This is a genomic window from Sphingobacterium sp. N143 (genome assembly GCF_030325625.1).
GTDB lineage: Bacteria > Bacteroidota > Bacteroidia > Sphingobacteriales > Sphingobacteriaceae > Sphingobacterium.
This window is the reverse complement of the sequence record NZ_JACAIS010000001.1, coordinates 807,401-865,071: the sequence shown is the minus strand read 5'-3', so window position 1 is coordinate 865,071 and position 57,671 is coordinate 807,401. Positions and strand designations below refer to the sequence as shown.

At 41.8% G+C, this 57,671-nt stretch carries 60 protein-coding genes (1 of these 60 cut by a window edge); 33 read left to right on the top strand and 27 right to left on the bottom strand.

Translation table 11 applies throughout. The features are described from left to right. Positions 1 to 335: 335 nt before the first annotated feature. Complete coding sequence (locus HX021_RS03810) at positions 336 to 656, top strand: hypothetical protein (protein WP_286588493.1); 321 nt, start codon at positions 336 to 338, stop codon at positions 654 to 656. A 61-nt stretch (positions 657 to 717) separates the two neighbouring features. Here the strand turns inward: HX021_RS03810 and HX021_RS03805 are convergent, their stop codons facing one another. The 3 genes from HX021_RS03805 to HX021_RS03795 form a co-directional block, all read right to left on the bottom strand. Then, positions 718 to 2,871, bottom strand: coding sequence for a mechanosensitive ion channel family protein (locus HX021_RS03805; RefSeq protein WP_286588491.1), 2,154 nt, complete (start codon positions 2,869 to 2,871; stop codon positions 718 to 720). Between the two features lie 18 nt (positions 2,872 to 2,889). Next, complete coding sequence (locus HX021_RS03800; RefSeq protein WP_286588489.1) at positions 2,890 to 3,096, bottom strand: hypothetical protein; 207 nt, start codon at positions 3,094 to 3,096, stop codon at positions 2,890 to 2,892. Positions 3,097 to 3,210: 114 nt separating this feature from the next. After that, positions 3,211 to 3,438, bottom strand: coding sequence for a hypothetical protein (locus HX021_RS03795; RefSeq protein ID WP_286588486.1), 228 nt, complete (start codon positions 3,436 to 3,438; stop codon positions 3,211 to 3,213). A gap of 167 nt (positions 3,439 to 3,605) precedes the next feature. Between HX021_RS03795 and HX021_RS03790 the strand changes: the two genes are divergently transcribed. Together HX021_RS03790 and HX021_RS03785 are read left to right on the top strand one after the other, a co-directional pair. Then, entirely contained in the window at positions 3,606 to 4,424 is an 819-nt protein-coding gene (locus tag HX021_RS03790; RefSeq protein ID WP_286588485.1) for a hypothetical protein, read from the top strand. Positions 4,425 to 4,426: 2 nt separating this feature from the next. After that, positions 4,427 to 5,161, top strand: coding sequence for a metallophosphoesterase family protein (locus tag HX021_RS03785; RefSeq protein ID WP_286588483.1), 735 nt, complete (start codon positions 4,427 to 4,429; stop codon positions 5,159 to 5,161). 144 nt (positions 5,162 to 5,305) lie between these two features. On the opposite strand, the gene HX021_RS03780 is transcribed toward HX021_RS03785, so the two are convergent. Then, a complete protein-coding gene (locus HX021_RS03780) occupies positions 5,306 to 5,470 on the bottom strand; it encodes a hypothetical protein (protein ID WP_286588480.1) in 165 nt (54 codons plus the stop codon). Positions 5,471 to 5,596: 126 nt separating this feature from the next. Between HX021_RS03780 and HX021_RS03775 the strand changes: the two genes are divergently transcribed. Then, positions 5,597 to 6,136, top strand: a complete 540-nt coding sequence (locus HX021_RS03775; protein ID WP_286588478.1) for a type 1 glutamine amidotransferase domain-containing protein — start codon at positions 5,597 to 5,599, stop codon at positions 6,134 to 6,136. A 150-nt stretch (positions 6,137 to 6,286) separates the two neighbouring features. Next, a complete protein-coding gene (locus tag HX021_RS03770; protein ID WP_286588477.1) occupies positions 6,287 to 6,760 on the top strand; it encodes an ankyrin repeat domain-containing protein in 474 nt (157 codons plus the stop codon). A gap of 85 nt (positions 6,761 to 6,845) precedes the next feature. On the opposite strand, the gene HX021_RS03765 is transcribed toward HX021_RS03770, so the two are convergent. Continuing rightward, on the bottom strand, positions 6,846 to 9,035 hold the full coding sequence (locus HX021_RS03765; protein ID WP_286588475.1) for a catalase: 2,190 nt from the start codon (positions 9,033 to 9,035) through the stop codon (positions 6,846 to 6,848). 16 nt (positions 9,036 to 9,051) lie between these two features. Beyond that, entirely contained in the window at positions 9,052 to 9,600 is a 549-nt protein-coding gene (locus HX021_RS03760; RefSeq protein WP_286588473.1) for a YciE/YciF ferroxidase family protein, read from the bottom strand. Positions 9,601 to 10,065: 465 nt separating this feature from the next. Between HX021_RS03760 and HX021_RS03755 the strand changes: the two genes are divergently transcribed. Then, a complete protein-coding gene (locus HX021_RS03755; RefSeq protein ID WP_286588471.1) occupies positions 10,066 to 11,223 on the top strand; it encodes a zinc-dependent alcohol dehydrogenase in 1,158 nt (385 codons plus the stop codon). A gap of 11 nt (positions 11,224 to 11,234) precedes the next feature. Here HX021_RS03755 and HX021_RS03750 read toward each other — a convergent pair whose 3' ends face one another. From HX021_RS03750 to HX021_RS03740, 3 genes are read right to left on the bottom strand one after another with little or no spacing between them, the layout of a single operon-like run. Then, positions 11,235 to 11,795 carry a putative glycolipid-binding domain-containing protein gene (locus HX021_RS03750; RefSeq protein WP_286588470.1) on the bottom strand — a complete coding sequence of 187 codons (561 nt, stop codon included), beginning with the start codon at positions 11,793 to 11,795 and terminating at the stop codon, positions 11,235 to 11,237. 37 nt (positions 11,796 to 11,832) lie between these two features. After that, the gene (ligD, locus tag HX021_RS03745; protein WP_353621014.1) at positions 11,833 to 12,231 is read right to left on the bottom strand and encodes a non-homologous end-joining DNA ligase LigD; all 399 of its coding nucleotides are present in this window, start codon (positions 12,229 to 12,231) and stop codon (positions 11,833 to 11,835) included. A gap of 13 nt (positions 12,232 to 12,244) precedes the next feature. Beyond that, a complete protein-coding gene (locus HX021_RS03740) occupies positions 12,245 to 12,745 on the bottom strand; it encodes an RNA polymerase sigma factor (RefSeq protein ID WP_286588468.1) in 501 nt (166 codons plus the stop codon). Between the two features lie 850 nt (positions 12,746 to 13,595). Here HX021_RS03740 and HX021_RS03735 point away from each other — a divergent pair. Beyond that, entirely contained in the window at positions 13,596 to 14,777 is a 1,182-nt protein-coding gene (locus HX021_RS03735; protein WP_286588466.1) for a glycosyltransferase, read from the top strand. 130 nt (positions 14,778 to 14,907) lie between these two features. On the opposite strand, the gene HX021_RS03730 is transcribed toward HX021_RS03735, so the two are convergent. From HX021_RS03730 to HX021_RS03720, 3 genes are all read right to left on the bottom strand, one after another. Next, entirely contained in the window at positions 14,908 to 15,831 is a 924-nt protein-coding gene (locus tag HX021_RS03730; RefSeq protein ID WP_286588464.1) for an alpha/beta hydrolase, read from the bottom strand. Positions 15,832 to 15,851: 20 nt separating this feature from the next. Further along, entirely contained in the window at positions 15,852 to 16,769 is a 918-nt protein-coding gene (locus HX021_RS03725) for an alpha/beta hydrolase (protein ID WP_286588463.1), read from the bottom strand. Positions 16,770 to 16,942: 173 nt separating this feature from the next. Further along, the gene (locus HX021_RS03720; RefSeq protein WP_286588462.1) at positions 16,943 to 17,806 is read right to left on the bottom strand and encodes a helix-turn-helix domain-containing protein; all 864 of its coding nucleotides are present in this window, start codon (positions 17,804 to 17,806) and stop codon (positions 16,943 to 16,945) included. Between the two features lie 489 nt (positions 17,807 to 18,295). On the opposite strand from HX021_RS03720, the gene HX021_RS03715 reads away from it, so the two are divergent. Continuing rightward, positions 18,296 to 19,021, top strand: coding sequence for a hypothetical protein (locus HX021_RS03715; RefSeq protein ID WP_286588460.1), 726 nt, complete (start codon positions 18,296 to 18,298; stop codon positions 19,019 to 19,021). Positions 19,022 to 19,086: 65 nt separating this feature from the next. On the opposite strand, the gene HX021_RS03710 is transcribed toward HX021_RS03715, so the two are convergent. After that, on the bottom strand, positions 19,087 to 20,073 hold the full coding sequence (locus HX021_RS03710; protein WP_286588457.1) for an Rpn family recombination-promoting nuclease/putative transposase: 987 nt from the start codon (positions 20,071 to 20,073) through the stop codon (positions 19,087 to 19,089). A gap of 103 nt (positions 20,074 to 20,176) precedes the next feature. On the opposite strand from HX021_RS03710, the gene HX021_RS03705 reads away from it, so the two are divergent. Further along, the gene (locus HX021_RS03705) at positions 20,177 to 20,374 is read left to right on the top strand and encodes a hypothetical protein (RefSeq protein WP_286588456.1); all 198 of its coding nucleotides are present in this window, start codon (positions 20,177 to 20,179) and stop codon (positions 20,372 to 20,374) included. Positions 20,375 to 20,419: 45 nt separating this feature from the next. Here HX021_RS03705 and HX021_RS03700 read toward each other — a convergent pair whose 3' ends face one another. From HX021_RS03700 to HX021_RS03665, 8 genes are all read right to left on the bottom strand, one after another. Beyond that, on the bottom strand, positions 20,420 to 21,055 hold the full coding sequence (locus tag HX021_RS03700) for an MgtC/SapB family protein (RefSeq protein ID WP_286588454.1): 636 nt from the start codon (positions 21,053 to 21,055) through the stop codon (positions 20,420 to 20,422). 174 nt (positions 21,056 to 21,229) lie between these two features. Further along, entirely contained in the window at positions 21,230 to 22,147 is a 918-nt protein-coding gene (locus HX021_RS03695) for a helix-turn-helix domain-containing protein (protein WP_286588453.1), read from the bottom strand. Between the two features lie 47 nt (positions 22,148 to 22,194). Next, on the bottom strand, positions 22,195 to 23,097 hold the full coding sequence (locus HX021_RS03690) for an SDR family oxidoreductase (protein WP_286588451.1): 903 nt from the start codon (positions 23,095 to 23,097) through the stop codon (positions 22,195 to 22,197). 109 nt (positions 23,098 to 23,206) lie between these two features. After that, positions 23,207 to 24,163, bottom strand: coding sequence for a helix-turn-helix domain-containing protein (locus HX021_RS03685; RefSeq protein WP_286588449.1), 957 nt, complete (start codon positions 24,161 to 24,163; stop codon positions 23,207 to 23,209). A gap of 91 nt (positions 24,164 to 24,254) precedes the next feature. After that, positions 24,255 to 25,091: an SDR family NAD(P)-dependent oxidoreductase gene (locus HX021_RS03680; RefSeq protein ID WP_286588447.1), complete on the bottom strand. Its 837-nt coding sequence runs from the start codon at positions 25,089 to 25,091 to the stop codon at positions 24,255 to 24,257. Between the two features lie 157 nt (positions 25,092 to 25,248). After that, positions 25,249 to 25,767: a GNAT family N-acetyltransferase gene (locus HX021_RS03675; RefSeq protein ID WP_286588445.1), complete on the bottom strand. Its 519-nt coding sequence runs from the start codon at positions 25,765 to 25,767 to the stop codon at positions 25,249 to 25,251. A 486-nt stretch (positions 25,768 to 26,253) separates the two neighbouring features. Beyond that, the gene (locus HX021_RS03670; RefSeq protein ID WP_286588521.1) at positions 26,254 to 26,697 is read right to left on the bottom strand and encodes a PD-(D/E)XK nuclease family transposase; all 444 of its coding nucleotides are present in this window, start codon (positions 26,695 to 26,697) and stop codon (positions 26,254 to 26,256) included. Between the two features lie 49 nt (positions 26,698 to 26,746). After that, positions 26,747 to 27,289: an Rpn family recombination-promoting nuclease/putative transposase gene (locus HX021_RS03665; RefSeq protein WP_286588443.1), complete on the bottom strand. Its 543-nt coding sequence runs from the start codon at positions 27,287 to 27,289 to the stop codon at positions 26,747 to 26,749. Between the two features lie 216 nt (positions 27,290 to 27,505). Between HX021_RS03665 and HX021_RS03660 the strand changes: the two genes are divergently transcribed. The 6 genes from HX021_RS03660 to HX021_RS03635 all read left to right on the top strand — a co-directional run bounded on the left by HX021_RS03660 (position 27,506) and on the right by HX021_RS03635 (position 30,998). Next, on the top strand, positions 27,506 to 27,694 hold the full coding sequence (locus HX021_RS03660) for a hypothetical protein (RefSeq protein ID WP_286588441.1): 189 nt from the start codon (positions 27,506 to 27,508) through the stop codon (positions 27,692 to 27,694). 228 nt (positions 27,695 to 27,922) lie between these two features. Further along, a complete protein-coding gene (locus tag HX021_RS03655) occupies positions 27,923 to 28,255 on the top strand; it encodes an ArsR/SmtB family transcription factor (RefSeq protein ID WP_286588439.1) in 333 nt (110 codons plus the stop codon). 69 nt (positions 28,256 to 28,324) lie between these two features. After that, positions 28,325 to 28,798: a DUF6428 family protein gene (locus HX021_RS03650; RefSeq protein WP_286588438.1), complete on the top strand. Its 474-nt coding sequence runs from the start codon at positions 28,325 to 28,327 to the stop codon at positions 28,796 to 28,798. Positions 28,799 to 28,815: 17 nt separating this feature from the next. Further along, positions 28,816 to 29,433 carry a low molecular weight phosphatase family protein gene (locus tag HX021_RS03645; protein WP_286588436.1) on the top strand — a complete coding sequence of 206 codons (618 nt, stop codon included), beginning with the start codon at positions 28,816 to 28,818 and terminating at the stop codon, positions 29,431 to 29,433. Between the two features lie 3 nt (positions 29,434 to 29,436). After that, a complete protein-coding gene (gene arsB / locus HX021_RS03640) occupies positions 29,437 to 30,489 on the top strand; it encodes an ACR3 family arsenite efflux transporter (RefSeq protein ID WP_286588434.1) in 1,053 nt (350 codons plus the stop codon). A gap of 104 nt (positions 30,490 to 30,593) precedes the next feature. Further along, a complete protein-coding gene (locus HX021_RS03635) occupies positions 30,594 to 30,998 on the top strand; it encodes an NUDIX hydrolase (RefSeq protein WP_286588432.1) in 405 nt (134 codons plus the stop codon). Between the two features lie 114 nt (positions 30,999 to 31,112). Here the strand turns inward: HX021_RS03635 and HX021_RS03630 are convergent, their stop codons facing one another. Both HX021_RS03630 and HX021_RS03625 read right to left on the bottom strand, forming a co-directional pair. Then, a complete protein-coding gene (locus tag HX021_RS03630) occupies positions 31,113 to 32,060 on the bottom strand; it encodes an alpha/beta fold hydrolase (protein WP_286588430.1) in 948 nt (315 codons plus the stop codon). A 166-nt stretch (positions 32,061 to 32,226) separates the two neighbouring features. Next, positions 32,227 to 32,970 (bottom strand): glucose 1-dehydrogenase, encoded by a 744-nt coding sequence (locus HX021_RS03625; protein ID WP_286588429.1) that lies wholly within the window; start codon positions 32,968 to 32,970, stop codon positions 32,227 to 32,229. Positions 32,971 to 33,048: 78 nt separating this feature from the next. On the opposite strand from HX021_RS03625, the gene HX021_RS03620 reads away from it, so the two are divergent. From HX021_RS03620 to HX021_RS03550, 15 genes are all read left to right on the top strand, one after another. Further along, a complete protein-coding gene (locus HX021_RS03620; protein WP_286588427.1) occupies positions 33,049 to 33,393 on the top strand; it encodes a winged helix-turn-helix transcriptional regulator in 345 nt (114 codons plus the stop codon). A 161-nt stretch (positions 33,394 to 33,554) separates the two neighbouring features. Beyond that, on the top strand, positions 33,555 to 34,847 hold the full coding sequence (locus HX021_RS03615) for an epoxide hydrolase family protein (RefSeq protein ID WP_286588426.1): 1,293 nt from the start codon (positions 33,555 to 33,557) through the stop codon (positions 34,845 to 34,847). Positions 34,848 to 34,924: 77 nt separating this feature from the next. Beyond that, positions 34,925 to 35,383, top strand: coding sequence for a protein-disulfide reductase DsbD N-terminal domain-containing protein (locus HX021_RS03610; RefSeq protein ID WP_286588424.1), 459 nt, complete (start codon positions 34,925 to 34,927; stop codon positions 35,381 to 35,383). A gap of 33 nt (positions 35,384 to 35,416) precedes the next feature. Next, the gene (locus HX021_RS03605) at positions 35,417 to 36,190 is read left to right on the top strand and encodes a DUF1223 domain-containing protein (protein WP_286588423.1); all 774 of its coding nucleotides are present in this window, start codon (positions 35,417 to 35,419) and stop codon (positions 36,188 to 36,190) included. A 127-nt stretch (positions 36,191 to 36,317) separates the two neighbouring features. Next, positions 36,318 to 37,298: a heme-binding domain-containing protein gene (locus tag HX021_RS03600; protein ID WP_286588422.1), complete on the top strand. Its 981-nt coding sequence runs from the start codon at positions 36,318 to 36,320 to the stop codon at positions 37,296 to 37,298. Continuing rightward, complete coding sequence (locus HX021_RS03595) at positions 37,295 to 37,735, top strand: hypothetical protein (RefSeq protein WP_286588420.1); 441 nt, start codon at positions 37,295 to 37,297, stop codon at positions 37,733 to 37,735. The genes HX021_RS03600 and HX021_RS03595 overlap by 4 nt, the downstream gene beginning before the upstream one ends. 44 nt (positions 37,736 to 37,779) lie before the next feature. Then, entirely contained in the window at positions 37,780 to 38,823 is a 1,044-nt protein-coding gene (locus tag HX021_RS03590; protein ID WP_286588419.1) for an alpha/beta fold hydrolase, read from the top strand. A 176-nt stretch (positions 38,824 to 38,999) separates the two neighbouring features. After that, a complete protein-coding gene (locus HX021_RS03585; protein WP_286588418.1) occupies positions 39,000 to 40,016 on the top strand; it encodes a sensor histidine kinase in 1,017 nt (338 codons plus the stop codon). Further along, positions 39,997 to 40,761 carry a LytR/AlgR family response regulator transcription factor gene (locus HX021_RS03580; RefSeq protein ID WP_286588417.1) on the top strand — a complete coding sequence of 255 codons (765 nt, stop codon included), beginning with the start codon at positions 39,997 to 39,999 and terminating at the stop codon, positions 40,759 to 40,761. The genes HX021_RS03585 and HX021_RS03580 overlap by 20 nt, the downstream gene beginning before the upstream one ends. Positions 40,762 to 40,906: 145 nt before the next feature. After that, positions 40,907 to 41,320, top strand: coding sequence for an organic hydroperoxide resistance protein (locus HX021_RS03575; RefSeq protein WP_286588415.1), 414 nt, complete (start codon positions 40,907 to 40,909; stop codon positions 41,318 to 41,320). Between the two features lie 320 nt (positions 41,321 to 41,640). Further along, positions 41,641 to 42,234 carry an RNA polymerase sigma factor gene (locus tag HX021_RS03570; protein ID WP_286588413.1) on the top strand — a complete coding sequence of 198 codons (594 nt, stop codon included), beginning with the start codon at positions 41,641 to 41,643 and terminating at the stop codon, positions 42,232 to 42,234. Positions 42,235 to 42,320: 86 nt separating this feature from the next. Continuing rightward, on the top strand, positions 42,321 to 43,529 hold the full coding sequence (locus HX021_RS03565) for a FecR family protein (RefSeq protein WP_286588411.1): 1,209 nt from the start codon (positions 42,321 to 42,323) through the stop codon (positions 43,527 to 43,529). A gap of 166 nt (positions 43,530 to 43,695) precedes the next feature. Next, positions 43,696 to 47,043 (top strand): SusC/RagA family TonB-linked outer membrane protein, encoded by a 3,348-nt coding sequence (locus tag HX021_RS03560; RefSeq protein ID WP_286588409.1) that lies wholly within the window; start codon positions 43,696 to 43,698, stop codon positions 47,041 to 47,043. Between the two features lie 15 nt (positions 47,044 to 47,058). Beyond that, complete coding sequence (locus tag HX021_RS03555) at positions 47,059 to 48,498, top strand: SusD/RagB family nutrient-binding outer membrane lipoprotein (protein WP_286588407.1); 1,440 nt, start codon at positions 47,059 to 47,061, stop codon at positions 48,496 to 48,498. 6 nt (positions 48,499 to 48,504) lie between these two features. Further along, entirely contained in the window at positions 48,505 to 50,970 is a 2,466-nt protein-coding gene (locus HX021_RS03550; protein WP_286588405.1) for a phosphocholine-specific phospholipase C, read from the top strand. Positions 50,971 to 51,203: 233 nt separating this feature from the next. On the opposite strand, the gene HX021_RS03545 is transcribed toward HX021_RS03550, so the two are convergent. Then, a complete protein-coding gene (locus HX021_RS03545) occupies positions 51,204 to 52,151 on the bottom strand; it encodes an NADP-dependent oxidoreductase (protein ID WP_286588404.1) in 948 nt (315 codons plus the stop codon). Between the two features lie 87 nt (positions 52,152 to 52,238). Between HX021_RS03545 and HX021_RS03540 the strand changes: the two genes are divergently transcribed. Together HX021_RS03540 and HX021_RS03535 are read left to right on the top strand one after the other, a co-directional pair. Continuing rightward, on the top strand, positions 52,239 to 53,111 hold the full coding sequence (locus tag HX021_RS03540; protein WP_286588401.1) for an AraC family transcriptional regulator: 873 nt from the start codon (positions 52,239 to 52,241) through the stop codon (positions 53,109 to 53,111). A gap of 458 nt (positions 53,112 to 53,569) precedes the next feature. After that, a complete protein-coding gene (locus HX021_RS03535; RefSeq protein ID WP_286588399.1) occupies positions 53,570 to 54,130 on the top strand; it encodes a DUF4382 domain-containing protein in 561 nt (186 codons plus the stop codon). Positions 54,131 to 54,145: 15 nt separating this feature from the next. On the opposite strand, the gene HX021_RS03530 is transcribed toward HX021_RS03535, so the two are convergent. The 3 genes from HX021_RS03530 to HX021_RS03520 all read right to left on the bottom strand — a co-directional run bounded on the left by HX021_RS03530 (position 54,146) and on the right by HX021_RS03520 (position 56,163). Beyond that, complete coding sequence (locus tag HX021_RS03530; protein ID WP_286588397.1) at positions 54,146 to 54,991, bottom strand: helix-turn-helix domain-containing protein; 846 nt, start codon at positions 54,989 to 54,991, stop codon at positions 54,146 to 54,148. A 228-nt stretch (positions 54,992 to 55,219) separates the two neighbouring features. Beyond that, the gene (locus HX021_RS03525; RefSeq protein WP_286588396.1) at positions 55,220 to 55,717 is read right to left on the bottom strand and encodes a hypothetical protein; all 498 of its coding nucleotides are present in this window, start codon (positions 55,715 to 55,717) and stop codon (positions 55,220 to 55,222) included. Positions 55,718 to 55,890: 173 nt separating this feature from the next. After that, positions 55,891 to 56,163 carry a hypothetical protein gene (locus tag HX021_RS03520; RefSeq protein WP_286588395.1) on the bottom strand — a complete coding sequence of 91 codons (273 nt, stop codon included), beginning with the start codon at positions 56,161 to 56,163 and terminating at the stop codon, positions 55,891 to 55,893. A 345-nt stretch (positions 56,164 to 56,508) separates the two neighbouring features. Between HX021_RS03520 and HX021_RS03515 the strand changes: the two genes are divergently transcribed. Next, positions 56,509 to 57,671 carry the 5' portion of a TlpA family protein disulfide reductase gene (locus HX021_RS03515; RefSeq protein ID WP_286588394.1) on the top strand. Its footprint extends 358 nt past the window's final position, so 1,163 of the gene's 1,521 nt are visible here — the first part of the coding sequence; it begins with the start codon at positions 56,509 to 56,511; the stop codon falls past the right edge of the window.

The window sequence follows — 57,671 nt, the reverse complement described above, 5'->3', positions numbered from 1 at the left end:
CTGTCTTTAGTGTTTATTTAAAAAATTTCTAACTCTTTTTGTTTTATTCTTATTCCGTCTGTGAATTCAGATCTGTACCGGCAAGTGCTGTCAAATCTTCATCACCTTGTTCGTTAAATAAACAGAGGCAAAAGTTGATTCGTTCATCCGACAGCCTCGAAATCGCCAAAACACGCATATATACATATAAAAAGTAAAAACACGTGCTGGATGCGATGAAAACGCATTGCATAAAGTGCATGATATTTAAGTAAAAACCGGTTCGGAATGGGTACTAATTCTTCTAACTATATCGGGACTGCACATGTTTATTAGATGAACTTAAACAAAAAAGGATGAATAAAAACCAGCCAGCGCATCAGCAGCGTCAAGGTATACTGCTTGTTGCATTCGCATTAATAAGCCAGGTCGGTCCAGAAGACTTTCCGGCCGATATCCCCGAACGGCCGGAAGAGGAATTACCTGAAAATGAGCCTTACGATGACCCTGAAATTGATCAGGATATTTTAGACCAGGAAGAAGAGATCGATCTGGAAGGACAAGAAGAAGTTTCTGAATTAGATGAGCCAGAAATCGACGAAGAAGCAAATGATGCGGAAGGGATTCCAGTTGAACCGCGAAATCCGCCATCGGATTTAAATGAAACGACGATTTAGGAAACGATGCACAAACGGGCCAGTATTATCTAATACTGACCCGTTTAATGCAGACGCATTTTTATGCAGAAGTAACCTTTGTCTCATATTTAGCTGCTTCAATCTTGACTGCCTCTAAAAATTTGCTTCTAAAAATTTCAATTTGCTGTACATTATGAATACCAACCTGAACCGACAGTATATAGGCATCTGCAGTAATATCTTTTGTATATATCTTTCGGGAAATGCTCGGATCAATTTCATCGAAAGCGGGGATCATGTCCAGAAGCCACTGTTTCCATTCACGTATTGCTCTTGTTGTATTAAAGGTTAATTGTAAATTTAGGCGAATATCCGATTCATCAAACGTCCAGTTCACCAGGCGTCCCGACAGTAAATCGCCGTTGGGAATAATAACCTGAGCCCCCTGATCGGTCAGCAGGGTGCTGGAACGAATGCCGATTTGAAGTACCTGACCTTTTTTATCAGCAAGTTCTACATAATCCCCGACCTTAAATGGCCTTTCAAATACCAGAATAACACCTGACACAAAATTGTTAATGATGTTCTGCAGGCCCAGGCCAATCCCCACACTCAAGGCTCCAATGATTACCGTAAGTTTATCCACGCTCAGTCCAAGAATCCGTATACCAATCAGAAAGCCAGCAATAAAGACAAATACGCGAACCAGCGGCAGTAGAGCTGTTCGACGCTGATTTTTCCCAGAGGTGGATTCGCCCAATAAGTCTTTCAGATTCTTTTGTATCCAGTTTGCCAAGGTAATAACGGCAATGGCGAGTAAAACGTCACCATACGTATACGATATACTACCAATATGGTGGCTGTTATGGAGTACACTGTCTAGCAGGCGGCGGACTTCGCTTGTCAGATGTAAGCTATTCGTCCAGACGATAAGGACTAGAACAACAGCAAAAAGCCCAACAATACGGCTTAAGGCCTGGACCATCTTTGCCTTATCGAAGCGTCGTATAAAACGCTCTTCGGAGGCCCGTTCATAATAATTGACCAGATCATGTGCCAGCATATCCCGGAAAGCCCGTAATGACAAAGCCTGTAAAAGCCCAATTCCTGCGGTAATACTGCATATCCTTGTCAGATTTAGAAAACCAGCAAGGTTAAATACGATGGCCAGCGCAACAACGAAAAGCAATATCCAACGTGTAAAATTAGGCAAGTGATCAAAAGGATGGTCTTTGTCTGTACGTTTTCCCAAAGCCCAAAGCAAACGTAAACCTGCTAAGTTGACAAGCACAGCAATACCCCGTGTTAACCAATCGGTATCCAATATCAGATGAGTCACCAATAGGGCTATATAATAAAGGAAGACTAAGCGCATAAGGCGAACTTTGGTGACCGAAAGCTCAACATGAAGCAGGATATATAAAAAGGTAAATAGTAAAAAATAACTTAATTCGAGAACCAGCACCGGGATACGGAACGAGGTCAAGGGTAGCATCAGGAGAAAAAATACCGCAAATTTCAGTAAGGGAATCCACCAGGGCTGATTGCGGTGAAGTGGTAACTCCTCGCCTACCCCCACGGCACGCCGCCGCATCAGGAATAACCAATATAAATAGGCCAGACTCACCAATACCAGTAGCAACCGCCCATCCCAGCCCGTGCCGTAAAAGAGTATGGATAAGCCATCCTGCTCGAGGTTTTTCAGGATGACTTTATGCAAGCGTGACCAAAATAAGCCAGCATTGGATGACTGGACCACTTGCTCCTCCTGTTTAACTTTAGTGCTGATATCTGTCAAGTCAACAAGCAACTGCTCCGCTTCGGTGGCAAGGTCAACCACGCTATCCTGCAAACTTTTCCAGGAAGATGCCGTTGAATCTGGTGGTATCACTTGCTGCTGTGCAACTTTAATTTTATTCCGCAAGCTTTGCACGGACGGGAGGACACTGGTAATATAGGATTGTACCTGACCCGGAATGGATGGACTATGTTCCTGCCGTTGCCAAGCAAGGATACGTTTAACACTATCCAGTTCGGTGTAATATCGATCCAGCTGTGCCCGCCACTGTTGCACAGCATTCCGTACTGCTGCGAGGGGGCTCTCTGGTAAAGAGTCCCTTAGACTTGTTGAGTCTATAACTGTGCTACTCGAATCAGGAGCCTGTCCGTACAGCAATGCACAAAAGAGGCTCAGGTAGACTAAACTAACCAGCCTTTTAATGGTGTAGTTTGATAAAATTATTCCTGCAGCCATAAGTAGTTTAAGGTTTCGCTATTCAGGTTTTGCGGGGGATGGCTGCCGTTGCAAACTGTCCGTACTGTCCGAAGCAAGCGTATCGCTACCTGCTGGAACAGTCTGCCCATCATCAGGTGTCATGGATGAATCGTAAGAACCATTTGCTTCACTTCCTTTGTTGCTACTATTGTCGCATCCCCATAATCCAAGAAGCAATGCGACTAAAAAAATGATCTTTTTCATATGCAATTGTTTAATTGTAAACTATTTGGATGTTGAACGTTATAGAAAAAGGAAAAGTTCTCCGAACTTCTATTTTGAGTACTTCCTAACAATAACAGGTAGAACTACGTTAATTTATTCTGCCCTCTTTTCCCGATCAAGATTATCCAAAGGAACACCCTGATCTTTCATGACAGTACTGTCCTGAAGTGTATCTGCGGGGCGGCTACGGTGAATATTATCCAGCGGAACACCATGACCCTTCGCTGAGGTATCGGTTACGGTTATATTATCTTCAGCGCTTCTATTTGTTCTGTCGTGACATGCACTAAGCATAAAACCAACACTCAGAACGCTTATCATTAATTTTGATTTTTTCATGTTTAGTTTAATTGTTCGATAAACAAGAGTAAAGCCGTTTAGGATTGAATCCTTTGTCATAAACAGCTCCTTTTGCTTTTATGAGAACCTCTGCAAACATCGAAGCGGTTTGCCTGAGAATGGAAATCAAGTACTTATACCCGAGCTAAATGTGGGGAGTACGTTTTCATGAGCTGAATCCAAACTACTCCGATTTTAAGGCTGTTTTAAATAAAAATGATACTATGATCGATCTTGATAATCCCCCTAAAGAATGCATTACATTCTTTAAGGATACACTACAGCTTCTACATAGCAGCGGCAGCTCTTTTATGGTTGGTGGTGCGCTGGCAATGTTTCATTATACGGGGATTATCCGGCCCACTAAAGATCTCGATATTTTTTGCAAAAGCAGTGCTTATCCGGCTATACTGAAACATTTTGCCGCCAATGGTTACCAGACTGAATTGACCGATGTCCGCTGGCTTGCCAAAATCCACAAAGCACCTTATTTTATTGATATTATATTCGATAGTGTCAATCATAATTGCACGATAGAGCAGGATTGGTACGATCGTGCACCTGAGGGCATCTTATTTGACACACCGGTACGCTACCTTCCGGCAGAAGAACTTGTCTGGTGCAAATTATATGTACAGAATAGAGAACGTCATGATAGTGCTGATATTAATCATCTGTGGCTCCGCTATGGAAAACAATTTGACTGGAATCATTTATTGATGCGCATGGATCAACATTGGCATCTTCTCCTGGCGCAGCTGATCATATTCCAGTTTACTTATCCACATGATTATCGCGATATTATTCCACGGGATCTGTTTGACGAACTGATCAAACGTGCGCAGGAACAGTATGACCTTCCTCCCTGCCTCGAAAAAGTGTGCTTGGGTCCGCTGATTGATCAGACGCAATATCAGATTGATATCAAAGAATGGGACTATAAATCATATACCATCAAAACAGTATAACGATGACAAAGAAAACTACAATCGCAGCAGTTGGCGACATTCATATGAATCAGAGCCAGCATGGAAAATGGAAAACGATATTTGAGGAAGTCTCCCCAAAGGCCAAAGTCCTGCTCTTATGTGGCGATCTGACAGATACGGGAGATGAAGAAGAAGCGGAAATGCTGGTTACGGAACTACAGCACTTAAAAGTTCCGGTGATTGCAGTTTTGGGGAATCACGACTATGAAAAAGGTCGTCAAAAGCAGATTCGTCAGATTCTCACAGATAGCAAGGTCACCGTCCTGGATGGAGAAGCCATTGTTGTAGCGGGAATCGGTTTTGCTGGGGTCAAGGGTTTTGGCGGGGGCTTTGATCGCTATATGCTCTCGATGTTTGGCGAAGATGCGATGAAAAGTTTTGTTCAGGAAGCGGTTAATGAATCCCTCCTATTGGATCGAGCGCTAGCGCGGCTAGAGCAGGAATACACAGACATAAAAAAGGTAGCGTTGCTCCATTACGCTCCCATCGCCGAAACTGTAGTGGGCGAACCCAAAGAGATCTATCCTTTTCTGGGCTCTACGCATTTAATGGAACCTCTTCAACGCCGAAATGTCACAGCCGCATTCCACGGACATGCCCATGCGGGCAAATTTAAAGCACAATCGCCGGCAGGTATTCCTATTTACAATGTGGCCGTTCCTGTTTTGAAGGCGCATCATGGCGATGATACCAGTTTTGCTCTCATCGACATCTAGCGGGCGACAACCCCCGCCTTGATTGAACAGTCCAGACCTTAGCTTATTCCTTGGTGGGCAGGTCATTCCGTTTCAAAATCTGCCAAAGCCAATGGATGACAAGGGAGTTCCGGGAGTTTGGGATGGCCGGGAAAGGCTATAAACTCATCCACACAATCGAAGCGCTCCAGTAGCGACTTCATAATGTGGGAGGCCAATAAAATATAGCGTAGATTCAGGATAATTATACTTTAATGCGGCGATTGCCGGCATTGCACAGAGCAGATCACCCAATTGAAGCGCACGGAAAACAGCTATTTTATGCATCATAGTATGATTTACAAAATGGACAACGTTCAAGGGCAAAGGGTTTTCAGAATTACAGCTTAATTTAAGATTAATCCAAACTTTCCATGAAGGAGAGCCGTTCAGTATAAGAACAAAACATTTCTTTACATGGAAAAATTAAAAGACAAAAAGATCGCTATCCTGGTTGCCGATGGTTTTGAAGAAATCGAATTGAGCAGTCCGAAAGAAGCATTGGAAAATGCCGGTGCCAAAACCCATATTATCTCACCTTCAAAGGATAAGGTTCGCTCAAAAAAAGGCGATGAATGGTCTAACGAATATATTGTCGATGTCCCCCTTCAGGAGGCCGAGGAAAATAAATACGATGCTCTTCTGCTACCCGGTGGTGTCATCAATCCCGATAAACTGCGCACCAACAAAACTGCCATTGCATTGATTAACGCTTTTTGGGAACGTAATAAACCCATTGCTGCTATCTGCCATGGTCCGCAGCTTTTGATCAATGCAGATCTTGTCAGGGACAAGAAAATGACTTCGGTAGAAGCAATTAAAATAGATTTAATCAACGCTGGTGCCAATTGGGAAGATAATGCTGTTGTTGTCGATGCGGAACTGATAACAAGCCGCACGCCGGACGATCTACCTGAATTCAATAAAGCAATTATTAAAGCTTTTGCAAAGGTATAGATCCCTGTTAAAAGAAAATATGCTGGAAGGATAGCAAACCGTTAGGCTTTAACTGTTGTTCTCAAGTAGTACATGTTCCTTCACGATTATACCTTGTAAGGGTAAGCGTTGGGAAATAAAATTGCATAATCACAATAAAACAATTCTCTTATGACACAGATGACAGAAGTTATTATTCATGCTGCCAGACTGGGTAACATTGATGTATTGCAGGAACTTATCCGCCAGAAAGTAGATTTGGATAGTCGTGATACCAAAGGCCACACGCCATTGATTATCGCCTGTTATAATAATCAGCTCGATGCGGCTAAACTATTACTCGAATCGGGTGCCAATGTTGACGCGCAGGATAATGGTGGCAATACCGCTTTGATGGGTGTTGCCTTCAAAGGTTATAAAGATATCGCTGAGATTCTCATCCAACATGGTGCAAATTTAAATCTCCAACATGGCAATGGTGGTACAGCGTTGATGTTTGCGGCCATGTTTGGTCGAAATGATGTGCTAAAACTGTTGCGCGACAAAGGTGCAGACCCAACACTCCTGGATGTCCGCGGGCTTTCTGTTTGCGACCTCGCTGCCCAACAGGGCAATGAAGGTGCGATGGCGATACTGGCAAACTAAAGAAAAGGTTTCATCGGATAAATACAATCTTAACTATAAAAAGCCCGGCATATTACCGGGCTTTTTATAGTGATCGCCACCTTTTCTAAGCCGGTACCTGCCTTGGTTTTTCGCGCTCCCAAAAGCGGTGCTGCGCAATTGCTTTAACAAATTTCTCAGCTAAGTCACTAGCGTCTTTTTCGACAATGACTCCCTCTTCAAGCACAGTTTTCTCTGAAAACTCGTCGGGAAGCTTATCGAAGAAATAGGTAGCTTCCAATACCTGAATTGCATCCGCATCAGCTGCAAGTGCTTTACAATGTCTAAATGCTTCATTCAGAAAATGTACAGCATTTGCCTCTGCTTCCAGAGTCGCCACACTATTTTTTCCACCAGGTACATATACAGCATCATACAGTACGGATGCCCCTGTCAGTAAGCTCTCTTCGACCGGGATTTTCGTGTTATCGGAGGCAGTGATCTCGCCGAGTTTCGGGGCAATAACATGCACTACAGCACCAGCGGCTACAATCGCATCGCTTACCGTTTGCAATGATACAGAATCGACTCCATCTGCGGCAAGTATTGCTACTTTTCGGCTTTGAATGCTATCTTTTATCGTATCTTTCATACTCAATGCAGGTGAAACTTTAACCTTTCCTTTAACTTGTATAGGTTCATAGTCTGCAGCGTCAGCATCAGCCGGTAAGCTGTGATTGATCGGTTTTTCGGGCTCCTGAGGCACCTGTAATCCAAGTGCAAAAGCCACTTCAGCAGCCAGGCCTTTATCCACTAAAGACAAGATACCAATCATACGTTGTCTCACGGCGACAGTTTTTACCTTACCCAATTCGAAACTGAAGGCATCAATAATATGATTTTTCTCGGGTTCTGATTGACTTTGAAAAAACAATCTTGCCTGGCTAAAATGATCCCGGAAACTATCGCTACGTGCGCGCACTTTTCTGGCGTCAATGCGTTCCTGATAGCTCGTAAAGCCTCCATCTGCCTCTTTCACCTGGGCAGGGTCGTTACCACCGAGCGAATTTGGTCCATAGCTGGTTTTACCACGGTCAATCCTTTGGCGCATAAATCCGTCACGTTGGTTGTTGTGTGATGGGCTGATCGGCCGATTAATCGGTATTTCGTGAAAATTGGGACCGCCTAAGCGGATGAGCTGTGTATCGGTATAGGAGAATAACCGCCCCTGCAATAACGGGTCATTGGTGAAATCTATTCCCGGTACGACGTTGCCTATGTGAAAAGCTGCCTGTTCGGTTTCCGCAAAAAAGTTGTCGGGATTACGATTGAGCGTCATTTTACCGATTCGCTGCACGGGGACAAGTTCTTCAGGAATAATTTTGGTGGAATCCAATAGATCAAAATCAAATTTAAACTCATCTGCCTCGGGAACGATCTGCACGCCTAACTCCCATTCGGGGAATGCACCGCTTTCGATAGCATCCCAAAGATCGCGCCGGTGAAAATCAGGGTCCTTACCTGAAATCTTCTGCGCCTCATCCCAAGCGACGGAATGTACCCCCAGAAGCGGTTTCCAATGAAATTTAACAAAGGTGGCTTCTCCCTTCTTATTAATAAATTGAAATGTATGTACGCCAAAACCTTCCATCATCCGGTAGCTGCGTGGAATGGCCCGATCACTCATCAACCACATAATCATATGGGTAGATTCGGGCATTAAGGAAATAAAATCCCAAAAAGTATCATGTGCGGAAGCTGCCTGCGGAATTTCGTTGTCCGGTTCAGGTTTGACGGCATGGACCAGATCCGGAAATTTCATCGCATCCTGAATAAAGAATACCGGCATATTGTTGCCTACCAAATCGAAATTCCCCTCCTGTGTGTAGAATTTGACGGCAAAGCCACGTACATCACGGGCCAAATCTGTGGAGCCTCTGGAACCAGCAACCGTAGAAAAGCGCACAAATACCGGTGTCTCTATTGCTGTATCGTTCAAAAAACCGGCTTTAGTCAGCTCCCCCAGCTGTTTGTACAATTTAAAAACGCCGTGTGCGCCCGATCCCCTCGCGTGTACCACACGTTCGGGGATACGCTCGTGGTCAAAATGGGTAATCTTCTCCCGCAGGATAAAATCTTCCAGCAGTGTCGCTCCACGGTCACCCGCACGTAATGAATTTTGATCGTCGTTGATCTTTACACCCTGATCGGTTGTCATCAATTGGCCGGCCGCATCGGCTATATGCTGATCTAATGATTTTGTTTTTTCGTTTTCAGGCTGTTTGCCCTTTTTTATTTCTATATCTCTCTTTTTCATGTTACTTGATGTGTTATTATTCTTCTGCAGCCGTATAGTTAATTTTATTTTCCGCCACCTCAGTGAGCAGTGCGTCAGCCGTTTGTTCCTCACCGAGTGTCTGCTCAAGTAATGCGGCTACTTGCTGCAGTCCCAGTGTGGCAGCAAGCTGGAGCAAACCGCCATAGCTGGCAATTTCATAATGCTCTACTTTTTGAGAAGCCAAAATAATACCCACGTCCCGCGTTGCTGTCCCAGCCGCAGTACTTTCGATGATGCCCTCCGCTTCTTTGGTCAGTCCTTCCATTGCATCACATTTTTTAGCCAGTGCTTCTTTGCCCAATAGCTTGAATATCTGCTCCAGCCGCGAAACGTGCCCTTCTGTTTCTTTGAGATGATTTTCGATAGCAGTGGCCAACGCAGGTGATGTTGCTGCTTTTATCATTTTTGGCAATGATTTGACGAGATGGTTTTCGGCCCAGTAGAGATCCATTATTTCATCCAAAAAGAGCTCCTGCAACGCCGGCTCAGACTTGGCAGTAGCCTTTGTTTTAAATTTTGGCGTAGTTCCAGTTTCTTGTTTCATAATTCAACGTTTAGAAGAGTAAATAAACTGATGTTACTTCATGAACGGATGCCCGAAATAAATCGTTTGCTTTTTTATGAAAAAAGCATATAATGGACGGAAGCGTTCAAGCTATGGAAACAAAACTAGATACAATTAAAAAAGCTAGGTTGGAAAGGTGCCTAGCTTTTAAAAACTTTCTTCATAACTGGGACAAGCAGTCTTTAGTATAAGGACAATATAGGGCAATCTTTAGTTTGTATAAATTGTTTTTTTTCTTAAATCCTAATGATATACATGTCAAACAGTAAAAATCTGATCAGTCCACCGATAACTTCCGTTTTTTTTTGGGGCCCCGGACTTACTATTCACACTGATTTTTCTTGGTGCTAATTCTTTTTGAACCAAATCTGTTTGGGATAGGTTATTCATAGAGATAACAAACGAAAAATTAATTAAATGCAGCAACATTCTAAACTTTAAATTATGAAAGCAGCAGTATTCCATAAGCCCGGCGATATTAGTGTTGATAATGTGCCTGACCCAGCTATCCTTGATCCAAGGGATGTAATTCTAAAAGTTACAGCAACAGCAATATGTGGATCTGATCTACATATTTTAAGTGGTGCTGTTCCCCAAAAGGAGGAACTCATCATGGGGCACGAATTTATGGGGATCGTAGAAGAGGTTGGCTCAGAGATCAAAAATCTAAAAAAAGGCGACCGTGTCGTAGTCCCCTTCCCAATAGCTTGCGGAAAATGTTTTTTCTGCACACATGAAGCTTCGCCGGCCTGCGAGAATTCAAACTTTAAACATTATGGGCCTAATGGAGATATGATGGATCAAAAAGGTGGAGCACTCTTTGGCTACACTGATCTCTACGGAGGTTATTCTGGCGGTCAAGCTGAGTACGTTAGAGTGCCCTATGCCGATATCAGCCCAAGGGTCATTCCCGATCACCTATCTGATGAACAGGCTTTATTTCTAACCGATATTTTTCCTACCGGATGGTCTTCAATTGATTGGGCAGATCTGAAAGGTGGCGAAACTGTAGCAATCTTTGGTTCTGGCCCTGTAGGTTTGATGGCTCAAAAAGCGGCTTGGCTCAATGGTGCTGGTAGAGTCATCGCGATAGATCCGCTGGACTATCGGCTAGATAAAGCTAAAGCAGTCAATAAAGTGGAAACCCTAAATCCACACAAAGTAGATGTCATTAACGCAATTCGTGAAATGACTGACGGAAGAGGAGCTGACGTCTGCATAGATGCCGTGGGGTTTGAGCCTGAACGAAATCTTATGGATAAAGTCAAAGCAACGATCAATTTTGAAAAGGGATCGATCAAAGTATTGGAGATGTGCTTTGAAGCGGTCAGACGGATGGGCACTGTATCTATCATGGGCGTATATGGCTCGCCATACGATAATTTTCCACTTTTCAGAATTTTTGACAAGGGCATCACAATAAAGCAGGGCCAAGCACCTGTTCTTAACTACATTGATAAACTTATCAGCCTTGTCAGCGAAAATAAAGTAGTTTTGGATGATATTATCACGCATACAATTCCTCTTACAGAAGCTGAATACGGTTATAAAATTTTTAATGAGAAAGAAGATGATTGCGTAAAGGTGGTGTTGAAACCTTAAAACAAATTTTCTTATTTCATCCTTCCTTCTACTACTTCCTCGAATAGTCCAGGATAACTTGTCACGATACCTTTGGGGTCAACAGTAATGACCGCCTCGAACGGATAATCAAGGCTTTCATATAAATACTGATATTTTGCTTTTCTGGTATAGCGCTGTCGGACGGGTTTTATTTCGTTCTCTAAAAGATCGATATATAAAACATCAATATCTGAGGATTTACCAATCTCCAGAAGCAGATGATTGACCGGAAGAGTATTTGTAAATGGTGTCAGAGAGATATCAATATAGAGAAGCCCGGTCAGTTCTGGTATAACGGAATCATTAATCCACCAGTCCTTTCCAATTCTTCGACCTACTGTATAGTTTGTCTTACCATCGATATCAGATCGTATCTCAAATTCCTGAATACGCCACTTCTCATCTAATTTTAACGTATTGTTTACGGAAAATAACTGATTTTGATAATTTCCAGTAATTATAGACCGTACAGCCATCCCGTCTTTTTCCTGTTGTAGGGTACAATGCTCCCATGATTTGTAGAGAATGCCCCGCCAGAGTATCTTTTTCATCTTTTCTGAGGTTTAAATATGATATGAGCTGCCATTTCTATTTTTCTGAAAATTTTGCAATTGCTTTTTTCAGATCGATTCCTTTTCCAAGTACAGGCTTAAAGATGTCGCCCATTTCATTCATCCTTGAAATGGCGTTTCGGATATTGAAATCACTAATCTGAAGCCCTTTCTTGACCTCGTCCCAGTGCAGCGGCATTGATACCGTAGCTCCGGGTTTCGGTCTTACCGAATACGCCGTTGCAATCGTAGCATGCGGTCTGTTCTGCAAAAAATCAAGATACATTTTCCCTTTCCGGTCTTTTACTGTCCTTTCCAGACTTGTATAATCAGGCAGTTCCCGATGTACCAGCGTAACGATCACGCGCGCAAATTCCTTAGACTGCTCATAATCGTATTTTCCACCGAAAGGAATATAAATTGGATTTTGTCGCACGGATTGCTATTTGTTAATTTAATTTATAAAGCTTTAGCTCTTGCTGTAACTTTTTTCGGGCCATATGGATCCGAGTTTTTATAGTTCCTTCTGGCATATTAAAATAACTGGCGATTTCATGATACTTATAGCCTTCTAAATATAAACGGAAGATCTCGTAATTTTCAGCTGTCAATTTGCACATTGCTTTTTCGATATCTTCAGCTATAAATTTATTAAGCCCCTTGTTATGGACAATAGTATTAGTCTCTTCTAGACCAATATACGTATCTTGAACCTCGCTGACGCGCTTGGCTTTGCGGTATTTGTTTATGTAGGTATGCTTCATAATAACATACAGCCAGCTCATTAACTTGGGATGCTGCACAAAATTATCAAGGGATTTTAAAGCTCTGATCCAAGTCTCCTGAATCAGATCCTCCTTTTCATCAGGGTCATTTGTAAATTTAGCAGCAAAATGACTTAACAAGCCTCTTTTTTCCTTGATCAGTAGGTCTAAATTGTAATCGCTCATAACTTTCCTCTTTTTTGTTTATATTGATGTTGTTTGACGTTGATCTCATAAAGAGGCATCAATAAAAGTGCTAGTCTCTGAAGGTCTATTACACATCATACGGTCCATTGACAGTTAACGTAGAAGTACGTTTTTATGGAAAAAACTTGGCATAAGCGTAGTTAGTGACTGTATGCTACCGTATTTTTCCTATAACAACTAAAAAATTAACTAATTAGGATAAAAGAGATTTAAGTAATAAGTCAGGAAGAAAACGTATGAAGTACGTAGCCAAGACATAAGAATATAAAGCACTTGTTAGCACAATGCCTAAAAAAGTGGACAACTATCACAATTCGGGGAAGCGAGCTCCATCCTTTGACCCATGCCTAACCAAATGATCATTGACTTTCTTTGAGTTATTTTTTTTATCATAAAGTGTCAGACCGTAGCTAGCAGAAGCTTCACATGATACTCCCCAAGTCAATCTTGTACGCTAAACCAACATCTAGCCTCCTTTGTTCAACCCGTACATCAAAAATACTTGGTACAGTCAACCTAAGAGCTAGGGGTAAGTTTTCCATCAAAGGAAAAATACCTACTCAAGAAGTGTTTGTGCGGTATACACTGTATTACACTACGGATAACGCCTTTGTAAACTACGGATATGCAACAAATCCTCTCCTTTGGGTACAGCTTTTGATGCATAAAACGAAACAATATATCACCTTAATTATAAAATGTCATATGGAAAAAATAGATCAAAAAGCAAAGAAAATGGGCCTGGAAAAAGGATATTATTTACTTCTAATGGCGATTTTGGATATTCCGGTAAATAATGAGAAAGACAAGGGGAAAGAGGACTAAGCATATGAAAAAAATTGTTTTTATAAGTACCTTTCCACCCCAGGAATGTGGATTGGCAACCTTCACGAAAGATCTCAAAACAGGAATGGCATTGGATCAAACGGTATCCATCGATGTGATTGCTGTATCCAAATCTGGCTCCGAACAGTATGACCCGACCGTGCGCTTTGTGATTCACAAAGAAAGTCTTGACAGTTACATCCAAGCTGTACATATCGTTAATGAGGAATATGATTATTGTATCATCCAACACGAATATGGTATATTTGGGGGTGCCGACGGTATATTTATCAATCAATTGGTCAATCATTTAACGACTCCTTTGTTGACGATATTCCATACCATATTACAATCGCCATCCTTGCGACAAAAGGAAATCATGGAGTTGCTATTGACTAAATCCCAGGCTGTCGTTTCGCTTTCGGCGAAAGGGAGAGAATTATTAAAAGACCTCTTCCCAACAATAGACGAACATAAAATCCAGGTCATACCGCACGGTGTGCCGCAATTTGACTATAACCAAGGATTGGCAAAATATAGACTGGGCCTGCAGGATAATTTTGTCATGATGACTTTTGGCTTAATTGGGCGAAGTAAAGGCCTAGAATATGCAATCCGTTCCTTAGCAGGGCTCGATCTACCAAATTTCAAATATTTAATTGTAGGCAAGACACATCCGAATGTACTGGCACATGAGGGTGAATCCTATCGTTTTGAATTACAGAGTTTAGTGGATCAGTTACAACTGCGGGATAAGATCATTTTTATTGATGAATTCATTAACGATGAGCAATTAAAAGAATACTTAACAGCCTGTGATATCTATCTTTCTCCCTATCAGCATGAACAGCAGATCAACAGCGGGACTTTATCGTTTGCGGTAGGCGCCGGTGCTGCCGTAATCTCAACACCCTACTGGCATGCGATGGATTTACTGACAGATGAACGGGGAATCCTCACTCCTTTCAATGATGTGCAAACCATGGGCGATCATATCAAATTATTATATAGATCGAAGCGATTACTTGCATGGCATCGTTTCAAAGCACGTAGTTATGGGGAACAGACAACCTGGAAATTGATCGCTAAAATCTATCTAGAACTATTGTCAACACTCGCAACGCCTGTACGATCGCTCGTACATTATAAGAATTACCACACATTTGATCTAAAGCAAGAAGCATAACGCAAATGGGGCTATCCAAAAAGTTTGGATAGCCCCATTTTCATGAACTTTTATACCTATCTCCCATTGAAAGCCAAATGACCACTAACCTCAATTTCACATGTGTTGTTTCGTTGTATAAAATTACCTTTTATAGATTTTCCTGGAAAAAAGGGACCACTCTTTTCAATGCTTGTTGAACCGGTTCAGGTTTGTCATAGAGGTCATAATGAGACCAACCTTCAACGACTACCAATTCTTTCTTTTTGGAGGCTGCACGGCCGTAAATTTCCTGTCCATCGCGATAGGCTCCGAAACCGCCTGGTTTATCACCAATTACAATCAACAGTGGCTGTGTAAGTAGCGTCTCGGCATTGCTAAAAGCATCCCAGTCCACAGCAGCAGCCCGGTGCGAAAATAATGCACTGGTAGAACCATGAGGCTGTGCACCACGTGACGTTTTATAATAATCTGTAGCTTCCAATACATCAATATCTGTAATGCCTCCTCTTTTACCTTCTTCTACCGATGAAGGTAATAGCCCGTCTACCCTTAGTTGAGCTCCGCGAGCTTCGGCAGTACGTTGTTTGGCAATTGCTTCAAGTGTACCAATCGGATCATATCCGGCAAACCCTTCGCGGCAAAGACGTCCAAAGTTTACCCCGGTTATACTTACTACGGCCTTTAAACGGCGTTCTGATTTAGCAGCGCTGATGGAATATCCACCGCCTCCGCAAATACCCAATACCCCAATACGGTTTTCATCCACAAAAGGTAGTGTTACCAAATAGTCACAGGCATAGCTATAATCTTCGACCCGGAAAGACGGATCTTCTATAAAACGGGGCTCGCCACCACTTTCCCCTTGAAATGAAGCATCCGGAACCAATACCACAAACCCTGCATCTGCGAGAGCCTGTCCGTATACATTACCCGAAGTCTGCTCTTTACAGCTCCCTATTGGATGGGTACTGATAATGGTCGGATATTTTTTATTTTCGTCAAAATCAGGTGGGAATAATAAATCTGCTGCTATATCCCAATATAAGGCTTTGAATTTTACTGACTTTTTCATTTTATCTAATTTTATTTGAATTACAATTTTTCAGAGAAGAAAGGTACCAATTGTGAAATAGCTTCGTTCACATAGTTTTCTCTGTCATAAAGAGACATATGGTTTGCTCCTTCTATCACATATTTTTGCTTGTCTGAAGTGGCTGCAATCTTTAATAGGTCATCACTCATCCAGGCACTTCCGGCAACACTCCCTACAATCGCTAACAGTGGCTGTGTGAAAAATGCCTCAGCTTTATTATACGCATCATAAGTAATAATCTGCGTTAAGCTTCTTAATGTTGCCCATCCAGGCGCAGTAGGATATTGACACCGATCTGTATGATAATATTCCCAGGCTTCTCTCAATTCTTCATTGGGAGCATCTTCCTCTTTCATTGGAGCCAAGGGCATAATCTGTGATCCTTCTGTTGCATCGTTCGTTCTGGCACTTGCACCGGCCAACAAATAAGGCATTGCATCTGCATCTTGTACATTGTTTTCCCATCCATTGCGGAACATAGACCCAATATTGACAGCACTCACCATCCCAACCGCTTTGATACGATGGTCATTAATCGCAGCATTTGCCGTATAACCTGCGCCTGCACAGATACCCATTGCTCCTATCTTCTCTGCATCCACATAAGAAAGTGTGGTCAAATAGTCTACTACTGCACTGACGTCTTCTGTCCTGATGTAAGGATTTTCCAACTGGCGAGGTTCACCTGTGCTTTCTCCTTGATATGAAGCATCATAAGCTATAGCAATCAAACCTTTTTCCGCTAATTTTTTTGCGTACAATCCGGCGGCTTGTTCTTTTACACCTCCGCCGGGATGGGAAACAACTACGACAGCATATTTTTTATTTTCATCAAACCCTTCAGGGAAATTAATAATAGCTGATAAGGTAATCCCTTGCCCGTTTCCGTTGTTGATACTGATCTTTTGTTGTGACATGATATTTTCTTTTTTAAATTAAACGTCTTGTTATTTTGATAAAACAAAGTTAGCTACAGTCTCCTACCTGGAACGTAGACAGATTACTCGAAAACGGAAACATTTTACTGATTTGTAATTGAGGCAAAAAAAAAAAGCAACCTTGTTAGGTTGCTCTGACATATATGTATGACTTACATTGCCCTAAATACTTTTGGGGATAAACCTGTTTTCTTACGGAAAAACCTAGCAAAATAATTAGGGTAATCAAAACCTAAACTATAAGAAATTTCACTGATAGAAAGTGAAGTATTTTTAAGTTTGTCTTTTGCCTGGTTTAAAACAAAATTATGGATATGCTCGATCGGTGATTCTCCCGTAAAATGTTTGATTAAATCTCCAAAATAGTTAGGTGATAGATTGGCTTTCTGGGCAAAATATGCAACGGAAGGGAGACCTGCAATCACATCGCTGTTCCCAAAATACTGCTTTAGATTTTTATAAAAATTATCAATCACAGCATTATATTCCTTACTCCTGGAATCAAATTGTCTGTCATAGAACACTTGTGTATAAGACAAAATCAGAGCAATATAGGACATGATGATATCCTTGGAATACAATTCCTTCTGAAATTCATCATATGTTTTTTTGTACAGATCCCATAGAATAACTTCTTCATCTGTCGTAAGGAATAAGGCTTCATGGTTGTTGTAATGTACAAAATTGTAATCTTTTGCCAATTTATTTACATATTTCGCACTTACCAGAATATTGTAGCCCGCATCAGGAGCATTGATATCCCAGTGCAAATTGTTTTGCGGGCAGTCAACATACATAAAAGATTTAGCCTGGTCTTCCAGAAATTGGGTATTCTTAAAATATTTTTCCAAAGGAGGCTTTATGGCGAGCAAATAAAAATCAATGGTAATAGAATCGGATTGCAGTCGTAAGTTATCCTCATGTTCATAATTAATAATATGGAGATCCTCATTCTTAGGCTTGACAACGTTAAGATAGGATGCAAACTCTTTTATATTAAATATTTTATTTGTCATTACATGTTACTATTGTGCTTCTACAAAAATAGATTCTTTATCAGCTAATATAATGATACATTTCAAGCTAAAACGGATACATTTTACTGATTTTTAAGTTTTTCTTATCAATTTCACATCCCTCCCTGGTAATCAAGGTACTGATTAACCTGGCGAAACAATATTCACCGTGTAGCATAAACGTCTTGCTTCTAAAGGTTAAATATCATCCATCATAATTATAAAGTATGGTTCAATTATCCAGATTGTTATATAAATAAGATGAGGTAAGGATCAACGTTACGGCAGACCTACTAAATAACACAGCTAAATTTTGTTAAATAATTTTCATAAACTGAAAACAATCTATAAATTATAACAATTTATAGGATTAATTATAATAATGAAGTCCGTCGTTTAATTTAGATACTTTTCCAAATCACACAGCTTGATCGTAATGCACAGCATAAATTATAATAAATATATATTTACAAAACCAGCTATATCTTCATGCATAATCGTCCTTACAAGCTCCTGCTAATTTTAATTAGCATTATTTTTAGTAGTATAAAACTTACTTATGGTCAAAAACAGAATGAATATAGAGGCACTATTTTATCTTCTGATTCAACATTACTTTTAAGAGGTATTAACATAATAAATCTGAATTCTAAAGCCCATACACTGTCCGATGCTTATGGAAATTTTGTGTTAAATATTAATATAGGGGATACAATTGAATTTAGACATGATCATTGGGAAACAAAATTAATACAGGGAGACAAATTAAAAGATTCCATCATTTTAAATAAGAAAAGTATCGTGCTTGATGAAATCGTAATAACCAGAAACCGACATAATAAAGAAATAGGAGATCTGAAAGCAATACAGAAAGAAAAAAACAAAAAAGGAGGAATATACTATGGAGGAAGACCTCCTATAGCCCTCCTAAATCCTTTCGGGGGAAAGCCTATAACATTTTTTTATGAGCTTTTAAGTAAAAGCGGGAGAAGAGCCAGAAAAATGGAGAAAAATATTGAAGATGTCGAAAAAGAAAGTAAGGTAGATAGTATCTTTAATATTAATTCAATTAAGTCTGTTATTCCTATAAAAGAAGATGAAATTATAGAATTCATGGAAAAATATAGGCCCAATGTAGATCAGATTCAGTCATGGAACACTTATGACCTATACCTGTATTTACAAGAAAGCTACAAATCATTCAAAAAGCAGTGACTGTGACATGAACTGTGGATACTGTTTCATAAAGTATGTAGGTTCTCCCGTTTATTAAACAAACTCTATTTTCCTTTAGCCATCTCTGCCTCGATCTGCTTTACAAACTCTACAGTGACGTCCGCCAGTTCGGCAATATCCGAAATCGAAAACTTATTCGAAGACAAAAGGTTTTTTATTATTTTGGCTTGCCCCTCTGCAATTCCCTGAGCTTTCCCTTCAGCCTGACCTTCAGCCCGACCTTCAGCTTTTCCTTTAGCTTCTCCCTCTGCTCTTCCTTCGGCAATTGCTTTTTCGCGCGCCCTTTTCAATAGCTCTTCCTGGCTACTTCGGATGCTCTCCGCATCCCATTTATTCCTTAAACTTACATTGTACATCTCTCGTTCCTCCGGTTTTAGTTTGCTATACTCTGCTAACTGAAATAACTTTTCAAATATTGGTTTCCGCAGATATTTTGAAAGTCCCTTTAGCGAAGACATATTTTTGAGTATATAAAGCCAACGATCTAAATCACTATCTAACTCTGCCTCAGCTTTAACAAAGTTAACCAATTCAATATATATAAAACCCAGATCTTCGTAAAATATTTTACCGTGATCACGATAACATAGACAAATATCGTGCAAAAAATAGTTTTCCTCACCCCCATCAGGCATCCTAAACCCATCCATCAACACAATGATATAAACTTCAGTAATTTCATAATTCCAGGCCCTCCGGTTGCCTTTGGGGGCCTGGTCCGCAATCAATTTACTACTGTAGTAAAGCATGCGCTTTTTCAAATTAACCTGTGCCGTACGCTGCACTTCAATAATAAACCGTTCGCCATTGTCTGCCGTACAGGTCAGATCAAAAATAACGCTACCAATATCCTCCGTATCCCCGACATGCTCATTTTTGTTATAATATAAATCAGCAATAACCTTGCGTCCTCTAAAAAGTTCGTTTAAGAAAGCAATGAGAAGATCTTTATTGGTATCTGATCCAAAAACTTTCTTAAAGCCATAATCTGTCGTGATATCGATATATTTCGATTGTTTCAATTCACCCATAATCCATTGTTTTTAAATTGGTTAACAATACAAATATAAGTAATTAAAATATAAAAACTAATATTTTTAGCAAAATATCAAATATTAATTCTAATTTTGGAGTATGAAACTAAGCAAACACCCCCCAATAGGATATGTTGACCATATAAAAAAGTCTGCTTTGTCAGCGGCTCAAGGGGTGGGTATTGAAGCTGGAATGCTTATAGTAGAGGAAGGGCTGAAGAAATGGCCGGACGAATTGGATGCCGCAATAAAATGGGTCGTTATGGAGAGGAAAAGAATAAAGTCTATATATCGCTAAAACAATTGAATCTATGGCCTTCATGAGTTCATATTATGAAAGAATTTAAGAAAAACTGATGATCTCCGGTCGTGTGGCAAGTGTTTCGCTCATCTCTACCAGAAGCTCTTTTTTACCAGATACTTTAAATAATACGATCAAATGATCGTCGTCTTTAGCAATTTCAATACGTTCTAAAATAAGCCCCTTTGTCTGTAAAACACTTTCGAGATTTTCAATCTGATGGAAGTTGGGGTCACGAAAAGTTACACTCAGGAACTGCTCCTTTTGTAATTGCGCAATTATTCGCTCTACCCTCGTAACCATTAACAAAACTCCAAGTGTAATAAGGGTCAGACAAAGGGCTAAGGCATGGTAACCTATCCCCGCTGTCATTCCAATTGCCGCCGAAGTCCAGATTACGGCAGCAGTGGTCAAACCATGTACTGAAATTTTATCTTTAAAAATAACACCCGCACCAATAAAACCGATCCCTGTTATGATATTTGCCGAAATCCGGTCGTCTGTTTGTGCACCATGCTGAGAGACTATCGTAAAAATGGTCGACCCGAGTGAAATTAAAATTATTGTACGAAAACCGGCAGACTTATTTTTGTATTCACGCTCAAAACCGATTGCCCCTCCACATAATATTGAGACAACCATCGCGACCATATCCTTAATTTCTACAGTAAAATCCATTAGTAAAATGTGCTAAAATTATGTATTATTGATTTCGACTTTATCAGTATTTCAAATTTAAGATTTTTTATTGTTCTTAATTTGATATGCCGACTAAGTTAGCAACTCCAACCGGCAAAACAGCGCTGGAAAACTTCTAGTGAAGGTCGGTAGAAAAAAATAATAAGATTTTAATCAATTAAAGGATTTACGAAACTCCATAGGGGAAATATTGGTTTTGGCCTTAAATAGTTTGTTGAATGACTGAGAGTGCTCAAAGCCCAATTCATAGGCGATCTCACTTATGGTAAGTTCTGTTGTGGAAAGCCTCTCTTTGGCTTTTTCGATTACCTTCTCGTGGATGATCTGCTGCGTGGTTTGTCCTGTCAGCGATTTGAGCAGTCCCCGCATGTATTGGGTTGACATATTCAGCTTTTCGGACAGCAGCTGTACCGTCGGCAGCCCATTCCGCAGGATATGTTCTCCTTCAAAATATTCATTAAGAAAGATCTCCAGCTGCTCTAAAAACTGATGACTGGCTTTCTTACGTGTTATAAACTGACGCTGATAAAAACGCTCGGAATAATTAAACAGGGTCTCCAACTGGGAAATGATAATATTCTGGCTGAACTGGTCTATATGGCTCTGATATTCCTGCTTGATGTTTTCGATGATCTGCTTCATTTTGAATTCCTCGTCTTCTGATAGGAACAGCGCCTCATTGACCGAATAATCAAAAAATTCATATCTTTTGATCGAAGTGGAAAGTGCCGTATTCCAGAGAAAGTCCGGATGGATCATCAGCATCCACCCGGAAGGATTCTTTCCTTGTTCTTCACGTATGACACTTAAAACCTGATGTGGGGCCATGCAGAACATCACTCCTTCATTAAAATCATATTCATTCTGCCCATACCTGTACTTGTGGTCCATGTCGCGTTTTACCGAAATCGTATAAAAATCAAACAACAGGCTCTGTTTTCCGACCTTTGCTTGCTCGGTCATATCTTCATAATTGATCACACTGATGAGCGGATGCTTCGACCCCGGCAGACCACGCAGTTTGTGGAAATCGGAAATGGTCTTAATTCGAATGGGTTTATTATCGGACATGGAATTACCTGCTTTTAAATTTAAATGGATAAGAACAAAAATACAGATTATCGGAGTTCCGAAAAATAATACGAACCTTTTAAATCTTCCAATAAAGTCGGATGTACGGGATTCCAGCCTAGCGCATTCCTTGTCCATTCACTTGAACTCGGGTTATCAAGCTTTGCAAAATGCGTAAACCAGGAAAAATGCTGCTCGGCTTCCTGGGAATTCAATGAGATCAGTGGAATATTTAAACGCTCAGCAATTTCAGCGGCTACTGTCTTAAGCTCTATTCCCTCTTCGGATACTGCATGATATCTGGTTCCTTTTTCAAAGGGTTGCTCCAGCGCCAATCGGTAAAGCCGTGCCGCATCCAGTCGATGCACAGCTGGCCAGTGGTTAATTCCATCGCCAATGATCGCTGAAACAGCTTTTTCCCTTGCAATTTTAATAAATAGCGGAACAAAGCCGATTTTATCTCCTTCACCATGCACAGATGGAGATAATCTAATAACGGCGGCACGCACGCCTTTTGCGACCTGATCGTCTGCGGCATTTTCAGTTGCAATCCTCGGATGCGGGTGATTGACACGACGGTCCTGCTCTGTTGTAATGCCATCTTTTGAAAAAAGTGCCGTGCCAGAAGTGATGAGAAAGGGCTTGTCCGTACCGACCAGAGCATCTCCTATGGCACCGATCACTTCCTTATCCAATTCGCACATTTCCTGAAAACGCCCGAAATCATGAACAAATCCTAAGTGTATAACGGCATCAGCGCCCTTGGCCCCTGATTTTAGTCGGTCAAAATCAGTAAGATCACCATAATGGGCCTCTGCTCCTGCCTCGATTAATTTTCTGGCAGATTGTTCCGACCTTGCAAGCCCGAGAACCTCGTGACCAGCTCCTAATAAGTCCTGTACTACAGCTGTTCCTACGAAACCTGTAGCGCCTGTAACAAATACTTTCATGTCTAATATTATTGATGAAGCAAAGTTCAGGGTTGTGATACTGCTAAATGTATCCAAAAATAGCTTTGTTGTAGCCATTTTTAATAGCAAGCTGGGATATATGTAAATTCTATGGTCGAATGAATTGAGCTCTATACTGCTGTGGGCTCTGTTTGGTTTTTAATTTAAACAATCGGCTAAAGGATTGTGGCTGTTCAAAACCTAATTCAAATGCAATTTCAGAAATACTGAGATCTGTGGTAGACAGCTTATTCTTTGCACGATAAATCATCTTGTCATGAATGAATTGCTGGGTGTTTTGACCAGTAAGATTTCGCAACAGATCGCTTAAATAACTTGCTGACATATGGAGCTGCTCAGCCAGGTAATTGACGGTGGGTACTCCACCGCTCAGGACCTTATCGCTATTGAAATAATCCTCCAACAATTGATCGATGCGCTCGGCAATACTCGGATAGTTCTGTTTTCGGGTCAGAAACTGCCTGTTATAAAATCGTTGGGCATAATTTAGCAGCAGCTCAATCTGGGAGATGATCACATGATGGCTCATGTCGTCTAAGCGGTTTTCAAGTTCTTCTTCTATATTTCTGAAAAGTGACAGCATGGTTTCTTTTTCCTTGGTCGACAGGTGCAGCGCTTCATTGGTGGCATAAGAAAAGAAATGGTACTGTTGGATCTTCTGTGCCAAGGGGTATTGTAATAAAAAATCAGGATCTATAAGCAGTGTGATCTGCGGGCTGAGTATTTTTTGTTCTTCAGCCTTCGTTTGCTTATCGGCTTCTATAGATGAGAGAATCTGCTGAGGGGCCACAAAAAACAAACCGCCCTCCTTAAAATCAAATTTGGTATGACCATACATGAGCTCTCCTCCCGCATCTGGTTTAAATGCTATTTTATAATAATTCAATACATGTGATTTACTGGGAGCATGACCTTTAAGTGGCCGGTCCACACCGTTCAACAAAACGATCAATGGATGCTTAGGCGGTGGAAAACCGGATGCCTCCATGACCTCAGCCAGCGTATGAAATCTTTTAACGGAGTGATTCGATTTTTTAGAAACCATGTTATAAAAATTATAGGTTACAAGTTAAGCAATATCCGCTTTTCCCTGCAAAAGAAAAGCGAATAAAAGCTCCCAAGGGCATCATAGGTGATTAACCTTGGGCTGCCTCTGAAATATTTTTCCAGTTTTCCCATTCCTGAATGCGTTCAGCATAGATCTGTTCGATATGTGGCAAATCGTTTTTACCCAATAGTAATCTCAACGGAGGATTTTCAGCATCGACTACCGCAAATATAGCGTCGGGAGTGGCTAATGGGTTTCCCCGTTCCAGCTTCTTCAAATTTTCCATCAAGCTGTTTTTCAGATCATCATATTCCGCTAGTTTTTTGCTGGCTATTTTTAGTGATTCGGCACTACCAAATTCAGTACTATATGCCCCCGGTTCAATCAACGTTACTTTGATGCCAAATGCTGCAACCTCCTTAGATAAACTATCGTAAATAGCTTCAAACGCAAATTTTGAAGAACAATAATACCCGATTAGTGGATTACTATAAATGCCAACGGCGCTGGATGTTCCCAAAATATGACCATGACCTTGGGCACGCAGTATAGGCAATGCTGCCTGAATCACATGAATAGGCCCCATAATATTGGTTTCATACATGGCTTTTACCTCATCGGTGCTGCTTTCCTCTATGGTGCCGACCAAAGAATATCCGGCATTATTAAACACAATATCTAATCTTCCGAAATAGTCGTTGGCACTAATAATAGCATTTTGCACTTGTGAAGCCTGGGTTACATCCACTTCAAGAATGAGGACCTGATCCCCATATTTTTCTTTTAATGATTGGATACTACTGCTATTACGTGCAGTGGCAGCAACCTTGTCACCGCGTTTCAAAGCGGCCTCTGCCCATATTTTCCCAAAACCTCGTGAAGATCCTGTAATGAACCAAACTTTTTCGTTCTGTCTATTTCCCATTTTTTAATTGTATTGATATTCATACAAAATTGATTCTAACTAGACATACTCACGTTGCTAAAACGAGGATTATCCTAACCAAAATGAGGAAAAGTGAACTACAGGTATTCAAGGCTGTATTTCTATAACCTACACTTTTATGAGACAGTGTTGGTTTTTACATATTTTTTTTCATCATTATATCGGTCTGTTCATCTTCCCCTAATTTGAAAATGTGCTTGTCAAATTCCACAAATCCATTTTTTTCGTAAAAACGGATAGCCCTCGGGTTTTCTTCCCAAACACCTAGCCAGATATAATTTACTTTCTTTTCTTTCGCTACCTGTATTGCTTTGTCATACAATACTTGACCGACCTTTTTACCGTGATATTTCCGTAACACATAAATACGTTCTATTTCAAGGCTGCTGCTATCTTTCAGTTCTGTTTGAGAGGCTCCAAAGTTTAGTTTCAGATATCCAACAACGTCTTGCTCATTGACAGCAAAGTAAAACTCGGAATGCGCATTGTTGAGTTCTTCGGTCAGCTTTTCGATAGAAAAGCCTTCCGCTAAATACTTAACCATGTTTTCTTCAGTATTACTTTCAGAAAATGTTTCAAGAAACGTATTTCTCCCAATTTCTTGTAGCAGTTTGATGTCATGCAAGGTTACTCTTCTGATTTCCATATTTTTCATAAAGCCTGAATTTAAGCAATATTAGACACTACCCAAACTTTTTCACTATCAGTTTTAATAGCCTTATCCGTTCATTTTTCATACAACCGATTTTTTTATCATCACAATTTAGTAAATTCAAGAACACGGACAATCTAGCTATTGAGTCCTGAAAGCATTATCTCCGTTCCAGCCTGAAATCAGGAGTCTACGCCGCTACATTGAATTTCGAACCCGATTTTCATCAGACACTTGTGTATGTTCGTCAATTTTCCTGGCGTCATTTTTTTCACTTTACTGAGACGTTTCTATTCCTTGTCAATTTCCTAAACTTATTTGCTCCTGCATTTTTGGATTTATTTAAGGCTGGAAATCACCATTATAAAAATCCTCCATGCTGCGATACTGGCCTCCATCAATGTCTCTTTTGCTCCTCGTCCATATAAAATAAAGGCCGCTTGGATACTACTGTCCAAGCGGCCATAAAACCTTAAATGGTAATATGTTCTATTTTTCTTTGGATGTCTCTGCCTCGATCTGCTTTACAAACTCTACAGTGACATTCGCCAGTTCGGCAATATCCGAAAACGAAAACTTATTCAAAGACAAAAGTTTTTTTATTACCTCTGCTTTTCCTTCTTTTCTTCCTTCTTTTCTTCCTTCTTCTTTTCCTTCAGCTTTTCCTTCTTCTCTTCCTTCTTCTCTTCCTTCAGCTTTTCCTTCAGCCATTGCTTTTTCGCGCGCTCGTTTCAGGAGCTCTTCCTGACTGCTCCGAATACTCTCCGCATCCCATTTATTCCTTAAACTTACATTGTACATCTCTCGTTCCTCCGGTTTTAGCTTACTATACTCTGCTAACTGAAATAACTTTTCAAATATCGGCTTCCGCAGATAGGTGGAAAGTCCCTTTAGCGAAGACATATTCTTGAGTATAAAAAGCCAACGATCCAAATCATTAACTAACTCTGCCTCAGCTTTAACAAAGTTAACCAATTTATCATTAATTTAATTCTCTATTTAGGCATGATAGAGCCCTTCGGGGTTCCACATATATAAAACCCAGATCTTCGTAAAATATTTTACCATGATCTCGATAACATAGACAAATATCGTGCAAAAAATACTTCTCATCACCCGCTTCGGGCATCGTAAATCCATCCATCAATACAATGATATAGACTTCACTAATTGCATAATTCCAAGCTCTTCGGTTGCCTTTGGGGGCCTGATCAGCTATCAATTTACTACTGTAGTAAAGCATTCGCTTTTTCAAATTAACCTGCGCCGTGCGTTGCACTTCAATAATAAATCGTTCGCCATTGTCAGCCGTACAGGTCAGATCAAAAATAACGGTACCAACATCCTCTGTATCTCCGACATGCTCATTTTTGTTATAATATAAATCAGCAATAACCTTGCGGCCTCTAAAAAGTTCGTTTAAGAAAGCGATCAGAAGATCTTTATTGGTGTCTGATCCAAAAACTTTTTTAAAGCCATAATCTGTCGTGATATCGATATATTTCGACTGTTTCAACTCACTCATAATACATTGTTTTTAAATTGGTTAACAATACAAATATAAGTAAACAAATATAATTGTACTAATATTTTTAGCAAAACAACTTATTTAACTAATATATTTGACGATGAAAAACTTTATCTGGATCTTGGGTTATCTTGTTCTTCAAATCATCATGAGGAAAAATCTCGCGACAATGGCAGTTTTTAAGTAATTTTAAGTAACAGACAAACTGAAGTGATGGCTTATAACAATGAACTTGCCAACCGGGTCCGTGAAAGACTCGCCATGAAAGGGGGGGCTAACCTGAAGAAAGCTTTTTTTCCAATGACATCGAATGTTGTAGTGGACAAGAACCTCATTACCGGACAGAATCCATTTAGCTCCAAAGAAATGGCTAAGGTCGTTATGAACGAACTCGAAAATTAGCCCGAGATACCCAAAAGGTTAATTACTCTTGTAATCCCGGCCGAATCCATATATAGTGCACGGCGCAGTCCTTAAAAAACTCTTGGAAGAGCTGCTGCATCTCAATTGTGAAAACCTCGCTACCGATACCAGTACAACGATGATCCATCACTTCCTCCAAGGCTCTCCTCATCCTTTTATTTGGATATTTAATTATAATATCGTAATATTGCGATATTACAATTAAATATGGGACTTACTAAATCAGAAATTTTTGCCGACAGGCACAATAAATTGGCTTCAGCTTTTAAGGTCCTGGGACATCCAGCCCGTATTGCCATACTTCAATATATTATTGATAAGAAAGCTTGTATCTGCAATGACTTGGTCGAGGAGCTTGGTCTTGCGCAGGCAACCATCTCACAGCATTTAAAAGAACTCAAAAGCACGGGTATCATACAGGGGACTATTGAAGGGAAATCTGTTTGCTACTGTATTGATGAAAAAGTCTGGAAAAAAGTTCAGGAAGACTTCAATGCCTTCTTTAATCAGGATGTAAAAGTAAATAGCTGCTGCTCTTAGCGCTTTTTTTTAAACATTATCATCGTAATATTGCAATATATAAATTCTAATATTTTTAAATTCAGTAAAATGACACTATCAGAAATTAAAGAAATCCTGCCAACATTGGACAATGTTGAATTTCAGTTAGAGAATGGAACATTTGTTCCCGAACACTTCCACGTAACGGAAGTGGGCCAGATCACAAAAAACTTTATAGACTGCGGTGGCGTAATCCGTAACGAAAAGACAGTGAACTTTCAGCTTTGGAACGCGGATGATTACGCGCACCGTTTAAAGCCTGGAAAACTATTGCATATTATTACTCTTTCGGAAGAAAAGTTGGGCATCGAAGATGCGGAGATCGAAGTGGAATACCAGAGCGACACCATCGGCAAATACGGCCTTGATTTCAATGGAAAAACTTTTGTTTTAAAAGCGCTTACAACAGCATGCCTTGCTCAGGATGCCTGCGGCATTCCTGCTGAAAAGCAAAAGAAGAATCTTGCTGACCTGCCTATTATCCAATCATCCAGCTGTACGCCGGGTTCGGGATGTTGTTAACCCAATAGATTTTATTTATGATCTATCCTATATTATCAACTACCATCAGCCTACTTGACTGGGAAGGGCGGGTCAGTGAAGAGCGCAAGGCCGTATTGCTTCCATTGATTAACTTTATTCAGGAAAAGGTACATGCAGGACAGCAGGTCAATTTGAATTTTATCTGTACACACAATTCACGGCGCAGTCATCTGTCCCAAGTATGGGCGCAGACAGCCGCATGGTTCTTTAACATACAGGATGTCATCTGTTATTCCGGAGGTACGGAGGAAACAGCTTTATTTCCGAAAGTCGTTGAGACGTTGATATCCCAGGGCTTTACTGTTTTTAAGATTTCCGAAGGCGAAAACCCAGTTTATGCGATCAAGGCGAGTGAGAATACGGCACCTATCATAGGGTTTTCCAAAAAGTACGACAGCACATTCAACCCTGTATCAAACTTTGCTGCGATCATGACCTGCTCACAGGCTGATGCTGGCTGCCCTGTTATTGCAGGTGCTGAAAAACGCATTCCGGTGACTTTTGAAGATCCTAAAAGCGCGGACGGAAGCCCGGAACAGGACGAGGTATATGCAAGCCGAAGTGTACAGATAGCAACAGAGATGTTTTATGTTTTTTCACAGATCAACACTTAAAAGATGAAGTCAAAATTAAAATTCCTTGATCGCTATCTTACCTTATGGATTTTTCTTGCAATGGCCCTGGGCATTGTATTGGGAAAAATCTTTCCTTCGTCTACTCTGTGGATCAATAGCTTTAGCAGTGGAACAACTAACATACCTTTGGCCATTGGCTTGATCCTGATGATGTACCCTCCTTTGGCTAAGGTACGCTACGAACAGATCGGTAAGGTCTTCCGTAACGTGCGGGTTTTGGGGACTTCGCTGCTTCTGAATTGGATTATCGGACCGGTATTGATGTTTGTGCTGGCAATCCTGTTCTTGAATGGCTACCCCGAATATATGGCAGGCCTGATATTGATCGGTCTGGCCAGATGTATTGCAATGGTGGTGGTATGGAATGAACTGGCTGAGGGAAACAGGGAATATGCAGCCGGATTGATTGCGCTCAACAGTATCTTCCAGGTCCTCCTATATAGCCTTTATGCTTATCTGTTTATCACCGTCCTTCCTCCCTTTTTTGGTGTTGCGGGACTTTCGGTAGATATCTCCATCGCTGAAATTGCAAAGAGCGTAGGTATTTACCTGGGCATTCCTTTTCTCGCTGGCATCATCAGCAGATATGGACTGATTGCTTTAAAAGGTGAGGAATGGTTTCAGAAACGTTTCATTCCGCTGATCTCTCCAATTACCCTAATTGCGCTTTTGTTTACCATTATCGTTATGTTCAGCCTTAAAGGTGAAATGTTACTGCAGCTTCCTTTCGATGTACTGCGGATCGCTGTTCCCCTGGTTATCTACTTTACACTGATGTTTGCTGTCAGTTTTATCGCTGGTAAAAAGGCTGGTGCAGATTATTCACAGAGCACAGCAATAGCTTTTACCGCTGCTGGAAATAATTTTGAACTGGCCATCGCTGTGGCAATCGGTGTATTTGGGATCAATAGCGGACAGGCTTTTGTTGGGGTTATCGGACCATTGGTTGAAGTCCCGGCTCTGATTGCATTAGTTAATCTTGCTTTTTGGTTCCGGAAGAAATATTTCGGTCCAAGGTCTGCTCCTGAAGAATAATCACCTTAAAAATAATAAATAATCAGTTCTATGAGCCCCTAAAATAGATACTTGATTGGATAGTTGTTTAATAATACATCATTTTAATTGACTAAATTTAGGGTATGAATAAGGAGATAATAGATAAAATTGCATTGATCAGCATTTCAGATAAAAAGGTCTTAACAGCACTGTCTAAATCAAAATCAAAACTCTATTTGCCTGGCGGTAAAAAAGAACCCAATGAATCCGATATTGAATGCCTGAAAAGGGAGATTGTGGAAGAACTTAACGTTGAAATTCAAGATGACTCTATCCGTTATTTTGATACTTTTCAGGCTCCTGCCGATGGTAAAGAGGCTGATGCTGTGGTGAAGATGACCTGTTATTTTGCTGATTATTCGGGCACACTAAAAGCAGCGAGTGAAATCGACTCATTTGAATGGATAACTTATACTGATAGGGCCAGGACCTCTGCGGTTGTCAAACTGATACTAGATAAATTAAAAGAACTAGACTTGATCAGGTAAGGTCATAGATAACCATATAAATTTTATCAATAGCATTGGGGGGCAGACTTTAGAAACCTGCCCCCCAATGCTTCATTTTATTTAATATAGGATCGATTGTAACTATGCATGGGTTTATTGGGCTAAAAACGGGACTGCTTTTGCTAAGAAGGCCTCATAGTTTTGATAGAAGGCAGCATGACCTGAATCTGGAAATTCTAAAAGGGTGGCGTTTTCCAAATTCTGCTTCATATTGTGGGCATTTTGGATGGAAATTGGAAGGTCCTGATCACCATGAACAAGCAGAACGGGCTTTTTGATCGCTTTAATTTCATCTAGTGCTCCTGCATCCGGCTGCGCCCAGGCAAGTACAGCTGTAAATTGTGCTGCTGAGGTCGCATCACTAAGCACTGGATCTCTATCAGTCATCCGTTGATGAACTCTGGCATAAGATGCCCTGCCTGCAGCAGTACTGGCCTGTGAATCGGTAAATCCAAACTTCAAATAGGATTCTTCGGGGCTAAGTCCGGCACTTCCTGCAATAATATTGGGAAGATTGGAAAGCCCAATGGCTCCCTTAGGTCCACTATCAGCCAATATCATTTTATTAACTAGATCAGGCTCTGTCAAAACAATTCTTTGCGCCACAAATCCACCCATCGAGAATCCCATGATGTTCACTTTTCCAAGATTCATGGCGATGATGAAATCAATGGCATCATTGGCCATGTCCTGTATCGTATTGGGTGTGGTACCTGCTGAAGATGATACTCCTTTATTGTCGAATATGACCAATTTATAATGCTTCGCTAAACCATCTGTCACAGCTGGATCCCAATCATCCATTGAACCGCCAGTTCCTGGTAGCAATACCAAAGGAATTCCCCCTTCTTTACCCCAGCTTCGATAAGCGAAAGCTGTTCCTTTCACCTGAATGAAATTGGTCTTTGCATTAGCATGATTTACAGAAGGGGCCTCCTGCCCTGCTGGATAATCATTTTCATCACTGCACGAAAATGCTACGGTGGAAAATAGGCTTAAACATAGTGCTCCTGCAATTGTAACTTTGTTAAGTGTTTTCATCTGACTTTTTATTAATGTTTATGTGGCAAACTTAAAGCGTTCATCAGGGCTATGCACATCTAAAATAGCTGAATTGGACAATTTTGGCCATGAACTGGTCAATCGCAGCGTTAAAAGTTTTGTGGCTGAATAACCATCTATGCCCCCCTGTATACATGCCACAATTTTAACTTATTTTCATGCCACCATCGATAACAAAGTCACTGCCCGTTATAAACGACGCTGCATCTGAGGCGAGGTATACAACCATCTTTGCAACGTCTTCGGGGATTCCAATTTTTTTCAACGGAAGAACCTGCGCCAGATCATCCCATATACCATCCGCTGTCTGGGAATCATAACTTTTATTTAGGACCGCCGTGCGCGTGGGGCCAGGACTTACCGTGTTTACTCTAATCTTTCGGTCAGCAAGTTCCAGTGCCGCTGTTTTCGCTATGGTATTCAGCGCCGCTTTACTCGCCTGATAAACGGAGCTCTGCGGCTTATTCATTGATGCGACGTTGGATGAAAGGAAGATGACGGACGCTCCATCCTGGAGCAGGGGAATCAATTTGCTCAATGTAAAATAGGCTCCTTTAAGGTTGATGTCCATCACATGATCAAAGTTGTCTTCTTGTGCATCACTGATCAGGCTTGCTTCCCCGGTTATCCCGGCATTGATGAAAAGAACATCGAGTTTTCCGTATTGCCTTTTGATTTCCTCGGCCAGATGTTCTATATCTGCAACCTTCGACTGATCTGCGACCATAGCCTGTCCCCCTATCCGAGCGGCCGCCTCTTCTATAGCCTGTTTTCTTCTGCCCGTAATAATTGTCGTTGCCCCATTCTCCAAGAACTCTTTGGCTGTAGCATAACCGATTCCGCTATTTCCTCCGGTAATCAGTACAATTTTATCTGTTAAATTTTTCATGTGTTTTTTTATGCAAATATATCTTGTATTTGGTATATATTTGTAACCAGTATAATAAAGTATACCAAAATCAAGCGCATGGAAAGAGATCAAGCCGAAGAACTCAGAGCTTTACAGGACACCCTGTACTTTATTGGTGGAAAATGGAGAATTCCGATTATCAACTCACTATGTAATGGTCACCGTCGATTCAGGGAGATCGAACGGAGCATCCCGGGCATTACCACCCGAATGCTTTCAAAAGAATTAAAGGATATGGAGCTGAACAAACTTCTTGTGCGAAAGGTTTATCCGGACACTCCTGTGCTCGTTGAATATCAGCCAACGGATTACTGCAGAACTTTTGGTAAGATCATCCAGGAGATGATCTCCTGGGGTCGTGAGCATAGAAAAAAAGTAGTACAGAAAACAGATGACCAGTAGCCCATTTCTGAATATGGAACTGTCTGCTCATGCCCCAAAATTTCCAGTTCGGTTGTAAATATGTCCACTTGAACCGATTGTCTGTTTAATGCGAAAACTCCCTCGCATACATTTGTTGCAACAAAAGAAACCAGATTGTAAAAATCTAAAACAAAAAAGCAATGAATACAAAAATGACAACAATCCTGATGATGGCGACATTCGCACTCAGCATTCCTAAACTTACGAACGCGCAGGACAGCAGAAAAAAAGCTGAAATTTCGAAATCTGATACAAGTATCAGACCCTTCAAGATCAATATTCCACAGGCTAAACTTGATGAGCTGAAAAGACGTATTGCAGAGACCCGCTTTCCGGACAAGGAAACAGTGAATGACGAATCACAGGGTATTCAATTGGCGCAATTAAAGGAGCTGATCGACTACTGGGGCAATGGCTATGACTGGCGTAAACTTGAAAACAAGCTGAACGCCCTGCCACAATTTGTCACCAGGATCGATGGGCTTGATATCCAGTTTATCCATGTACGTTCGAAAGAAAAAGCTGCATTACCCCTTGTGCTCACTCATGGATGGCCAGGATCGCCCTTGGAATTTATTGACGCAATCGGTCCGCTTACCGATCCTGTTCACTACGGTGGCAAAGCTGAGGATGCCTTCGATGTGATCATTCCCGCGATTCCGGGATATGGATTTTCGGAAATCCCAAAAGAGCTTGGCTGGAATCCCGACCGTGTTGCCAAAGCCTGGGATACACTGGTCAAACGCCTAGGGTACACAAAATATGTTTCTGAAGGTGGTGACCACGGATCGGTAATCTCCAACGCCCTTGCCAGACAGGCTCCTTCGGGACTATTGGGTATCCACCTGACCATGCCGGCCACAATTCCCGCAGAACTGGTAAAATCGATCAACGCTGGGGATCCTGTTCCGGCAGGCCTTTCTCAGGACGAAGTTAATGCATATACTTCAATGCGTGCTTTCTTTGGAAGAAACGCAGCTTATGGTGAGATAATGGTAACAAGACCTCAGACCACCGGCTACCTACTCTCCGACTCTCCAAGTGCATTAGCCGCTTTTTTATATGAAAAGATTGCTGAATGGACAGAAAGTGACCTGAAACCTGAAAAGGTTATCAGCCGCGACGCGATCCTTGATGACATTACATTGTACTGGCTGACCAATACCGGAGCGTCATCATCCCGCTTCTACTGGGAAAATAACAATAACAATTTCAGTGCTGAGCATCAGAAAACAGCGCGCATAAAGGTTCCGGTGGCCATCTCTGTATTTCCACATGAAATCTACCAAGCTCCGGAAAGTTGGTCCAGAGCCGCTTATCCCTCTCTATATTATTATCATAAAGCACCAAAAGGAGGGCATTTTGCGGCATGGGAACAGCCACAGATCTTTACGGAAGAACTACGAGCAGCCTTTAAACCCCTGCGAAAATAATCGTCGGAGGCTGCATATATTTCTCCTCCCTCTCTTTGTACAAAGAACTTAAGGTTTAACAAATAAAAAATATAGAAATGAACAGGTTAGCAATTTTAGCGATGACAGTTCTGATGATGTTCTGCTCACATGCGAAAACACAGACTGTATCCGGTCAGGTGACATGGGAATGTTCACTTAAACGAAAATCTCCTGAAGAGGGGGAAATTCTGATGAAAGCCAAAATCCCACCGGGATGGCATATGTACGCTCTGGGCAACAGTGCCCAGAGCCCGATCAAAATGAACTTTAAATTCGAGCCTGACCCGTCTTACCAGCTGCTGGGAAATGTGACCCAGCCCACGCCACGCCAAAAGTTTGAAAATCTGCTGGGCATGCCGGTCACTTATTTTGAGAACGAGGTCGAATTCGGTCAGAAGATCAGGCTCAAAGGCAAGAACGGAACAATCCGGGGAACCATCCAGTTTATGCAGTGCAGCGATCAGGTCTGCCTTCCGCCACAGGATTTCGGATTCTCCCTCAAAATCTTCAATTAAACAACAGAATCCAGGCATCTTAAAATTTAGAACATGAAATCAATAAAAGAAATACTGTACGTCCTAAGCCTACCCTTGATCATTGCCTTGATCATGGCATTCAAAGGATTCAGTGAGGATAAAGAACTGCAAAATATTAAAAACAGCAACCTGAACAAAAGCTTTGCGGTGGTGGAACTCTTTACCTCAGAGGGTTGCTGGAGCTGCCCGCCGGCAGATGAACTGATTGCAAAACTTGAAAAGGACAATCGGAACAAAAAACTTTACATCTTGGCCTTCCACGTCGATTATTGGGACCATCAGGGCTGGAAGGACCGGTTTAGCAAAAACCAATTTACAGAAAGACAGAAACAGTACGCCACATGGATGAACCTCAGCACGCTCTATACGCCACAGATGGTCATCAATGGCAGACAGGAAATGGTCGGATCGGAAACCGGCAAAGTCATCAGCGGCATCCAGTCCGCCATGCTGGAATCTCATGCAGAGAACCTTAGTCTCAAAGTACTAAAAACCGAAGGTAAAAATGTCCAGGTCGGCTACCGCTCTGCCTCAACATTCAAAAACTCGGATATCCTGATGGCGCTCGTCCAAAAACACGCTTCCTCGCAGGTATCTGCGGGAGAGAATGCCGGAAAAGCGCTGTCCCATGTACAGGTGGTGCGCGACCTGCAGAGCCGGGCGCTTAAAGCACAGGACAGTTTTTCCTTTAAGCTTCCGGAAAGCAATAATGCCTGGGAAATCATCGCTTTTGAACAGGACAGGAAATCTGGGGTGATCCTGGATGCCTCCAACATAAAATTATAGATCGCGGATTGTCCGCTTCGAGGATACAAAAGAAGAATTCAACCCGAAATATGTCCGGTTCAACGGTTTTGAGCTTCTCCAACGTAGGGCCTTACCGTAATTTTAACCCAACAAAAGCGCAAACATCATGAAATACGTAAAACAAATCCGACTGATACCCACTACACTGCTCTGCATTGTGACGGGCTTTATCGTCCTACAATTTTTCAATGGAACAGTCGAACAGAAACCGGTGACCGGACACATGCGGAATGTCCCCAGACAGGTCGAGCTGATCCTGGAACGTTCCTGTTTCAACTGCCACTCCAACGAACAGCAGCTGTCCTTCGTTGACAAAATCGCCCCGGTATCGTGGATCGTAAACAAAGATATAAAACGGGCACGTGAAGTGATGAATTTTTCCGAGTGGGATAAGCTTTCCGATGCGGAACAAAAAGGTAAGTTTTACGCCATTTACAACATGATAAACGTAGGTAAGATGCCCCTGCCCTCCTATGCGCTCACGCATCCAGGCTCGAAACTTTCTCCAGTTGATGTGGCGACCATAAAACAGTATGCCCTGTCCCTATCTGCAAAAGATAGTTTTATACCAGCACATCATGGCCCAGAGCAGGTAAAGGAGACATCACCTACCAATACACCAGTGTCACCGAACGGAATTCGGTACAATGCTGATTTTAAGAACTGGAAGGTGATCGGGATGAGCACACTCATCGACAATACGGTCCGTGTGATTTACGGAAATGACATCGCTGTCCGTGCCATTGAAGAGGAAAGCTTCCATCCCTGGCCTGATGGCAGCGCAGTCGCTAAGGCGGTCTTCAAACAGACCCGGAAACCAAATGGGGATATTGTACCCGGTGATTTTGTGAACATGCAATACATGGTTAAAGATGGAAAAACCTATACAGATACCGAAGGCTGGGGATTTGCGAAATTCAATGGTCAGGAGTTAAAACCGACCGGAAAAACCGCACTCTTTGCCCAGCAGTCCTGCATCAGCTGCCATAGACAGCTGGCAGAACCGACAGGTTACCTGTTCAATGTTCCGCCAAAAGTGAACTCCAAAAAACTGATCGAACACTATCTAAAAACTGTCACAAAATGAAAAATATCCTATCCATGCTACTGCTGAGCAGCTTAATATTCGCTGCATGCAGCAAGGGGGCGCAACTTGAAGATAACGGAAAAATACGGTTCATGTTTGAACCAGGCAAACTGCAGTTCATCTCATCTTCTTTTAACCCTGACCGGCAGACCATGTCGGCGCTATATGGGAACCGGGAAGGGCTGTCTCTTTTGGAAGAACCGACAAACAATCAGGGGCAGGTCTCCTTAAAACTCGTTACCTATAAAATGCAGGAAGATCCACAATATTTTGGGAGCAAGGTCAACGGTGAGCTCCTCCGGGTGGAGGCAGTAAAATCCGGAAAGGACGGTAAACTGCAATATACCACCGAATATGGTGAAATACCTCCCCATGACTCCATAACGCAGCGTATCGCGGACATATTGGACACTGATCCACTAAAATTTCCGCAATAATCGATACGGCTGAAATAATTTACCTCACTAAATAATCAGATACAATGAACACAATAACAAATTTTGGCAAAAAGGCGATGTTTGCCCTGTCTTTGACATTACTTTCGGTAACTGGTCCATCATCACTTCAGGCCCAGCAGCTTTCCCAGCATAAACAGCCGGAGGTGGACAGTCCAATACATTCTGTATTTCAGCATACAAAGAAAATCAGGGCCGGGCTGCTTGATGTGGGCTATGCCGAGGTTGGACCAAAGACAGGAAAACCCGTTATACTGCTCCACGGATGGCCGTACGATATCCTTAGTTTTGAAAAATCTTCCGAATTGCTCGCAGCAAAAGGATATCGGGTACTGGTCCCGTATCTCAGGGGCTATGGAACAACGACCTTTGTTTCTCCAAAGACAGTCCGGAATGGACAGCAGTCTGCTGTGGCACTCGATATCATTGCTTTCATGGATGCACTTAAACTAGATAAAGCTATTGTTGGTGGTTTTGACTGGGGCGCGAGGACTGCGGATATTATGGCTGCCCTCTGGCCAGAACGTGTTTCGGCATTGGTGGCCGTCAGCGGATACCTGATCGGAAGCCCCAAAGCAAATGAAAACCCGCTTCCACCCAATGCTGAACTCTTGTGGTGGTACCAGTACTACTTCGCGACAGAAAGGGGCTATAATGGTTATAAGGCAAATACGGAGGCTTTTAACAAACTGATCTGGAAAACAGCCTCCCCTAAATGGTCCTTTGATGCGGAAACCTATCAGCGATCAGCCCAATCGTTTGAAAACCCCGACCATGTTGCTATCGTGATCCACAATTACCGCTGGCGCCTGGGGCTGGCTCCCGGAGAGAAACGGTATGATGAGCTGGAAGCCAGACTCGCCAAATCACCGGATATCACTGTACCGACGGTGACCCTGGAAGGTGATGCCAACGGGGCAGCGTTTCCACCACCGCAAAATTATGCCTCCAAATATAAAGGACCGTACAACCACCATACCCTGACCGGTGGGATCGGGCACAACCTGCCACAGGAGGCTCCCAAAGAATTTGCGGATGCCATTATTGAGGCTGATCTGCTATCCAGATAAACTGTTGATACGCTCCAGTTGATTCGTCAAGTCGTATCGATTTGAAGAGAGCTAGAAAGTTCACTTGTCGATGTATAAATAATAACATTTTTTACTAATTTGCTGGCTCTTCAGATACCTCGAAATGCCAGCAAATTTTGTTGGCAGTATAAACTTAATACTGTACCAGATATAATATGAAGACGACATTTTACATTTCCCATAAGCTGATCTGGATCAGTTCAGTATCATTGGGCATATTGACATCGATCCCCAAAATTGTGGACCATAATTTTATTCTTGCTGAGGGGATTGCAGACTTTGCCGTAACCACGGGATTTGCCCTGCTGATCTGGTATTACAATATCTATTCGATACCGGCCTATACAAAGAAAACAGGCCGCAAAAATGTGATATCGCCCCAGCTTTTCAGGGGTTTGGGGGTTGGTTTGGTGCTGATGTTCGTCCTTTCCTCGTTACAGTATTACATCCTTTCACATCTCAATTTTGGGCCTAAAATGCTGATGTATGAAGTAAGGGGCATACTGATCAACTTGACTTTCTATATGTTTATCCATCTACTGTACCAGACCTACCTCAACCAGCAGGTCGTGCGGGAACTGGAACGCTCGATGTCTGCAAACCTCGCTGCTCAATATGAACTTTTAAAACAGCAGGTAAATCCACATTTTCTGTTCAACAGTCTCAATACATTAAAATATATGGTGGAAAGCAATGACAGTCAGTCGACGGAATTCATCATCAAGCTTGCAGACTTTTACCGGTTCACCCTGGGCAGCCTCAAACTGAATCTTGTGCCACTGAGCGAGGAACTACAAATCATGGAATCCTATATCTATCTGTTGAAGGCGCGTTTTGAGGAGGGGCTGGTTGTTTCCCTGAATCTCGTACCTGACACGTATGGAACTTTCATTCCACCCTTTACGCTACAACTATTGGTCGAGAACTGCATTAAGCATAATATCGTTTCACTCGAGAAACCCCTGCATATATCCATCGGGCAGGAAGAGGATTATCTTATTGTCCGCAATAACGTTCAGCCCCGGAAAATACCTGAACCGTCTACCGGACTGGGGCTTGAAAATATCAACCAGCGTTATCTTCATCTATCTGAAAAGGAGATCAGAATCATAAAGGACGCAGAAACATTTACGATAAAACTTCCCATCATATATGAACATACTAATAATTGAGGACGAGATCAAAGCCGCCCGTTCCCTTGAAAACCTAATATTGAAACTACGCCCAGGGGCCTATATCATGGCAAAGATCCAGAGCGTAGAAGGGGCCATTGACTACCTTTCGAACAGTGCCTCACCGGATCTTATCTTTATGGATATACAGCTTTCCGATGGGATCAGTTTTGATATCTTCAAGTCGGTAAAGATCGTCTGCCCGGTTATCTTCTGTACAGCATTCGGTGAATACGCTATGGAGGCCATAAAAGAGAATGGAATTGATTATCTGCTGAAACCCTTTTCAGAAACCGACCTGAAAAATGCGTTTGAGAAAGTGGACAATTTCAAGAATTTTTTTCAGAAAACTGCTGAAAATAACCTGGTTGAACTGATCCAGAAGATCAGTGGTGAAGAGCATAAAAAGAAGAGCTTTCTCGTGTTCAAAAACAATAAGTACATGACCGTGAAAACCGAGGAGATCGCTTTTATCTATATCAACTATACCTCTCCGACCATGGTGACTTTTAAAGGTGAGCATTTTGACGTCAGCCAGTCCCTGGACCAGCTCGCTGCCCAATTACCGGGCAAGGACTTCTTTAGGCTGAACAGACAATATCTCATCAGCTTTTCGGCAGTAAAGGAGGTGGAACATTATTTTGCCAGAAAGCTCTATGTTAAACTAACGGTACCGACAGAAGATAAACTGCTTATCGGAAAGGAAAAGACCGCCCAGTTCCTGAGCTGGCTGGAAGATCGGTAAAATATCATCTTGTCCATTTCAAAATATCGGTTATCCGCTTGGCACTTTAATATGTCCATTTAAGCTACTTTGAGCTGTTACCAGCCAAAATTTTATGTTCTCTTTGTATCATACAAAAAATAGTTAACAGTAAAATAATAAAAAAATGGAGCTCGAAAAAATACTTTACACAGCAAAAACCCACACGATCGGGGGCAGAGAAGGTAGCGCCAAAAGCAGCGACGAAAAATTGGATATTTTGTTGACTCCTCCCGGACTGAGCGGAAAAGGAACTAATCCTGAACAGCTGTTTGCGGCAGGATGGTCGGCATGTTATATCGGCGCACTCGGACTAGCAGCGAAAAAACTGGGAACTGTACTCCCAAAAGAAACGTATGTTGATGCAGAAGTAGACCTTGGAATGACCGGTGAGGCATATTTTCTACAGGCGAGACTTTTTGTAAGTATACCGGGAATTGACAGAGAAACGGCACAGCAACTTGTCGAGCTTGCCCACCAGACCTGCCCATATTCAAAAGCGACAAACGGAAATATCCATATTTCAACAACCATTATCTAAATCATTACCGCCACGAGTGGAAAATGATCTAACCTCTTATCTGGACTATCTAAAATCCGATAAGAGGTTTTTTCCCCTAAATTGTCCTATTCCTCAGATCTGTCAAAAACGATGGCACTCCAGTTACCCTGAAAAATAGCTCATTCTGTGCATTGATCTTAAACGACCGTTTATAATTCAACCATAATTTGTTAATATTGTACTATACTTTACATGCATTGATTTTTTAGGCCCAATGTGTATCATTTCGATGAATGTATAAATTAAACTGATTATAGTTAGTTAACAACCAATTAATATACGATCAATATTTTTACCGAATGGAGAATAAGGCAAAAGACCTGAGTTATACTTCATGGATCATTCGCTTAAATAAAGGTGAAATGGAGGCTTTTGAATGGCTGTACAATACGTACAAACATCAACTGGCTGGCAATCTGCTGAAACTCGTAAAATCGTCCGATATCGCCGAAGACATTCTCCATGATGTTTTTGTCAAAGTTTGGGAAAATAGAGGCAAAATTGATCCCGAGCGTTCCTTCGAAGGTTATCTGTACCGCATAGCTGCCAATATGGTCACGGACTTTTACCGGAAAATCAGTAAGGACAGAAATTATCAACAATATCTCATTGCTATACAGGAAACCGTATACCAACATATAGATGAGCTATTGGAAAATAAATACAGAAGGGAATTGATCGATAATGCCCTGACAGAACTTCCCCCTAAATGTAGAACTGTTTTCCAACTATGCAAAATTGAAGGCCGCAGTTATGAAGAAGTTTCCGATCTCTTGCAAATATCGCCAAATACGATTAGCAACCACTTAAACCGTGCTAATAAAAGGATATTATTATTTTTGCAGAACCCTGTAAACCTTCCCTACCTCCTATTTTTGATGTGGGTGAAATAGTCCCGGCAAAAAAAAAAATAAAAAATATTTGAATTTCTTGTAGTGACTTTTCCTGAGCAACACGTAATAGATATAAAACGAGTCTCTTGGAAAAGAAAAATTTGAATAAACTATTTGAGGATTTTATGACCAATCGTTGTTCGGCAGAAGATATCGAGCAACTGATACGACATTTTGGTTCTCCAATATCAATGGATGAGCTTCGTGATCTCATTGAACAACAGCTTGCGCTGGGCCGATCCGAAAGTTCTCCCCAAGCTGTTGAATCGATCGTTTGTGCTACGGACAAAAAACTGGCGTTGACAATGTCTTTGCTTCGGGAAAGTGAAAAAAAACGGCGCCGGGTACACAGGCTATGGCAATTTTCTGCCGCTGCGGCCGCGGTAATAATCCTCTGTCTCTTCACAGTCTTTTGGCACAATAAACCGAACATATCTACAAATACGATAACTCATACCAGTAAAAAAGAGAACCAAGAAATTCTTCCGGGGAAAAACCAGGCTTGTCTTACCCTTTATAACGGTAAAAAATTGAACTTTGATCAACAACAGCCCATCAATGAAAAAAACAATAATTTTGATTATGAAAAGGGGCGCTTAGTATATAATGGCAGTTCGGCTGAAGAAACTATCCAATGGAACATCCTCGAAGTTCCAAAAGCTGGAACGTTTGAAATACAGCTTCCTGATGGATCTACCGTATGGGTAAATGCCAATTCGAAACTTTATTTTCCGAATCGCTTTCCAGCAGACGAACGTTTTGTCAAGGTGGAAGGTGAAGCTTTCTTTAAAGTTCAAAAAGACAAGAAACGCCCATTTAAAGTGCAATCCGGTGATCTGAATATTGCGGTATTGGGTACCTCCTTCAATGTGCGTGCTTATCAACCCAAGCATTTTGCAACAACATTGGTAGAAGGATCGGTTCAATTGACCTATGGTGATCAACGAATCATGATGAGCCCAGGTGAAAAAGTATATATAGACGCCAAGGATAAACTGAAAATCCAAACAGTTGATATCGAAAGCGCCACTGCCTGGAAAGAAGGTTATTTTTATTTTAAAGATGAACCATTAGTGAAAATATTGCAAGATATCAGCTATTGGTATGATCTGAAAGTCAGCATAACGGGTGATTTGCCTCGTGGTCGATATAGTGGTAGTATGGACCGCAACAGTAAATTAACTGGTGTACTGAATATGCTCTCGAATGTTGCTAACCTGGATTTCAGCCTGGATGGCAATCATCTTACCGTTAAACAAAAAACAAATAAAATGCTGCCTATGGTGAAAAGTTAATACAAAAAATACGGAGATGGTGGTAACATCTCCGCAATCTGTTCAAAAAGCTGTTCAAAAAATTATTAAACAACCTCAATTCAAAATTATGGAATATTTCTGTGATCGTAAAGAAACGGTACGACTATGTCGTTTTTTTTCGGGCCATTATCTAATCATTAGAAGAATGAAACTGACAGTCATCTTCATTTTACTGTTTTCCGTTGGACTAAATGCCAAAACCAGCGGGCAACAGATCAACCTATCAGTCAAACAGATGCGCCTAGAAACTGTACTAAAGAAAATAGCGCAGCAGACTGATTATAAATTTTTCTATTCAAGTGACCTGATCAATCAGGCAGAAGCAGTCAATCTTACTGTAGAACAGGCTTCACTGGAGGAAACCTTGCAAAAGATTCTTACGCCTAGAGGGTTAGGCTACCAAAAGATGTCGCGCACAATCACCATCACCGCTACCAAAGAACTCCAACAGATTGAAGTTTCGGGGACGGTAAGAGATGACAAGGGCCCTCTCGCGGGGGTTAATGTCTATACAAAAGCGGACAGTAAAATAGGCACACGGACCGATTCGGAAGGAAAATTTTCATTAAGGGTCGCTGGTAATTCAACACTTATTTTTAGTTTTCTAGGCTACGAAAAAAAAGAAATTGTAGCGAAAGATAAAGTACTTCAGGTAACCTTAAGTCCAGTCAGCAATGCCATGGCCGAGGTGGTTGTCACCGCCCTAGGGATCAGTAAGGAGAAACGCAAAGTAGCTTACGCGGCCCAGGATGTTAAAGGAGAGTCATTGACTGCCGCCCGTGAACCCAATGTTGCCTCCAGTCTCGTCGGCAAAGTTGCGGGCCTTCAGGTCAAAACCAAATCTACTTTATTTGAGAACCCTGAAATTACATTGAGAGGCGGTGCTGCCACCATCGTCATCGATGGGGTCCCTGCTCCTGATGGCTTTGATATGTGGAGCTTGAATGCTGATGACATCGAAAATATCACGGTATTAAAGGGGACAGCCTCATCGGCATTGTATGGTTCAGTGGCACAAAATGGTGCTATTATGATCACCACTAAAAAAGGAAAAGGCGGGAAAGCTGGAATTGAACTCACCTATAATTCCAGCACGGAATTTCAGGCCGGATTCCTACGTATCCCAAAAACACAGCAGGATTATGGCATGGGATTTAATGGTGAATATGCCTTTGTCGATGGAAAAGGCGGTGGTATAAACGATGCCTATGGTTATGTTTGGGGTCCGAAATTAAACCAGCCTGATCCGGCCACAGCGAGCGGTTTTGTTGAAATACCACAATACAATAGTCCGCTGGATCCTGAAACAAATAAATTGAAACCACTTCCATGGATCAGTAGGGGAAAAAATAATCTGAACAATTTTCTCACGAATGGTTTAATCACAACCCATAATTTGAGTGTAGCGGGTTCAACGGACAAGTCTGATTATCGCATCTCACTGTCCCACTTGTATCAGAAAGGACAAGTGCCCAACACCAAGCTAAATTCCACTACGTTAAATCTGGCGGGAAAGCTTAAATTAAACAGTAAACTTGAAGCCGAAGCAACGTTGTCCTATAATAGGCAGTACTCCCCCAATTACCCAAATAGTGATTACTCTCCTGACAATTATCTGTATAATATTGTGTTGTGGATGGGACCTGATGTCGACATCCGTGATATGCGCAATTACTGGAAACCCGGCCGAGAGGACTTGGAACAGCTGACCTACAATTACAGCTGGTATAATAACCCTTGGTTTTTAGCGTATGAAAAAGAAAGAGCGTATACCAACGATGTCATTGTTTCGCAGGGAAATATCAAATATAAGTTTAACAATGACCTAAAGTTACTCGTTCGAGGTGGCATTACCACAAACTTTGCCAACAGTGAAAGCCGTATCCCTTATAGTTATATCAACTACGGCACTGATGCAGCACCTTATGGTAATTATGCTGTCAACCGCAATAACCGGATGCGTTTTGTAAGTGATGCTTTGCTGACCTATGACAAAAAACTAAGCCAGGATTTTACCGTTACCGCCAGTGTCGGAGCGAGTACCAGGCTGGACCAGTATAGCAAACTTGAGTCAAAGACAACCGGTGGGCTCTCTGTACCGGCATGGTACAACCTGGATAACTCCAGAGATCCTGTCCGTTCTACGAATGAACGGATCGAGAAACAGGTATATGGTCTCTATGGTTACGTTGACTTGGATTACCGTAACATGGCAACGTTAAGCCTGACCGGGAGAAATGACTGGACATCAGCACTTCAATCTCCTTATAATTCGTATTTCTATCCTTCAGCGTCCCTGAGCCTGATCGTATCCGAAATGTTCCATTTGCCCAAAGTCGTCTCTTACTTTAAACTACGTGGTGCTGTAACAAATGCCACGACTGATATTAATGCCTACAGTGCGCTGCTAAGCTATGAAATCGGTAGCAGGTGGAACGGAAACCCATCTTTGTACCTTCCTAATGCGTTACGTCCTCCGGGATTAAAACCCAACAAAACCATCTCTCAGGAATATGGTGCCGAACTACGTTTATTCCGCAATCGGATCGGTTTTGATTTCACCTATTTCAACTATGACCGGACGAACAATGTTGTCGAAGTGCCATTGTCGGAAGCTTCCGGATTTGCCAAACTGCAAGTAAACGGTGACCGTTACCGCCGAAGGGGCATCGAAATTGTTGTATCTGGAACACCGGTACAGACGGAGCATTTTAAATGGAGTACTACATTAAATTACTCCCGGCTGCGCAATACTGTACTTGAATACTACGGCGGTGAAGAAATTCGTGGTGGCGTGAAAGTGGGGGAACGAATGGATATTTATCGGGGCTGGGCATGGCAAAAGTCTCCTGACGGACAGATCGTACATGAGAATGGAATTCCGCAATATATTAACCAGGAAGTCAATCTTGGCTATATGCTGCCGAACTGGGAATTTGGGTTCCTGAATAGCTTTCAATATAAAAATTTCGGGGTTTCCTTTGCTTTCGACGGCCGTATTGGCGGAAAAACCTATAATGGTATTGAAGCAAAAATGTATGAGGGAGGTATGCATCCCAATACCGCAAACAGTTACCGGGACGATGCTTACCGTGGGGAAAAGACCTATCTTGCCGGCGGTGTAACACAAACCGGAGGGGCTGTTTCATATGATGCCCAAGGTAATATAACCAGCGATAGCCGCACATTCGCTCCAAATGAAAGCAAGGTAAACTATGTGGATTGGGTCTTTGCTACTTATACAAACGGAATTGATGAGTCTGTTCTTTACGACCGAACATTTGTCAAACTGCGCGAGTTGACGCTTAGCTATCAAATCCCCAGCAATCTGCTGACCAAGACACCATTTAAAACAGCAAGTTTCTCGTTGGTAGGACGCAATTTATTACTATGGTCTAAGGTTCCTTATATGGATCCTGACGGATACAGTGACTTACAACTTGCAGAACCAACGGTACGTAATATCGGTTTCAATGTCAATCTCAAATTCTAAATGCAAGAACTTATCATGAAAAAAACAGCTATTCTATTGATTATTTGCATATTCACTTTGGTGACTGGCTGCAAAAAATTTGATTATTATCAAGACAATCCCAATAAACCAACCAAGGCTACACCAGCTTTGTTAATGACCTATATCTGTCAGCATATCTTTAACAACAATCCCATCAGTGCGGCTTATGCATCGAGACATCTCACTTATTATGAACGTCCAAATGAATCTATCAATTACAATTGGAACCGCGGTTCATTTGACAACTATAATGGATTACGCCAAGTGCTCAAATTGGAACCTCTTGTTATGGACAACAAAAACTATCAGGGCCTTGTGCATCTATTCCGCGTAATCTATTTTGCACAAATGACAGAAACATTCGGTGATATCCCCTATACAGATGCTCTTCGTGCTGAACAGGATGGCCGGACGCCAAGCTATGACAAACAAGAAGATATCTATGAAGGATTACTGCAGGAATTGGAAAAGGCAAACTCCTTACTAGATGCTGCAAATGGAATTATAGATGGAGATATTATCTATGATGGTGATGCCAACAAATGGAAAAAATTGGTCAATGCTTACCGCCTCCGCTTGCTGATCCATCTATCAAAAAAAGAAGGCCAAACGAAGATAGCCATCAAGCAACAATTTCAAACCATCATCAGCGATCCTGCAAAATATCCTTTAATGACGGGTCTCGGTGATAATGCACAATTGGTCTTCAACACCTCTGATCCTTCAAACTACTATCCTACCGCTGGGCACTTAAGCGTTTCGACCTTAGTATCATTGGAGCAGTCTTTTGTAGAGATGCTGCAGAAAAGAGAAGATCCGCGTCTATTCTCCTTTGGCGATCCTATAGCTGGTAAAACTGCGGGTGTCTTTGCAAACTATAAAGGTGTTGATGCTGGCCTTTCACCTGCCGATCAGCAGTCCACTGCGGCACAATCGTCATTAATTGCCAGAAGATATGTTGATCTTCGTAATCCGGTAAATGAACCGATGATCTTTTTAAGTTATGCGGAACAGGAATTCCTGATCGCAGAGGCTATCCAACGGGGCTGGATTAATGGAGATAGCAATGCCCATTATCAAAATGGAATAACGGCTTCAATGGCTTTCTATAAAATCACGGGAACCGCCGTTACAGATTACCTCAATAGTGATCTTGTCAAATTGACCACCGGTGATCCGCTGACAAAAATATGGACGCAGAAATACATTGCTTTCTATATGAATTCGGGCTGGGAACCTTTCTTTGAACAACGGCGCACAGGAACTCCAACCCTACGTGTTGGTCCCGGAACATTAAATGGTGGTAAAGTACCCAAACGTTGGCAGTATCCATTAGCGGAATCTCAATACAATGAGACTAATTTGGATGTAGCTTTAAAGAGACAGTTTCCTGAGGGGGACAATGTGAATGCCAGTATGTGGCTAATCAAATAAAAAAACATGGACACAAGAAGAGATTTTCTAAAAAAAGCAGCAATGCTTGCTGGAGGAGCGTCGCTTTCTCAGGTTATCCCATCTGCCATTGCAAAAGCAATGGCAATCAATCCTGCTTTGGGCAGTACTTTTTATGATGCCGAGCATGTGGTCCTGCTAATGCAGGAAAACAGGTCATTTGACCATGCATTCGGTACGCTGCGGGGTGTGCGGGGCTTCAACGATCCGAGAGCAATCTGCCAGCCCAACGGGCTCAAGGTATGGCTACAGACGCAAAAAACAGGGGAAACATATGCTCCTTTCCGATTGGATATCAAAGATTCAAAAATAACATGGATGGGATGCCTTCCCCACAATTGGACGGATCAGACGGATGCGCGGAATAATGGAAAAATGGATAAATGGCTAGATGTCAAACACTCCGGCTTTAAAGAGTTTGCAGACCTTCCCCTAACGATGGGACATTATACACGGGAAGATATTCCATTTTACTATTCTCTAGCAGATTCTTTTACGATCTGTGATCAACATTTCTGCTCCAGTATTACGGGTACCAACCCCAATAGGCTCTATTTTTGGACAGGAAATATCCGGGAAAACCTGAACGGTAAAGCCCTGGTCTGGAATGGCGATTCAGAATTCAGCGGTAAAGCAACCTGGAAAACCTTTCCAGAACGACTTTCAGAACTCGGTGTGGACTGGAAAATATACCAAAACGAGATTTCCTCGAGCAGTGCCGGCTACAGTGGTGAGGCCAATAGCTGGCTGGCGAATTTTGGCTGCAACCCCATGGAGTATTTCCCACAATATGAGGTCAAATACAGTCCACGCTATAGAACGCTGCTCGCACAAAAGAAAGAACAGCTCGAACAGAAATTGGCCAATGCAGCTGATCAGGATACGCTGGAAAAGCTGCATAAGGAACTTGCCCATGTGCTTGAAGAACTGCAGCAATATACGGCGGAGAATTTTGAAAAGCTTGATGAACGAACCAAAGATATTCATCGTCGTGCTTTTGTCAATAACAGTGCCCAGCCTGATTATATGGAACTCGAAACGATGCACTACCAAGCGGGTGATCAGCAGCGGGAACTGCAGATTCCAAAAGGCGATGTGTTATATCAGTTCAGAAAAGATGTTGCCGAAGGGAAACTACCTACCGTATCCTGGCTGGCCCCGCCCCAGCTTTTTTCAGATCATCCGGACTCCCCCTGGTTTGGAGCCTGGTATGTGAGTGAAATCATGGATATCCTCACCCAAAATCCAGAAGTCTGGAAAAAAACAATCTTTATACTTACCTACGATGAGAATGACGGATATTTTGATCACTTTGCCCCTTTCACCGCCCCCAATCCTTATGAAACGGAGCGTGGTAAGGTATCGGCAGGTATTGATGCAAAATTAGAGTTTGTGCGCCGTGACGAACAGTATTACCCAGAAAGCGGACGAGAAAGCTGTATTGGTTTAGGATATCGTGTCCCTTTAATTATTGCATCGCCTTGGACAAGGGGCGGCTGGGTCAACTCCCAGGTGTTTGACCATACGTCAAGCTTGCAATTTTTAGAAAAATTCATCCATCATAAATTCAACAAAGAGCCCAGGGAAACCAATGTGAGCAGCTGGAGGCGGACGGTCTGTGGCGACCTCACCTCTGCTTTTAGACCATACCATGGGGAGGTCATCAAAAAACCACTGGCATTGGATCGTCAGCCTTTTATCAAAGAGATCCATCAGGCCAAATTTAAAGACCTCCCGATGGGGTTCAAAGCATTAACGTCTGAAGAGATCGAACAGATCGAAAAGGACCCCGGCCGTTCGCCCTATTTTCCAAAACAAGAAAAAGGGCTGCGTGACTCCTGCATTCTTCCTTATGAGCTTTATGTACATGGCGAATACCTATCGGGAGGAACGTATCAATTGACCTTTGAAGCGGCCAATCAGACGTTTGGCGCGCGTTCAGCAGGTTCACCATTTACCGTATACCATGGCAGGCCTTATAAGGGTGAAGCCGGAACTTCCCGTAATTACGCGGTATCTCCGGGGGATCGCATCACGGACAGCTGGTCTATCCGGGAATTTGACAAGGGACTGTTTCAGCTTGAGGTGTATGGTCCGAATGGCTTCTACCGTATGTTTAAAGGTGACACACAACGCCCCAACATCAATATTCGCTGCACTTATGAGAAAAGTAAGGACGGCGCATCTTTTACTGGCCGCCTGGCCTTCACCTGCACAAATCACGATAGCAAGAGCCACAGTCTTTTGCTGGAAGATATCAGCTATGGTAAGGATAGAAAGGAAATCCAACTCAAAGCTGGTGCGTCAACGACAATGCATTTTGATCTTTCTGAACAAAGCTTCTGGTATGATTTCCGTATCAGCTGTAAAGATGTCAACACATTTGAAGAACAATATGCGGGACGTATTGAAGCCGGAAAAAGTGGAAAGAGTGACCCGCTGTTAAGCCGGTAGAAAGCCTAAGCTAAGCCTTATGCCAATAAAATGTCCCCAAAAGCTTTTCTTTAAACTTTTGGGGACATGATTACAGCACCATCCACCGTAAATACCTGGGTGATAGAAGCCGTCATGCTAAATAAATATAGAAATGCGACGTCTTTTAGAACTCCGCATTTCTATAAAAATTATACACGTTATGAAACAGTGCATATATCTTATATACTTTATGTTGACTTATGCATCTTTGCTTATAATTTAACGACAACTTTACCAACGGTACGACCTGTTTCAAGCTGCTGATGTGCCTTCCCCAATTCATCAAATTCGAAAATATGGGAAATGTACGGTTTCAGCCCCCCTTTTTCCAATAGCGATGCGATGGTACGCATATCGTCCCCATTGGAATACACCGACATAAAATAACAGGCATGAAGCTGCTTTTCCTGGGCTTTCCATACATCGGCCTCGGTATACCCCGAAGGTAAGGTCACTATTGTTCCGAAGGGCTTCAGTACCTGCACTGATTTTTGAAAATTAACGCCGCCGATGGCTTCAAGAACAAAATCAACCGGCTGCAGCACCTTCTCAAAGGCGGTACTTCTGTAGTCAATATATTCGTCTGCCCCCAATCCCAAAACAAAATCTTTATTCGCTGCTGATGCTGTGGCGATGACATGTGCTCCGATATACTTGGCGATCTGAACGGCAAAATGGCCCACACCTCCAGATGCTGCATGGATAAGAACGCGGTCCGTTGGCCTCAACTTACCGTAGCTATCGAAAGCTTGCCAGGCAGTCAAAGCCGCCAGGGTGCTTGCAGCCGCTTCGGTATGGGTTATATGCTGAGGTTTCAGTGCAAGCTGGTCTGCGCTTGCCGCGACATACTCTGCATAGCCTCTACCATGGCCAGGGAAATTGACCATTCCAAATACCTCGTCTCCGATAGCGAACTGAGTGACCACCGCCCCTTTTTCAATAATCTCTCCTGAAATATCCCAACCGAGGATCAGGGGCTGATATCTGGCCAGATCTTCGGCCAGTGGTGCCTGTCGGTTACGCACTTTTACATCAACCGGATTGATGCTTAACGCTTTCACCTGAATCAATACCTCGTTGGCTTTTATTTCAGGCTTTTCAATTTCTTCATAGGATAGCTGTTCGATTCCGCCGAATGTTTTCAGGACAATTGCTTTCATTTCTTTTTATTTGATTGATACAAAAATAGACCTATAAAATCTGCTAAAACAGGTACATTTCAAGTCTATTTGGGTATCTTTGTGCTTATGGCCGGAGAGAATTTCTACAAATCATTGGAGGTGTATTATGAAAAAGTGGACTGCTGTCCTTTAAAGGACCGACAGTTCAATTTTTTTGAATTTGTCTATGTTATATCGGGCAAGGGATACCACGGCATCAATGGTAACCGTGTGGCTTTCACCCCTGGGGATCTTTTTCTGATCACACCCAAGGATTATCATACATTTGATCTCGAAGATGTTTGCGAATTTATGATTGTACGATTTGCGCCAGGTTATGTCAAGACGTACTGTTGGCAAAGCATAGACCATGTTGAATGTTTATTATACTATGCGTCCCATCTTTCTGGATCTATTTTGGTGAACAGGGATGATAAACTGGCGATTGCTTCTTTAATTGAGGTTATACGATCTGCCGTTGGTCAGAATAATGTTTATCAGGAAGATCTGTTAAGACACCTTGTCAATGCAATTATCGTTATTGCTGCCAGAAATATTTCGATTATCAAACCGGAAAATCTTTCAGCCAATGTAGATGTGCGTATATTAAATATACTGAATTACATACAGGAGCATATCCGTTGTCCCGACCGTCTGAAAATTGGAACCATCGCCCAACAATTCGGCTTGTCGCCAACTTACCTGGGCAGTTATTTCCGCAAGCAGTGCAATGAATCCATGCAGCATTATATTTCCTGCTATCGCATTCGACAGATTGAACATCGTTTACGCTTCAGCGACAGAAGAGTACATGAGATTGCAGCTGAATTTGGTTTTGCAGATGAAAGTCACATCAACAAGTTTTTCAAAAGACATAAAGGATTAAGTCTTAAAGCCTATCGGATGAGCTTGACTACTTCGTCTGACAAAAAGTACGGTGCTGGATTAAAATATGCTTAGCGAGTAGCTGCACTAAACTAGTTTTGATTTCAAATTATGATTTTCTAATCTAAAAACATCATTAAGGGGTGAATAATAACCATCAAAAATATAATGCTGCATTTTTAAACGATGCACACCTTGCCTCATCTATGCACCGAACAGAAATAGAGGCGAATACTTTGTGTGGATGTTTTTATTGCTTAAGTACATTTTCGCCAGATGAGATTGTGGATTGGATGATAGAGCCTAGCGGGGGTGAGACTGCGCTATGTCCTCAATGTGGCATAGATGCTGTATTGAGTTCAAAATATCCGATAACGGATGTCTTATTTTTACAACAGATGAATCAATACTGGTTTTGATAACCGCATAGTGGGATGAGGTGATCGCCAGCCAAAACCGACTTTTGGGTAATGTATATCTTTGAAAAAAAAGCAAACGATCCACGCTGTTCTTGTGTTCAAATCAAAAAACGAATGATGGCCTTTATTTTTAGTTCAACGAATACACCGTTAATTGCCCGATGCAGGACTGCACTGCTTTACCTGGTGGGAATCGCCCTACTGATACTTTGGGGCAGCTGCCATGAGGATGATAGCCCCATGCCCGAGCAGGCGCAGGTAAAGGTCAAATTAAAAAATAGCGGTGATCAGTATGATGCACTCTATCTCGAGATCCAACAGATATGGACCCGCACGTCTGCAGGTGGTGGAAAAATTGACGCAAATAAAAGATTAAACATCCTGGCTGTACAACGGGATAGCGTCATCGCAAGTGGCCATGTCCCCCATGGTACCATACAGGAGGTTATGCTGGAGGTAGCCCCGACTGGCAATCAAATCGTCAGGGATGGCTCTTCCCATCCTATCGAGATGCCACAAGGGCCATATATTGCGATCAATATCGCCGGTGACAAGCTGCTCCTGCCAAATGATACGCATGCCCTAGTACTCGATATCCAACTGTCAAATTTCATCGAAAGGACAGCTAACGGAAAATATGTGATGAATCCTACCCTCACTGCCGTACTGGATTAACGCTAAGGAAAAGTATTATCCTCCCTTTAACCGGTAATTTGTTGGGGTTTGCTTATACCGTTCATGGAAACTTTTCGTAAAATTAGCCAGGTCGTTGAACCCACAATCAAATGCTATATCGGTAATACGTGCACTGGAAGCAATGAGCAGTTCTGCCGCCCTTTCCAATCTCTTGGATTTGATATAATTGGCTGGCGAGTCATCATACAGTTTTTTAAATTTCCGTTTAAAAGAAGAAATGCTCAGGTTTGTTTTCTGTGCAAGCTCCTCCATCCCGAACTGCTGAAACAGGTTGGCTTCAATAATCTGTTTGAAGGAATAAGCCGCTGGGGAGAAAAGCTGGGAAAGAATAACCTGAATATGGGCTGCATCTTTGGTCTGGGCTAGTAAAAGGATGATTTCCTTCAATTTCAGCACCAAAAGTTCATCGTTGACCAAAGACGGATTGTCAAAGTAAAAAAGCAGACCTTCAATATATTTTTGGATTAAGAAGTTGTTATTGATCGTACTACTGTTTTGGTTGCTTACCTCGCTGCTGGACTTAAAAATCAAAGGGATCTCCCGATCATATACTTTTTTCAGGATGTCGGGATGAAAGGTGACGATAACAATTTCCCCCTCAGCTTCCCGGCTGGTTTCCTGGATCTGTTTATCGGAGCTCAGGCAGTTCAATAACAGCGAACGGTGGGCCTCTATTTTCTGCTGCTGACCTTCAGATTGAAACGTCAGCTGCCCCTTTCGCATATAAAGAAAGCATGCCTGCTCTGCAACAGGAAAAGCAAATTTAAAAGGTGATTTAAAATCCACCTTCTGAATAAGGGTTTTTCCAAAGAGATCAAATTTCTTATAGTCTGTAACCATGTAAAATAGTTATTATAGTAACTCGGATATGACCATCATTGTTGCCAGCGAATACAGCGTATTCAACATGCCCCTGAACTAGCCTCTGTTAAAATGGCATAGTACTTTGCATCATACCTCCATAAAACTAGGATGCCTGATTTTATGGAGGTAAAGTAGTTAAAATTAGCAATCAAATCCACATACATGTTGATTATTCGGATATTTTTCTGGCTATATAGACTTTTTTTAACGTGTCATACCCTGCTTGTTTATCCTTTTTTGCTGCCTGAACTGTACTATTGAACCAATAATAAACAAAATTAGGATGATCAGGATGGTGATGCCGATGATGGGGTCTTCTGGTCCGGATGCAATCGGATTTCCAACAGGCACCCGGCTAAGGGTTTCATTGACCGTGGGAATTAAGGAAAGAAAAAAACTGAAGGATAGCAAAAAGTTCTCGATGAGGCGGTAACTGTTATTGACCTTCTTTCTGGTATATAAAAAATAGGCTACAGCGACCAAAATCACGATCAGTAAGGCCAGAATATGTCCAGGGTTAAGGCCTTTGACACTTGATAGACCTAAAGCTGTCAATGCGGAAATCAATGTGAAGTAGAAATAGATCTTTCCGGTCGTTGTATCCAGATTTATTTTACCGTTTTTAATAAGTGAAAGAATTGCTGCAATAATGGCGATGATGCCAATGACGGTATGAAAAATACCCAAAGTTGATAAACCCATGATTTTATTTTTTAAATGTTCTATTGATCATTCAAAATTGCAGATCAAAAAGCTTTATCTTTTTGCAGATTGGTCCAATTATTTGGCCATATGGTTCAAAAGTCTTTTCCAACCCTATATTAGTGCTAAAATAAAAACGCATAGGAATTTTGATAGAAGCGTCACCACCGTCGTTAATGGACCATATCACTTTCTATAAACACACTGCCGGATAAATACTTTTCAGAAATATTGGCCAGTACATAGTCGATAACGAGAATATTGGGACGACCCGTAGATTTGTGCCCACAATAGAGTGAGCGTATCCAACTATCCACATCGGTTACCGTCATGGCCTTCCAGGTAATATTTTGGGGATCTTGGATATCCACAGGCGAAACCAGCACATTGTAACCCTGCGCCTGTAACACTCTTAATACGGCTCGATTTACTTTGACAAATTTCATTTTAACGGTCTGTACCCAGTTCTCTTTATCTAGGAACAGCGATACTGACCATATCGTTTACACTGAATTGTATTTTCTGACATCTGATTAAATGATTGAACCTGTGACCAAAGAAATGGTTCTAGGTAGTGAGAGAATATTCAATTATTGACGGATTTACGCTAGTTATGCTGCCAAAGTATTTGGAACACTGTCTCCAGTCCCTATACACTTTTGTGTAATATTCCTACAATAATCAAAATAGCTACCCATTTTTACTTATCTTATTGGCTAATTATTACCAAATGAAAAGACAGTAGCGAACTACATCTAGACGAGAATTCTGTCAACATTCAACAGCAAATAATGATGATTAAAATAAACTCTTTTTTCTTATGTGGCCTTTTGTTCTTGTTATCATGTAAACTGGCTATCGGTATGCGCATGGACAGGCCTGCAATCGTCGCTGGTCGTGCTAAGATTGAGGGAAGAATAACCGTTCCCGCTGGTATTAAGAAGGATAGTATTTTTGTCACCGTTACTATTCCACATCCAATTACTGGCGAACACGTTAGCCAGAAAGCCTTCGTAGATCAATCGGGCAATTTCTCTATAGACTTTGATGTGGAAACCGATACTTCTTTTATCGGTTTGTACTCTAGCGTAAACCCATATAAGACACTGATTATAAAATCAATAAATAAAAACACTACAATCATCAATATAGATTACAACACAAATCTTGACATCAAAAATATGGATGTTAAGCCAACGATGAACCAAAGTGATATGAACCAGGGCCTGGAGATATTAGGCAAAATGGTTGCCTACAGGCCAGACAGAGCACCTAAACCGTTATATGATAAAAGTCCTGATGAATTTTTAAATTACGCAAAAAGTATTATGTCTGAGAGATTAGCGCTCTTTTTGAATAAGGACACCTTGCTATCCAAGGAATTTAAAGGAGCTGTATCTAAGGAATTTCGTTTATTTATGTATATTACCCATGTCTTTGATTACGAAAGACAGATGATGCATAATTATCGTAATACAACGGGCCATAAAACGGATACACCTGATATCCAAAAGATCGACGCTTCGTATTTTCGTTTTTTGAAAGATTTCAATCTCAATGACCCACAATATCTGCATACTTTCACATTCTCTGAATTTCAGAATGCGATCCTCCAAAATAAAGTTTTAAAGCTTCCCACAATCGAAGAAAGCGACATCTCTACTTGGTTGGCAGGCGTAAAAGCTGTTCTATCTGATTTAGTTGGATTCGATGAAGGGCCATACTATGATATTTTGGTGGCCAATGCCTTTGCCCGACAGCTTAATGAGGAGTTAAAGCCGCTCTCCGAAAAGCAAAAAGAGAATATAGCGCACTATTGGGGAAATGGGGAGATCCCAAAAATACTGTTTCGGAAAAACCAACAGACAGTTGAACTGGCCAAAGTAAAATCGCCAACTGTTGTAAATGACATCACCTCCGTTCCGGAAGACAAGGTCATGGAGGCCATTGTTTC

Coding starts and splice junctions, on each gene's coding strand:
- HX021_RS03800 (WP_286588489.1), bottom strand. CDS start 3,096: ATGAAAAAGATCATTTTTTTAGTCGCATTGCTTCTTGGATTATGGGGA.
- HX021_RS03610 (WP_286588424.1), top strand. CDS start 34,925: ATGAACAGGTTAGCAATTTTAGCGATGACAGTTCTGATGATGTTCTGC.
- HX021_RS03595 (WP_286588420.1), top strand. CDS start 37,295: ATGAAAAATATCCTATCCATGCTACTGCTGAGCAGCTTAATATTCGCT.
- HX021_RS03645 (WP_286588436.1), top strand. CDS start 28,816: ATGATCTATCCTATATTATCAACTACCATCAGCCTACTTGACTGGGAA.
- HX021_RS03790 (WP_286588485.1), top strand. CDS start 3,606: ATGTGGGGAGTACGTTTTCATGAGCTGAATCCAAACTACTCCGATTTT.
- HX021_RS03665 (WP_286588443.1), bottom strand. CDS start 27,289: ATGAGTGAGTTGAAACAGTCGAAATATATCGATATCACGACAGATTAT.
- HX021_RS03525 (WP_286588396.1), bottom strand. CDS start 55,717: ATGGGTTTATCAACTTTGGGTATTTTTCATACCGTCATTGGCATCATC.
- HX021_RS03575 (WP_286588415.1), top strand. CDS start 40,907: ATGGAGCTCGAAAAAATACTTTACACAGCAAAAACCCACACGATCGGG.
- HX021_RS03545 (WP_286588404.1), bottom strand. CDS start 52,151: ATGAAAGCAATTGTCCTGAAAACATTCGGCGGAATCGAACAGCTATCC.
- HX021_RS03520 (WP_286588395.1), bottom strand. CDS start 56,163: ATGAAATTTGTCAAAGTAAATCGAGCCGTATTAAGAGTGTTACAGGCG.
- HX021_RS03755 (WP_286588471.1), top strand. CDS start 10,066: ATGAAAGCAGCAGTATTCCATAAGCCCGGCGATATTAGTGTTGATAAT.
- HX021_RS03720 (WP_286588462.1), bottom strand. CDS start 17,806: ATGACAAATAAAATATTTAATATAAAAGAGTTTGCATCCTATCTTAAC.
- HX021_RS03680 (WP_286588447.1), bottom strand. CDS start 25,091: ATGGGAAATAGACAGAACGAAAAAGTTTGGTTCATTACAGGATCTTCA.
- HX021_RS03585 (WP_286588418.1), top strand. CDS start 39,000: ATGAAGACGACATTTTACATTTCCCATAAGCTGATCTGGATCAGTTCA.
- HX021_RS03675 (WP_286588445.1), bottom strand. CDS start 25,767: ATGAAAAATATGGAAATCAGAAGAGTAACCTTGCATGACATCAAACTG.
- HX021_RS03605 (WP_286588423.1), top strand. CDS start 35,417: ATGAAATCAATAAAAGAAATACTGTACGTCCTAAGCCTACCCTTGATC.
- HX021_RS03695 (WP_286588453.1), bottom strand. CDS start 22,147: ATGTCCGATAATAAACCCATTCGAATTAAGACCATTTCCGATTTCCAC.
- HX021_RS03700 (WP_286588454.1), bottom strand. CDS start 21,055: ATGGATTTTACTGTAGAAATTAAGGATATGGTCGCGATGGTTGTCTCA.
- HX021_RS03715 (WP_286588460.1), top strand. CDS start 18,296: ATGCATAATCGTCCTTACAAGCTCCTGCTAATTTTAATTAGCATTATT.
- HX021_RS03540 (WP_286588401.1), top strand. CDS start 52,239: ATGGCCGGAGAGAATTTCTACAAATCATTGGAGGTGTATTATGAAAAA.
- HX021_RS03710 (WP_286588457.1), bottom strand. CDS start 20,073: ATGGGTGAATTGAAACAATCGAAATATATCGATATCACGACAGATTAT.
- HX021_RS03600 (WP_286588422.1), top strand. CDS start 36,318: ATGAAATACGTAAAACAAATCCGACTGATACCCACTACACTGCTCTGC.
- HX021_RS03530 (WP_286588397.1), bottom strand. CDS start 54,991: ATGGTTACAGACTATAAGAAATTTGATCTCTTTGGAAAAACCCTTATT.
- HX021_RS03780 (WP_286588480.1), bottom strand. CDS start 5,470: ATGATGCATAAAATAGCTGTTTTCCGTGCGCTTCAATTGGGTGATCTG.
- HX021_RS03705 (WP_286588456.1), top strand. CDS start 20,177: ATGAAACTAAGCAAACACCCCCCAATAGGATATGTTGACCATATAAAA.
- HX021_RS03795 (WP_286588486.1), bottom strand. CDS start 3,438: ATGATAAGCGTTCTGAGTGTTGGTTTTATGCTTAGTGCATGTCACGAC.
- HX021_RS03685 (WP_286588449.1), bottom strand. CDS start 24,163: ATGGTTTCTAAAAAATCGAATCACTCCGTTAAAAGATTTCATACGCTG.
- HX021_RS03740 (WP_286588468.1), bottom strand. CDS start 12,745: ATGAGCGATTACAATTTAGACCTACTGATCAAGGAAAAAAGAGGCTTG.
- HX021_RS03690 (WP_286588451.1), bottom strand. CDS start 23,097: ATGAAAGTATTTGTTACAGGCGCTACAGGTTTCGTAGGAACAGCTGTA.
- HX021_RS03625 (WP_286588429.1), bottom strand. CDS start 32,970: ATGAAAAATTTAACAGATAAAATTGTACTGATTACCGGAGGAAATAGC.
- HX021_RS03735 (WP_286588466.1), top strand. CDS start 13,596: ATGAAAAAAATTGTTTTTATAAGTACCTTTCCACCCCAGGAATGTGGA.
- HX021_RS03635 (WP_286588432.1), top strand. CDS start 30,594: ATGAATAAGGAGATAATAGATAAAATTGCATTGATCAGCATTTCAGAT.
- HX021_RS03765 (WP_286588475.1), bottom strand. CDS start 9,035: ATGAAAAAGAGAGATATAGAAATAAAAAAGGGCAAACAGCCTGAAAAC.
- HX021_RS03730 (WP_286588464.1), bottom strand. CDS start 15,831: ATGAAAAAGTCAGTAAAATTCAAAGCCTTATATTGGGATATAGCAGCA.
- HX021_RS03775 (WP_286588478.1), top strand. CDS start 5,597: ATGGAAAAATTAAAAGACAAAAAGATCGCTATCCTGGTTGCCGATGGT.
- HX021_RS03570 (WP_286588413.1), top strand. CDS start 41,641: ATGGAGAATAAGGCAAAAGACCTGAGTTATACTTCATGGATCATTCGC.
- HX021_RS03805 (WP_286588491.1), bottom strand. CDS start 2,871: ATGGCTGCAGGAATAATTTTATCAAACTACACCATTAAAAGGCTGGTT.
- HX021_RS03555 (WP_286588407.1), top strand. CDS start 47,059: ATGAAAAAAACAGCTATTCTATTGATTATTTGCATATTCACTTTGGTG.
- HX021_RS03760 (WP_286588473.1), bottom strand. CDS start 9,600: ATGAAACAAGAAACTGGAACTACGCCAAAATTTAAAACAAAGGCTACT.
- HX021_RS03560 (WP_286588409.1), top strand. CDS start 43,696: ATGAAACTGACAGTCATCTTCATTTTACTGTTTTCCGTTGGACTAAAT.
- HX021_RS03810 (WP_286588493.1), top strand. CDS start 336: ATGAATAAAAACCAGCCAGCGCATCAGCAGCGTCAAGGTATACTGCTT.
- HX021_RS03655 (WP_286588439.1), top strand. CDS start 27,923: ATGGGACTTACTAAATCAGAAATTTTTGCCGACAGGCACAATAAATTG.
- HX021_RS03630 (WP_286588430.1), bottom strand. CDS start 32,060: ATGAAAACACTTAACAAAGTTACAATTGCAGGAGCACTATGTTTAAGC.
- HX021_RS03770 (WP_286588477.1), top strand. CDS start 6,287: ATGACACAGATGACAGAAGTTATTATTCATGCTGCCAGACTGGGTAAC.
- HX021_RS03550 (WP_286588405.1), top strand. CDS start 48,505: ATGGACACAAGAAGAGATTTTCTAAAAAAAGCAGCAATGCTTGCTGGA.
- HX021_RS03750 (WP_286588470.1), bottom strand. CDS start 11,795: ATGAAAAAGATACTCTGGCGGGGCATTCTCTACAAATCATGGGAGCAT.
- HX021_RS03535 (WP_286588399.1), top strand. CDS start 53,570: ATGATGGCCTTTATTTTTAGTTCAACGAATACACCGTTAATTGCCCGA.
- HX021_RS03620 (WP_286588427.1), top strand. CDS start 33,049: ATGGAAAGAGATCAAGCCGAAGAACTCAGAGCTTTACAGGACACCCTG.
- HX021_RS03590 (WP_286588419.1), top strand. CDS start 37,780: ATGAACACAATAACAAATTTTGGCAAAAAGGCGATGTTTGCCCTGTCT.
- HX021_RS03650 (WP_286588438.1), top strand. CDS start 28,325: ATGACACTATCAGAAATTAAAGAAATCCTGCCAACATTGGACAATGTT.
- HX021_RS03725 (WP_286588463.1), bottom strand. CDS start 16,769: ATGTCACAACAAAAGATCAGTATCAACAACGGAAACGGGCAAGGGATT.
- HX021_RS03580 (WP_286588417.1), top strand. CDS start 39,997: ATGAACATACTAATAATTGAGGACGAGATCAAAGCCGCCCGTTCCCTT.
- HX021_RS03660 (WP_286588441.1), top strand. CDS start 27,506: ATGGCTTATAACAATGAACTTGCCAACCGGGTCCGTGAAAGACTCGCC.
- HX021_RS03785 (WP_286588483.1), top strand. CDS start 4,427: ATGACAAAGAAAACTACAATCGCAGCAGTTGGCGACATTCATATGAAT.
- arsB (WP_286588434.1), top strand. CDS start 29,437: ATGAAGTCAAAATTAAAATTCCTTGATCGCTATCTTACCTTATGGATT.
- HX021_RS03615 (WP_286588426.1), top strand. CDS start 33,555: ATGAATACAAAAATGACAACAATCCTGATGATGGCGACATTCGCACTC.